Here is a 50,441-nt window from a genome sequence, read left to right as displayed (position 1 = left end):
GCTGTTGCAACTCGATGGCTTTGCGGACGGCGCGGCGCGCGCGCATGATGTTCTTGTTGTCGGAGAGCGCTACCCGCTCGATGTACACCGGGGCTTCCAGCGTGGCCAGCAGCTCGCACACGTGGATGGGGAAGCCCTCGTTGGAGGCGCGCCGGCCCCAGGGCGTGGTGGTGGAGCTTTGCCCCAGCAGCGTGGTGGGGGCCATCTGGCCGCCGGTCATGCCGTAGATGGCGTTGTTGATGAAGAAGACGGTGATGTGCTCGCCGCGGTTCGCGGCGTGCACGATCTCGGCCGTCCCGATGGCGGCCAGGTCGCCGTCCCCTTGGTACGCGATCACGATCGAGTCCGGACGGGAGCGCTTCAGGCCGGTCGCCACGGCCGGGGTGCGCCCGTGCGAGGCCTGCACGTTCCCGGTGTCGAAGTAGTAGTAGGCGAAGACGGAGCAGCCCACCGGGCTCACGAAGATGGCGCGGTCCTGCAGCCCCATCTCGGCGATGGTCTCGGCGATGAGCTTGTGCGCCACGCCGTGGCCGCAGCCGGGGCAGTAGTGCGTCTGGTGCTGCAGCTCGCTCTTCCGGTCGTAGTTGTCGTAGAACGCCGGCGACTTCTCGTGGATCGTCGTGTATTCCGCCACAGCCTGCCTCCTTACCGCCGTCCGACCATCGTGGGTTGCAGCACCTGCTCGTGGATCTCCTCGGCCGAGGGCACGTTGCCGCCGACGCGGCTGTAGCAGCCCACTTGAACCTCGCCGTTGAGCGCCAGCTTCACGTCTTCGACCATCTGCCCATTGCTCAGCTCGACCACGTGCACGCGGTCCACGGCGCGCGCCGCTTCGCGCAGCGCTCCGCTCGGGAAGGGCCACAGCGTGATGGGCCGGAAGAGCCCGACCTTCATGCCTTGTGCGCGGGCTTTCTCCACCACCGAGCGCAGCACGCGCGAAACGATGCCGTAGCCGACCAGCAGGATCTCCGCGTCGTCGGCCATGTAGGTCTCGTGCCGCACTTCCAGCTGCTGCGCCAGCCGGTACTTGCTCTCCAGGTGCTGCTGGTGCGCTTCCAGTTCGTCCGGCTCCAGGAAGATGGAGCTGATGAGGTTCTTGCGGGTCTCCGGCGTGCCCAGCACCGCCCAATCCTTGGACGGCGCCTCGTGCGCCTCGAACTCCAGGTCGAGCGGCTCGATCATCTGCCCGATAAAACCGTCGGCCAGCACGATCGCCGGGTTGCGATAGCGATCCGCCAGGTCGAACGCCAGCATGGTGAGCGTGGCCATCTCCTGCACCGATGACGGCGCAACCACGAAGTTGCGATAGTTGCCGTGGCCGCCGCCTTTCACCGTGGCGAAGTAGTCGCTTTGCTCGGGCGCGATGTTGCCCAGGCCCGGCCCGCCGCGCATGATGTCCACGATGACCGCCGGCAGCTCCGAGCCGGCCAGGTACGAGATCCCTTCCTGCATCAGCGACAGACCCGGACCCGAGGAGCCGGTCATCACGCGCTCGCCCGCCGACGCCGCCCCGTAGACCATGTTGATGGCCGAAACCTCGCTCTCCGCCTGCAGGAATGTCCCGCCGATCTCGGGGAAGTAGAGCGCCGCGGCCTCCGCGATCTCGCTGGCCGGCGTGATGGGATAGCCGAAATAGCGGCGGCATCCGGCCGCGATGGCGCCCTTGATGACTGCGACGTTGCCTTTACACAGTTGCCGCATGCTCCGCCTCCTTGAACGTGGCTCCCGAAGCCGCGATGCGCATCACCGTGATCGCGCCCGGCTCCGGGCAGCAGTAGAAGCAGATGCCGCAGCCCGTGCAGCCTTCGCCCGAGTACGCGGCGGGATGCACGCCCATCGCGCTCAACCCCTGCTCGAGCGCGAGGCACTTGGGTGGGCACGATTCCACGCACAGCCCGCAGCCTTTGCACTCCATCGCATCGATCCGCACCGATCCCCGTGCTTGTGCCATGAGTTACCTCGCAGCCGCGAGCGCCGGCGTGGTGTGGTTCAGCCACTTCGTCCGCTCGCAGTATTCGTACAGCTCGTTACGGAACTTGGGGTGCGCGATCGCGATGAGCGATTCCGCGCGCTGCCGGATCGATTTTCCATGCAGGTACGCCGTGCCGTACTCGGTGACCACGTAGTGCACGGCGCCGCGCGAGGTCACTACGCCCGAACCGGGCGTGAGCGTGGGCGCGATGCGCGAGATGGTGTCGCCCTTGGCGGTCGAGGGCAACGCGATGATGGGCTTGCCACCCTTCGCCCGCGAGGCGCCGCGGATGAAGTCGACCTGCCCGCCGATGCCGCTGTAGAACTGCGTGCCCATCGAGTCCGAGCAGACCTGGCCGGTCAGGTCGATCTGCAGCGCGGAATTCACCGCGACCATGTTGTCGTTGCGCGCGATGAACGCCGGGTCGTTGGTGTACGCCGAGGGATGGAACTCGAAGATGGGGTTGTTGTCGGCGAAGTCGAACAGCCGCTTCGTCCCCAGCAGGAAGCCCAGGATGATCTTGCGCGGCTTGAAGGTCTTGCGCGCGCCGGTGATGATGCCGGCCTCGATCAGCGGGATGACGTTGTCGGAGATCAGCTCGGTGTGGATACCCAGGTCGCGCCGGTCCATGAGGAAGGGAAGCACCGCGTCGGGGATGCCGCCGATCCCGAGCTGCAGCGTCGCGCCGTCGTCGATCAGGTCGGCCACGTTGCGGGCGATCGCGCGATGCATCGGCGAGACCTCGTGCGGCGGCAGCTCGCACAGCGGCTGGTTCGCCTCCACGATCAGGTCGAGGTCATGCACGTGGATGAAGCTGTCGCCGAAGGTGCGCGGCATCTCGGCGTTCACCTGCGCGATCACGATGTCGGCGACGCGCGCCGCGGTGAGCGTGGTGTCGATGCCGACGCCGAAGCTGCAGAACCCGTGCGCGTCCGGCGGCGACACCTGGATCAGCGCGACGTCGAGCGGCATGGCCCCGGACTCGAACAGGCTTTCGATCTCGCTCAGCATCACCGGCGTGTAGTCCGCGCGGCCGTCGTTCACCGCCTCGCGCACGTTCCCGCCGATGAAGAACGCGTTGTGCCGGAAGTGTCCCGCCATCTCCGGCCGGATGTAATCCGCGCGTCCCAGCGTGAGCAGGTGGACGATCTCCACGTCGTGCACCATGGGCGCGCGCTCCATCAGCGCACCCACCAGGGCCTCGGGCTCCGCGCAGCCGGGCTGGATGTACACCCGCATCCCGCTGCGGATCCCGCGCACCGCCTCCGGCGCCGTCGTCAGCTTCTTCTTGTATTCCGTCTCCCAGCTCATGGCTTCGGGCCTCCCTAGCCCTTCGGGACGCATTGGCACAGCTGCGCCTTGCGTTCCTCGTAGCCCACGGTCGCGAATACGACCGCCTGGTCGTAAAACTCTTCCAGCAGCGTCTCCATCTCGAGGTCGGCCATCACCTCCGCCGGCTGCTCCTGCTTCGGGCGGTGCGCCAGGACGTAGTCGTGGAGGTAACGCTTGGTGGCGAGGATGACGTAGAGCAGCTTGCTGAGCTCGAGCCCCTGCGCGGCGCGACGCCCGCCGATCTCGCGGTAGCGGCGCTCCACCGCGCCGCCGATGGGCTCTTCCAGCCACTCACCGAGATGGCGATAGATCTCGTGGACGCGCTTCCACAGCTCGGCCGACGGCACTTTGTCGAGATAGCCGGCGGCCCGCGGGTCGCGCTCGATGTCGTCGAGCAGGCCGCTCGCCATCTCCGCGGCGTCCTGTTCGATCAGGTGGACGAGGCGATAAGTACTCAGCACCGGAGGCCCCTTTCCTGCACGTTTCAGTGTGAGGTCAGAGGCATTCCGCCGATGTGATACGTGTCACTTTTGGGGGTGACGCGAGGGGTTTCGCGTGTTTGACCCAACGTCGCGACGGCCAGTAGAATCAAAAGGAAGCGAGCAGCTCCGCTCGCGCCGACCGAGACTGCCCCCTCGTTCAATGGTAGGACAGCTGACTCTGGATCAGCATATCGGGGTTCGAATCCCTGGGGGGCAGCCAACACTCTTCCTCTGACGATCCATACCTGAGCACGCTGCCGCTGCCCCAAGAAGGGTTTTCCTCCCCTCCTTCTCTCATCCTGTTTTCATTTCTGACGGCTCCGCGCTACCATCATCCTGTCATCCTCCCCAGCCGCCCTCGAGGTGGCTCATGCGCTGCCCGCGCGCCCTTGCCGTCATCCTTCTCCTTGCGTCGTTGATGTTCGCGGCCGACCAGAAGCCGCCCAAGTCCAAGCCGCACCAGCCGTTCACGTTCATCGTGTTCGGCGACAGCCGCCTGCCGGGCTACTTGCCGTACCGCGACGACGCCTCGGTGCGCCGCTTCTTCCGCGCCGTCATCGACTACGCCTACGGTCCTGAGGTCCCGTTCGAGGCCAAGACGGTCTACGACTCCGCCTCCGGCGAGCTCGTGCAGGTCACGCTCGACGTTCCCGGACACCCGGAGAAGTCCGCGACCTTTCTGCTGCGCAACGGATGGCCGCAGACCATCAAGGTCGGTCCCGAAGAGACGGTCATCTTGCGCGGAGAAGGGCAGCGCTGGGTCTTCGACCAGGTTGTGACCGCGCTCGCCGCCGGCGCCGTTCCCGGCGAGAAGCGCGGCGCGCGCTTCGCGCTCCACACCGGCGACATCACGTACTCAGGTTATTCAGGGAACGGAGAAGACAATCCCTACTGGCGCGATTTCTACTCGAACTTCCTGTCGCGCCTGCCCGCGCACGGCGCCGCACCGCTGGCTGCGCGCTTCTATCCCGCCCCTGGGAACCACGAGACCTGGCTCGACCCCGGCTTGGAAGGCTTCCGGCGCGAGTTCCCGCAGCTCGCGCCGCTGGGTTTCTCCTCCGAGCAGCGGCTCTACCAGTTCGACTACGAGGGCAGCCGGTTCCTGTTCCTCGATACCGGCGACCTCGACGCGCGGCGCCCCTCGGCGTGGCTCTCGCAGCATCCCGATCATGCCGGCCAGATGCAGTGGCTGCGCGCCGCGCTCTCAGACGCGCGCGCCGCGGGCCTGCGCAACGTGTTCGTCACCTTCCACAACCCGGCTTTCTGCGTGGCCGGGGCCGGCCCCATCCCCGCCGACCAGAACCCGCACGCGCTGCTCAAGGAGTTCGCCCGCGACCTCCGCATCACGGTCTTCAACGGCCACGTGCACACCACCGAGGCCTTCGAGGTCGACGGCATCCGGTATCTCGTGCTCGGCAATGGCGGCGGCGAGCAGACGCTCAACGCGACGGCTCCGCCCGCGAACTATCCGCCGGAGCTTTACTGGCGCGGCGCGCCGCGCATCGAGGAGTACAACTACCTGGAAGTCTCGGTGAGCGAGAAAGACGCGCTGAATTTGCGGCTGCACCGCTTCCGCCCGACGGCCGCCAAGCAGTTCGAGACCGTCGAGCTGTTCCGCTGACTACGCTTCGTGCCTGGGCGGCCAGGCGCCCGTGCCGCGGCCGCCGGCGCGCTTCAGGCGGGCGAGGGCGAACTCTTTTGGCGGCGTCGCCTTGCCGGTGACCGCCTCCGCGACCATCTTTCCCATGGCCGGTCCGTGCTTGAAGCCGTGGCCCGAGCCGCCGCCCACCAGCCACACGTTCTCCGCCGCCGGATGGCGATCGAGGATGAAATCCTGGTCGGGCGAGTTCTCGTACTGGCACACGCGGCTCTCCACCAGCGGCGCGCCGCGCATCCCGGGGAAGCGCATCTCCATGTACTCGCGCGCGCGCTTCACTCCTTCTTCCGAAACGCGGCGTTCGCCCGTCGTCGGGTCGAAGTCGTGGCCGCGCGTGTCGTCGGCGAGCTTGAACCCGCGCCACTCGTTCCCGGGAATCCCATAGAACAGCCGCGGGCCGTTGTCGATCCACACCGGCATGGCGGCGTCGGTGTAGCGCGGGTCCCCCGCCGGCACGCCGAAGAAGAGGACCTCCTGCCGCGTCGGATGCACCAGCGGCCCCAGGTCCGGGAAGAGCTTGTTTAGCCACGGCCCGCACGCGAAGACGTAAGCGTCGGCGGTCAGGGCTTTGCCATTGGCGGTGACATTGCCGAGACCCTTTCCCGAAACGCCGGGGAAGACCTCCGCTTGCTGGTACGTTCCGCCTTCCTTCTGGCACTGCTCGAGCACGGTCGCGCACGCGCGCCGCGCCAACAGGTAGCCGGCGTCGCGCTCCCACAGGCAGTACTCCACGCCGGCGAACGATATCTGCGGCCAGCGCTTCGCCGCCTCGGCCGCTTCGAGTTTTTCGTGCGCCACGCCTTCCGCCGCGAGCACCGGCAGAGCGGCGCGCTCGTAGGCGTCGTCCGCGCCCGCCATCCACAGCGCGCCGGTGCGGTGGAACAGTTGCGCCCCGACGCGCCTCTCGTGCTCCTTCCACGCCGCCAGCGACTCGACCGCCATGCGCGTGTAGAGCCGGGAGGCGCCATAGGTCGCGCGGATGACGCGCGTCTCCCCGCCCGAGCTGGCGCGCGAATTCCCCGGACCCCACGCGTCGAGGATGGTCACCTGCCAGCCCGCGCGCAGCAGGTTCAGCGCCGTCCAGCCGCCGAACGCGCCCGCGCCAACGACGATGGCCGACTTCGGCCGCGCTTCCGCCGCGGCACGGCCGCCGCTGGCGGCCGCGACCGCGACCATCGCTCCCGTCTTCACGAACTCGCGGCGATTGGGTCTGCGCATGACGATCGGCGCCGCACGGCGCAAAGAAAAGGACCGGCGGGAAGCCGGGCCAAGGGTAACGGATTCCTGCAGGGCTAGAACCAGAAATCGAAGCCGACCCTCGTCCGCCACGGCGGACTGCTCGGACCGGCCGCTATCTGGTTCCCAGCAACCGATCGAGGAGCGCGAGCAGCTTGCGCGTCGTATCGGTGTAGGGCGGGAACAGGCGGCGGAGCATCGAGAGACGCGTCTGGCGCAGGACGGCGCGCTCGTGCGAGAAGGCGCGGAATCCGAACCAGCCGTGATAGTTCCCCATGCCGCTGGCGCCCACGCCGCCAAAGGGCAGGTTGTGGTTGCCGAAGTGGAGCAGCGTGGTGTTCCACACGGTGGCGCCGGCGGAGGTCTCGCGCAGCACCCGCTCGAGCGGCTCGCGGTCGCGCGAGAAGACGTAGAGGGCGAGCGGCGCAGGGCGCGAGCGGATGAGGAGCAAGGCTTCGTCGAGCGTCTGGTAGGTGACGACAGGCAGGATGGGCCCGAAGATCTCGTCGCGCATCAGCGGGGAGTCCGGGGCGACGCCGGAGACGATGGTGGGCGCGAGGTAGCAAGACGCGCGGTCGAATTCGCCGCCGAGCTCGAGGTGCGCGGGATGTCCGGAAGATGGCGCGAGCGCTGCGTCGAGGGCCGCGATGAGGCGCGCAGCCGCAGCCGGTTCGATGAGGCGGCAGTAGTCCGGGGAGCGGCGGACTTCGGCGCCGGCGCCGTACATGCTCTCGGTGGCGGATCTGAGCGCGGCGACGAAGGCGCGCTCGCGGGAGTGGTGCACGAGGACGTAGTCGGGCGCGATGCAGGTCTGCCCGGCGTTGACGAACTTGCCCCACGCGATGCGCTCGGCGGCGATGGTGAGATCGGCGGTCTCGTCCACCAGCGCGGGCGACTTGCCACCCAGTTCGAGCGTGACGCTGGCGAGGTTCTCGGCGGCGGCCCGCATCACCTGCTTGCCCAAGCGCGTGGAGCCGGTAAAGAAGATGTGGTCGAACGGGAGCGCGGTGAGCGCCTGGGCGACTTCGGGTCCGCCGAGCACGCAGGTCACTTCGTCCGCGGGGAAGGCATCGCGGACGATGGCGGCGACGACCTCGCTGGTGCGCGGCGCCTTCTCCGATGGCTTCAGCAGGACGCAGTTGCCGGCGGCGACCGCGGCGATGAGCGGGGTGAGCGCCAGGTCCGCGGGGTAGTTCCAGGGCGCGAGGATGAGGGCCACGCCCCGCGGCTCAAAGCGAACCTCGCTGCGCGTCCCGAGCAGCAGCAGGGGTGTCGCGACTCGGCGGGGGCGCATCCAGCCGCGCAGGTTGCGGATAGCGTGGTCGAGTTCGAGGAGCAGGGGCTGGAGCTCGAGGATCTCGGACTCTTCGGGCGGCCGGTGGAGGTCGGCTTGGAGGGCCCCGCGCAGCTCGGCGCGGCGGGCGACGAGGGCGGCGCGCAGGCGCTTGAGCTTCGCGATGCGGTCGGCCGCGCTGGTCTGGGCGACCGTCCAGCGGTTGGCCTGGAGCGCGGCGAAGGCGGCGTGGAGGTCGACCGCGGGCTGCAGCGTTGCGGACACGGGGTCATTCTAAGAGCAAAGGCAAAAGGAAGAGGGCAAAAGGCCAAAGGAAAGCCCTCAGGGTAAGCCAAGAGAGCCGCGGGTCAGAGACCTCCGTAATGGTTACATCCGAGTAAACTGATGCGTTTTTCTATTGCATCGAGTTTGGTGCGCGGCGTAGATTTGGCTCGCTTTTCCACAAGCTCTGGGAATTTCCGAAGGGAACGAAGAGGCGCTTCTCCATGTTGGTGGAGAAAATCCGTCACGGATTACTTCAAGTATCGACCGATCACGGTCCGCGCTTCGTCGCGCCTTCGTTGCTGCAGCGGCTCCAGCTCATCTGGATGTTCCGCAACTTCAAGCTGCTGCCCCAGGAAGTGCTGAGCGAGCACGAGCAGCAACTGGTGCGCGCGCTGTGCGAAAAGAAGCTGCAGAAGCGGAACGACGTGAATCCTGACGCCGTCATCGGGATCGTGGAGCAGCAGCCGAGCCTGCCGCCGAAGAAGCGCGCGTTGGCGGTGGCGAAAGTGCGACCCGCGCCGAGCGTGGCGCCGTCGGCGGCGCAACCCGCAGCGCATCCCTAGAAGAACCTGAACGCAGAACTCGCAGCGGCGCCGCGAGGGCGCAGACGTGTGGCTAGCGCAGGTAGGCTTCGGGCGAGAGCGTGGGGAAGACGTTGTCGCGCTGCTCGATCTCTTCGAGCGTGTGCCGCGTCTCGGGAGAGAACTCGCCCGAGGATTCGTAGCGCCGCCAGGCGTCGAGCAGGGCGCGGAACTGCTCCAGGTGCGTGTGGAAGCGCTTCTCGGCGTAGTCGCGGGCGTGCTCGGTGGTGATGAGGAACTGCCAGTCGGAGGACTCGAGCAGCATGAGCTCGCGGCAGAGCTGCCGCGCCAGGCGCTCGGCCAGCGGATCGGACTTCCAGCGCCGGCCTTCGGCCATCTGGAGCACGGCCTCTTCCGCGGCGTAGATGTGCTTCCACGTCCACGCCGTCTCGGGATTCAGCCAGACCTCGTTGGTGCCGTTCTTGCCCCAGGAGCCTTCGTCGAGCACGAGGTAGCCGGTGGGCTGGAACTGGTCGAGGTACTCGGAGCAGGTGACGAGCTTGACCGGACAATCGGGGCGCGCGTACGCGAGCGCGATGTTCTTGAGCCAGTGGACGCCTTCGAACCACCAGTGGCCGAAGAGCTCGGCGTCGAACGGCGCGCACAGGATGGGCGGCTGCCCGCCGGTGCCTCCGTTCTGGGGTTCGGAGCCGAGCACGCCGCAGGTGATCCCGACGAAGTGCTCGGCGTGGACGCGCGTCTTGGCCTCGGCTTCGTGCGGATAGTAGGCGGTCTTGCCGCCGAGGTCGACGCGCGGGTGCGTGACCTGCCAGTAGCGGTGTCCGCCGGGCCAGCGCTTCTTGTGGAAGTCGAGGTAGACGGCGTCGCCGGGATATCCGTGGTCGCCTGACCAGACCTGGATGCCGGTCTTGGGGTCGCGGGTGAAAAAGGCGGCGGTCCCGCTGGAGCGGCGCGCTCCGGCGAAATACGGGCGGTAGAGCGATGGGTGCTTGCCGCCCGTCTCCTCCTCGAGCGCGATGGGCACGTCGCCGGCGAGCATCTGGTAGGGACTGAAACGTATGTTGGTCTCGACCAGGTGGGTGTCGACGAAGAAGAACTGGATGCCGCATTCGGCGAGGATCTGCTCCACGCCCTCCCGGAGCTGCGGGCCCTTGGGGCGCGAGGCGCCGTTGGTCGAGACCGGATACTGCCAGAGCCCGCCCGGCCGGTAGCCGCATTCCGGGAGCCAGATGCCGCGCGGCTTGCGTCCGAAGAAGCGCTCGTGGGTGGCGACGCCCATGCGGACCTGCGCGCGGATGGAAGCGTCGGTGCCGAGGAGGGGGAAGTATCCGTGCGTGGCGCCGCAGGTGATGATCTCGATGGCGCCGGAGTCGTAGAAGCGCTTGAAGCCGCCGACGATGTCGCGCCCGAGGCCCTCGAAGTCGGCGAGCGCGCGCTCGAAGAACTGGCACCAGTACTGGGCGACGCGGGCGAAGTGGTCCTCGCCCTGGCGATGGAAGTCGGCTTCGTCCTTGCGCGCAGCCTCGATCTTGCGCTGCACGTAGAGGGGGAACTCCTCCTGGAAGGTCGGGTGCGAGAGCTGCTCGAGCAGGATGGGAGAAAGATTGACGTTCGCCTTGAGCGCCACGCCCTCCCGCTCCAACTCGCTGAACATCCGCAGCATGGGCAGGTAGGTCTCCGCGGCGGCCTCGTGGAGCCAGTCGAGGCCGTGCGGCCACGTGCCGTGGTGCACCACGTAGGGCAGGTGCGAATGGAGCACGAACGTGACGTATCCGGAGGGAGTGCCAAAGGACTTCATGGGCTTACCGTGTTGGATGCGGACAGGCGCGTGCGCTGTCGGCTGCCCAACCTTACGAGTCTACTAGTTTCTGGACGATTGTGTACATTAGGTGGATTCGCGATGGGAGCGACCGGCGACAAGTTCGAGCGGGCGGTGGAGATCATGGCGCGGTTACGGGCGCCGGGCGGGTGTCCGTGGGACCGCGAGCAGACCTTCGATACCATCAAGCCGTTCACGCTGGAGGAGACGTACGAGGTCCTGGAAGCGATCGACAATCGCGACTGGGACGAGCTGCCCGAAGAGCTGGGCGACCTGCTGCTGCAGGTGCTCTTCTATGCGCAGATGGCGAGTGAAGAGAGGCGCTTCGCCATCGACGACGTGCTGGAGCGCCTGGCGAACAAGCTGGTCGGGCGGCATCCGCACGTGTTCGGCGACGTGAAGGCGGAGACCGCGTCGGACGTACTCAGGAATTGGGAGGCGCTGAAGGCGGAAGAGAAGAAGCAGCGGCTCGCGGCGGGCGGCGGCAAGAAGAAGAAGGAAGAGGAGAATAACGAGTCGGTGCTGGCGGGCGTGTCGCCGGCGGTGCCGGCGTTGCTGGAGGCGTACAAGCTGAGCTCGCGCGCGGCGCACGTCGGGTTCGACTGGCCGGAGGTCAGCGGGCTGTTCGACAAATTGCGCGAGGAGACGGACGAACTGAAGCGCGAGGTAGCGAAGCTGCCGGCGCCGCCGAAGCCGCAGCAGCGTGGCGTGGCCGGGTCAGGGGCAGCGCAGGTGGCGGAGCCGCTGCGCGGCCGCCTGGAAGACGAGTTGGGCGACATGCTGTTCGTGCTGGTGAACATCGCGCGCTATCTCTCCCTCGACCCGGAATCGGCCTTGCGGAAGACCAACCGCAAGTTCAAGCGGCGGTTCCAATGGTTGGAAGAGGAGCTGCGCCGGCAGGGAAAGAAGCTGCCGGAGGCGTCGCTCGACGAGATGGAAGCGCTGTGGCAGAAATCGAAGGAGACGGAACGCTGATGGGCGAGCTCGACACCAGCCAGATCGTGGTGCGGAAGTGCGCGACCATCGCGGAGTTCACCGACTGCGTCGCGCTGCAGAAGGAAGTGTGGAACTTCGCGGACGTGGACCTGATCCCGCTGCGGATGTTCGTGGTGGCCGACAAGATCGGCGGCCAGATCATCGGGAGCTTCGACGGCGAGGAGCTGGTGGGTTTCGCGCTCTCCATCCCCGGGAGCCGCGGCGGGCATCCCTACCTGCACTCGCACATGCTGGCGGTGCGGGAAAAGTACCGCAACGCGGGGTTGGGGCGTCAGATGAAGCTGCTGCAACGCGAGGACGGGCTGGCGCGCGGGTTCGAGCTCATCGAGTGGACGTTCGACCCGCTGGAGATCAAGAACGCGTTCCTGAACCTGGAGCGGCTGGGCGCGGTCGCGCGCCGGTACAACATCAACCAGTACGGCATCTCGTCGTCGCCGCTGCAGGGCGGCCTGCCGACCGACCGGCTGGTGGCGGAGTGGTGGCTGAAGTCGAAGCGCGTCTGCGCGCTGCTCGAGGACAAGCAGCGGCCGGCCATCAAGACGGAGAAGACCATCGAGGTGCCGGCGCAGATCTACGAGTGGAAGGCGAGCGAGAAAGAGCGCGACAAGGCGAAAGACGTCCAACTGCGCAATCGCGAGCAGTTCCTGAAAGCCTTTTCTGACGGGATGGCGGTGCTGGGATACGAGCGCGACAAGGAGGGGAACGGGCGCTTCCTGCTGGGACACTGGGACGAAGAGTGGGGTTACGAATCGGCTCCCGGCGAAGAAGAGGAAACCGTAGAGCAATGAAGGTCGAAGCCATCACGCTGCGCGAGATCCGGATGCCGCTGGTGCATTTTTTCGAGACCAGCTTCGGGCGGACGTACGAGCGGAACATCGTGCTGGTGACGGCGCACTGCGAAGGCGTGAACGGCTGGGGCGAGTGCGCCGCGGGCGAGAATCCCTTCTACAGCGAGGAGTCGTTCGAGACGGCGTGGTACGCCATCCTGAACTTCCTGGCGCCGGCGGTGCTGGGCAAGAGCCTGGCGCGCGGCGGCGACGCGGCGCCGCTGTTCGAGCAGGTCCGCGGGCATCGCATGGCGAAGGCGGCGGTGGAGAACGCGCTGTGGGAGGCCGAGGCGCGGCAGAAGGGCGTCCCGCTGTGGAAGCTGCTGGGCGGCACGCGCCGCGAGATCGCGTGCGGCGTCTCCATCGGGATCCAGGATTCGCTCGATCAATTGATGGACAAGATCGCGACGGAGCTGGCGGCGGGCTACCAGCGCATCAAGATCAAGGTGAAGCCCGGCTGGGACCTCAATGCGTTCGAGCGGGTGCGCGCCCAGTGGCCGAAGATCCTGTTCAGTTGCGACGCGAACTCGGCGTACCGGCGGGAGGATTTTGCCCACCTGAAGAAGTTCGACGCGTACGACCTGCTGATGATCGAGCAGCCGCTGTGGCATGACGACCTGTACGTGCATGCCGAGTTGCAGAAGCAGCTGCAGACGCGGATCTGCCTGGACGAGAGCATCCGCCACGCGCGCGACGCGCAGGCGGCTATCGAGCTGGGCGCGTGCAGGATCGTGAACGTCAAGGTCGGGCGCGTGGGCGGGTTCACCGAGGCGCTGGCGGTGCACGACGTCTGCCGGCAGCGCGGCGTGCCGGTGTGGTGTGGCGGGATGCTCGAATCGGGCGTGGGCCGCGTGCACAACATCGCCCTCTCGACCAAGGAGAATTTCTCGCTGCCCGGGGACGTCTCCGCGTCGAAGCGGTACTGGAAAGAGGATGTGATCGAGCCCGAGGTCGAGGTAAGCAAGCAGGGGACCATCACGGTTTCGGATGCTCCGGGCACCGGGTACAAGGTGCGCGAGGATCTCATTGAGAAGTTGACGGTGAGGAAAGAGACGATCCGCGCGGGACGGGCGTCGGCCAGCTAGAGGCGGACGGGATCGCATTCTCCGATCGCGCCGGCGAGTCGCCGGCGCTTACACGACGATTCAGTGGCGCGGCGAGCCGGAGGCGGTGGCGGTGGATTCCGCGACCACTTGGTCGGACTTGCGGAGCTGTTGGACGCCCTGCGCGATGGTGAGGTTCGCCGGCACCTGGCGGAAGTCCGAGGCGCGCTCGTCTTCCTTGATCTTGATGGTCTTGAACAGCAGCGCCTTGCCGACGAAGTCGAGCTGCATGCGCGTGGTCTCCCAGCGGTTGGGGCCGATCTGCGACTGCTCGACGAGGAAATGCCCGCCCTTGTTGAGGCGCCCGAGGATGCCCCAGCCGAAAGTCACGTCGTCGAAGAGCGTGGCGTCGATGCGGACCAGGCGCTCCGCCTTGGGCTCGATCCACATGTGGCCGCGCATGCCCTTGTAGACCATCGTCTCGCGCGAAGGCGGATCGAAGTCCGGGTTGGGCCGGAAGGCGAGCCGCGAGGTCTGGACGCCGTTCAGCACCTCGGTGCCGTCGAACTCGTAGAGGAAGGCGTCGGGGAGCGCGTGGACCATGAGGCGGGTGCGGCGCTCATCCTCGGCTTGGTCTTTCTTGCGCTCGCGCAACGCGTCCGGATCGTTCACCAGCTTGTCGAGCTTCTTCTCGTCGGAGGCGCGCTGCTGCGGCGTGGGCGGCTGGTCGTTGACCGCGACGAGGCGCGCGACGGCGCCATCGTTGGTCTCGATGAGCTCCTTGGTGACGGTGCGCTCGGGCTTGACCTCGCGGATCTTGTACATGTAGCGCGGCCCGCTCTTGCTGGAGCGGTCTTCGTTGGCGATGACGCGGCGCACCAGCTCGTTCGCCGAGCTGGACTGGAGCTGGACCTGCGCGGGCGCGAGCGAGACCAGCGCGAAGAACGCGGCGCAGACGAGCGGCTTGGAGCACGGGAGCATGGGGAGATCCTGCCTCTCACGATTAGACGGCAGCGCGGGCAAAGCCGTTGCACTTAGTACCCAGGTGTATCTAGCGCACAAAAAACCGGCTCCGCGTGAGCAGAGCCGGCGTAAGGAAGGAGGATGTATTAGGCCTTTATGTCGGCCCTGTCCAGAAAAGGCAGTCCCATTGGTTTGATTCGCACCCGTCAGACTGAAACCGCTGTTCCCCTGGTTTTCGGTCTCAGCCAATCCGGCGCGACAGTTCCGTCAGGGCCGACGCCTGGGTAATAGCAACGGCGTGGCCAAAGTCCGGGAAGAGGAAAGTACTAAGGTGAAGTTTCTAGAGCTAGCAGAATCAATCGCATACGGGCAATTGCTGGCGAGTTCTGCGATATGTACCATTAAGTACATAGACAGCAAGTCTCATGTACTCAACAGTTAGCATCGGAGTGCCACCACTTTGCATCGCGGTGCATCGGCGGCGGCGAGACCGGAAGGCGGGAGCTCTAGGAAGCGGCGCGAAAACGCCGGCGCTACGTGCGGCAGACGAGAGCCGTCCTGAGGGACGCGTGACAGAGAAAAACCCGATTGGCCGCAGCGGGAAAGGCGGGTATAGTGGCCCCAAGCTATTGTGAAACGGCATCTTGCAGCGCATCGCTCCCGGGATATCCGTGCAGCCGTAGCTAATGTGAACCAGGAGAACGAGAATGTGGAAGCGCGATGAGAAGCCAGCCACGCCCGCGGCGCCGCAACCGAGCGCGCCGGCCGCAACCCCGCCAGTGACGAAGGAGGCTCGCATGGATTTTCCGAAGAGTGCTGACAATTTCCGCGCCGACGTGGCGCACATCGGCAAGAGCGTGCTGATCAAGGGCGAGCTTTCCGGCAGCGAGGACCTGTATCTCGACGGCGAGGTGGAAGGCAACATCGAGCTGCGCGACCACAGCCTGACGATCGGGCCGAACGGGCGGATCCGCGCGAACGTGCACGCGCGCGACATCACGGTGCACGGCAAGGTCGACGGGAACGTGCAGGGCGACGAGCGCGTGGAGCTGAAGCGCTCGGCGGTGCTCGTGGGCGACATCGCCACGCAGCGCATCGTGATCGAGGACGGCGCGTACTTCAAGGGCGCGATCGACATCAAGAAGCAGGAAACGAAGAAAGAGACGAAAGCGATGGCGGCCGCGGCGTCGTATGCATCGCCGTCGTCGTCGACCGGACCGGCCGCCTACAACGCCGCGCCGGCTTCGGGTCCGCAGTCTTCGCTGCTCGACGAGAAGAAGTATTCGTAAGCGGTCGGGCGGGGAATGGGGACGAGCCTGAGTTTCTTCAAGAAGCTCCTGGGAGACGCGGCGGCCGAGTCCGCGCAGGTGACGGGCGTCTCCGTCTCGCAAGGAAAGATCACGCGGCGGTCGAGCGGGCTGCAGGAGTTCGTGCGCGCGTTGGGCAAGGAGGAGGGCCTGCGCGTGCTCGACCTGGGGCCGACTTCGCCGACCAACATCGCGCGGCTTACCGAGCAGGGACACAAGGTCTACAACGAGGACGTATTGCTGGCGTCGCTGGACCCGGCCTTCCAGTCGCCGGGCGAGGACGGCAAGCCGTTCGTCGACCCCAAGAAGTTCCTGGAAGACAACCTGAACCACCAGCGGCACCAGTTCGACGCGGTGCTGTGCTGGGACGTCCCCGACTACATGGCGGAGACGCTGGTGAAGCCGATGGTGGAGCGGCTGCACTACATCACCAAGCCGGGTGGGGTGCTGCTGGCGTTCTTTCACACGCGCGACGCCGGGCCCGAGGCGCCATACTTCCGCTATCACATGGTCGGGAACGATGCGCTGGAGTTGCAGAAGGGGCCGCGCTTCCGGCTGCAGCGCGTGTTCAATAACCGCCACATCGAGAACCTGTTCAAGGATTTCGGCTCGTTGAAATTCTTCTTGGCGAAGGACGCGGTGCGGGAAGTGCTGGTGGTGCGCTAGTCCTTGACGCGGCTTCTGGTCGCGCGGAAGGCCCAGGCCGCGACTCTCTGATCTCCCAACAAAGCCAGGCCGGCGGCGCGCAGCCAGCGCGGGGCGGAGACGACCGCGCGGAAGCGGGCGGCCGCGCGGAAGGCGGGCACGATCTGGCGCGCGTGCCACTCGGCGTAGGCGCCGGCCGGCGAGGAAGCGGCTTTCGCGCCGCACCGCAGCGCAATGGCGATGCCGTCGCCGGCGAAGGGGTCGATGAAGCCGGCGGCGTCGCCGGCGTTGATCACGCCGGAAGAGCCCAGCGGGTGCGGTTCGCGGAAGACGAGAGGCGCGGTCGAGACCGGCTCGGTGAGCGGTTCCCAGTCGCGGGAGCGACGCCACAGGTCCTGATGCCGCGTGAGGACCTGGCCGAGGGAGTTGGCGACGTCGGAGCGGACCATGGCGCAGGCGTTCACGGCATGGTCGCCGATGGGCTGAACGCCGCAGTAGCCTCCGTCGAAGAAGTAAAGGTCGCAGGACTGCGGGGGCAGGGGCTCGCGGAAGTGGGCTTTGACGCCGAGCCAGCGAGGAGCGTTGGCCGGGAGTGACGTCCGGGTCAGGTTCGACCACCGGCCGGAAGCGTTCACTACCACGGCGGCGGAGACGCGAATACCCGCGGCCGCGACCTCGAAATCTTTTGGCCGGGAGATGTCGTCGACCTGCGTCTCCAGGCGGCAGTCGGCGCCGGCGGCGAGCGCGGCGTTCCACAGCGCTTCGTCGAGACGGAAGCGCGGGATGCTGAGGGCCGGTTCGGAGAGCGGCGCGTCCAGCGTGCGGCCGTCGAGGAACAGGCGGGCGCGAGCGATGCGCGGTGCGGCGGCGAGCAGCGCGTCGCCGGAGGGGCCGAGGAGCTCGCGCAGCAAGTCGGTGGCCTCCGGCGAGATGAACTCGCCGCAGACTTTGTGGCGCGGGAGGCGGCCGCGCTCGAGCAGCAGCACTTTCTTCCCAGCGCGCGCGGCGCGGATGGCGGCGGAGCATCCGGCGGGGCCGCCGCCGATCACGACGAAGTCGTAGTGCGAGGTCATTTCGGTTGCAAGACGCCGAGTCCTGCATAGAATACCGGCACTCCCCCTGACGTTTCCGGGCCCACGATCTTCGCTCGCGAAGGAGCCCCATGTTCGCCCCGAATCGCCGCCTCCCGTTCACCCTCGCGCTCATCGTGTTCGTGCTCGGCGCCGCCGAGCTCGGCAATTCCGGTCCCACGAGCGAGACCGTCGTGGTCGAAGCCAAGATGGACGACGCGATGGCGCAGCTCTGGTACGAGATGCCGCAGGACACCATGAGTCCCAACGTGGAGCTCTCCGGCAACACGCAGCCGGACTGCGCCAACGCCGCGCTGCGCAAGGCGCGCATGGCGCTCACCCAGGTCGGGATCCGGGACGCGGCGCGGCGGGCAGCGGTGCAGACGCTGGAGGTCTCGAAAGACATCTTTGAGCACGCATTCGGGATCGGCTGGGCGGGCATGCTCGGCGACGCTGTCGGGCTGTACCTGGAATCGAACAGCGTCGACGAACTGACCGACAACCTGAAGAAGCTGGCGGCGGAGAAGGCCGGGCAAGCGGTCGCGGGCGGGCTGAGCGCGGGCGCGGAGCACGTGGCGGGCCAGACGACCGGGAGGGTTGCCGGCGCGGCGGGCGCGGTCGCGGGCGGGCTGGAAGGGTATCCCGCGGAGAAGGGCGCGGGCGAGCTGGCGAAGTATCTGTGGGACCGGATGAACCAGGCTGGCGACTCGACGCTGTTCGAGTCGAGCTACGAAGACCCGCAATGCGGAACCATCTCAGTGGTGTTCGAGATGAGGGTGGCGCCGAACGGGCGGCGAAGCATCCACTTCCGGGCGTCGGGGGATTGCGGGTGCAAGTGGCCGGAGCGGGCGCCGCAGCCGATGCGGCTGGGTCGCTGGACGGTGATCGGCAACGGCGACCTGGCGCCGCAGCAGCCGGTGGTGAACGGCCAGACCATCACCATCCCGTATCACCTGGCGAACACGCACTACATCGTGCAGGCGAGCTGTGGATGCCCGCAGGGAGAAGACGGCAGCTCCGCCGATCCGGGCGGCTCGGGCACGGGCGTGCACGTGCAGCCGGACGAACCGAAGGTGCCGGTGTACGAGCGCATCTGCTGGCAGCGGTGCGGCGACCTGTGGTCGAAGTGGCAGGAGCTGCAGCGCGAGGCGGACCGCCTGCAGGAGCGCGTGCAGTCTCTGCAGACGCAGGCGCAGGCGAAGCAGCGCGAGCTGGCGCAGCAGCAGGAGAACCTGCAGCGGGCGCAGAACCGGCTGAACGCGGCGAACCAGGCCGTCGGGAAGTACAACACCGCGCGGCTGCAGCGACTGTTCCACAACCAGTACATCGAAGCGCAGAACAATCAGCGGACGGCGACGCAGGAAGTGAGCGTTCTGACGAATCGCGTGAACCGGCTGCAACAGGAGCTGAATGACATCAACTCGTCGCTGCAACGGTTCCAGCAGTGGGCGGCGCAGCGCGCGGCAGAGGCGGCAGCGGCGCGCGACGCCTACTACCGCTGCGCGCGCGACTGCTACGAAAACGCGCGGCAGGCGGGCGAGATCAACGCGCTGCCCCAGGATATCCAGGCGTGGGACCAGGCGCACCCGCGCACGCAGACGGCGCAGGCCGACCTGGGCATGGGCGGCGAGCAGATGCTGGTCGGCGTGGTGACCGGCCAGGACACGCGCACGGGCGAGAAGACGACCGCGCGCGTGGTGTCGAACCCGAAGTCGTTCCAGAACATTCCCGGGCTGCGCGTGATCGAGCTGACCACGCGGGTAGCGCGCGGGAAAGACGGTAAGCCGGACACCGACTCCCTGGTCGCGCGGATCGGTGACGGGCCGCCGCAGAAATGCGATGGTCCGGTGACTGGCACGGCGAGCGGCGACAAGCTGCGCGTCTCGGTGGGACAGCCGGGGCAGACCCCGGCGACCGGCGAGGTCCCGCTGACGCCGGGGCAGCCGCGCACCGCGCCCACCACGGTGCGGCCGGAGCAGTTCCGCAGTCCGGCGATCCTGCAGCGCGGGACAGTCGGCGTGGTGCACGGGCCGTTCGACGGGCGGAACCTGGGCACGTCGGTGATGGTCGGCGGGAAGAAGGCCGAGATCCTCGCCGAGACCGGGAACGCGCTCTACTACGTCATCCCGAGCGGCGTGGAACCAGGGCAAAACAACATCGTGGTGGAAGAGCAGGGCGTGAAGATGAAGTTCCGCGTGGCAACGGTCGGCTTGCAGATGGCGGCGGGGCGGCTGAACCTGGAGAAGGGCGAGACCGGAACGTTCACCGCGACGGTGACCGGCGCGGATAAGCTGCCGCCGTCGGCGTGGCAGGCGGGCGACCCGGGCGAGTTCGGCGACCTGGTGGACATGGAGCAGGTGCGGCGCATGGGGTTCCGTCCACCGGCGAAGGGCCAGCCGGGCGTGGTGCTGTTGCTGCTGGAGAACATGTCGCCGCAGGTGGTGTCGATGAGCGGCGGGAACTCGGTGAGCCAGCAGCTCGGGCAGAGCTCATTCGCGGGTGGCCCGTACGTCTACAACGGAAGCGTCCACGCCGGGCAAAAGGGAAGCTTCGCCATCAAGGGGCAGGTGATCCCGTTCCTGGCGCCGGTGGCCGGGGAGTACGGCCAGTAGCGGGAGCTGAAAACAGGAGGAGAGGAGGGGAGAAAAACCCTTTTCCTTTCCGTTCCTGCCAGCGCAACGATACGGTAGCCATGAAAAAGGTAACAGAGGTAGGGCTGCGCGAGAGCGCGGCCTCTTTTATCTCTAAACGGTTTCGAGCTCTTCTTCCAGCAGCTGCTTCTGGTAGAGCTCGGTGTAGTAGCCGTTGCGGGCGATGAGCTCGTCGTGGGTGCCGAGTTCGACGACCCGGCCGCCATGGAGGACCGCGATGCGGTCGGCGTTGCGGACCGTCGAGACGCGGTGTGAGATGAAGATGGTGGTGCGGCCGAGCATGACCTCGCGCAGGTGGTCGAGGATCTTTTCTTCGGTGTAGGTGTCGACCGAGGAGAGCGCGTCGTCGAGGATAAGGATGCGGGGCTCGCGGATGATGGCGCGGGCGATGGCGGTGCGCTGCTTCTGTCCGCCGGAGAGCGTGATGCCACGCTCGCCCACCATGGTCGCGTACTGCTTGGGAAAGCCTTCGATGTCGGGCGCGATGCTGGCGCCTTCGGCGGCGCGGCGGACGTCGTCGTCGGTGGCGTCGTCGGCGCCAAAGGCGATGTTCTCGCGGATGGTGTCGGAGAACAGGAACGTCTCCTGCGGGACGAAGCCGATGTTGCGCCGCAGGTCCGCCAGCGGGTAGTCGTTGACCGGCCGGCCGTCGATGAGCACGCGGCCCGCGGGCGCGTCGTAGATGCGCGGGATGAGCGAGACCAGCGTGGACTTGCCCGAGCCGGTGGGTCCGACGATGGCGAGGCTGGAGCCGGCGGGGATGCGCAGGTTGATGTCGCGCAACACCGGAGTGTCGCCGTAGGCGAAGTCGAGGCTGGCGAACTCGATCTCGCCCGTGATGGGACGCGCTTCCAGGCCGGGTCGCGTGTCGCGGATCTCGGGCTGTTCCTTGAGGATCTCGTTGATGCGCCCCATGGAGGCGGTGCCGCGCTGGAAGATGTTGATGACCCAGCCGAGCGCGATGACCGGCCAGGTGAGCATCACCATGTACATGTTGAAACCGACGAATTCGCCGACCGTCATGCGGTGCAGGATGACTTCGCGGCCGCCGAGCCAGAGCACGACCACGACCCCGAGCCCCAAAAGCACTTCGAGCGTCGGCCACAACATGCCCATCAGGCGGATCAGCTTGAGGCTGCGGGCGATGTACTCCCGGTTGGCGGTCTCGAAGGAGCGGATCTCGTGCTCTTCCTGGGCGTACGCCTTGATGACGCGCACGCCGGAAAAGTTCTCCTGCGCCTGCGCCGAGATGTCGGAGAACATGGCCTGGATGCGCTCGAAGCGCTCGTGGATCCGCCGGCCGAAATACTGGATCAGGATGGACGCGATGGGCAGCGGCAGGAAGGCCCAGAGCGTGAGCCTGGGGCTGATCCGGTACATGAAGAGAAGCGCGGCGACGGTGAAGACCAGGGTGTTGGCCGAATACATGATCGCCGGGCCGAGCAACATGCGGACGGCGTTGAGGTCGTTGGTGGCGCGCGCCATGATGTCGCCGGTGCGGGTGCGCTGGTAGTAGCTGTAACTCAGGCTCTCGAGGTGGCGGAAGAGGTCGTTGCGCAGGTCGTATTCGATGTCGCGCGATACACCGATGACTACCTTGCGGGTCAGGTACTGGAAGACACCCTTCAGCAGCATGACCTCGACGATGGTGATGGCAAAGAGCCATAACTTCTCGCGCGTGACCGTAAGGTTGAGCGCGTCGATCGCCCAGCGCACCAGTTGCGGGAAGAGGACGGCAAAGCCGTTCGTCAGGAGCACGCAGAGCCCGCCCCAGGTCAGCGGCCAGCGGTACTTCCACAGGTAGGGCGCGAGTGGGCGGAGGCTCTTCAGCATGCGAACCGATTAGAGATGAATGATAGCAGTGGGAGGATTCAGGGATTGCCGGCGGAGACTCTGGCTGCCGGGCGACGACACTTCCGGGGGCTTACTTCACGTTGAGCGCATGCAGCAGGTTGAAGATGAGCGCGAAGGCGGCGACCAGGAAGCCGAACAGGATCGCGGCCAGGACAGCGGCGTACTGGCTGACCAGCAGTTCGGTGGCGCCACCGTAGCTCTCGTCCACCCATTGCGCGCTGGACTTGTGATGGCGCATCCGCCAGACCACCACGCACAGGCTGACGAACGCGACGGGCGTGGCCAGGGCGCCGAGTGCCGCAGGGGGCACACGCATCGGGTGATCGAGCAGAAAAGCAAGCCCGGTGCACAGTAGTGCGACAAGGCTGCTCCACAGCAGGATCTTGTTTGCCTTGTGGGCAGGACCCTTCACGGACTTAGTCGCCGTGGTCATGGGATCACCTCGTTGCAGCGTTGGCTTTCTGAAAACAGGCCTTGCACATCCCGTCCAAGCGTTCTGCGTCGCTCTTCCAGATCTCCGTACCGCAACTCGCACACCGCAGGTAGCGGGCACTTGTGCCCGCGCCGGCGGGCTCGGCGCGGCCCGGCGCCGCCACCGCTGCCGCCCGGGCGCTCCTCGTACGCGGGTCGCACTGCGCACAAAAGCCGTTGTGCCGCATGGATTCCTGGCGCTTGATCTGCCTGCCGCACTCCCGGCATGGGAAGTGGTCGCCCGCGGGTACGCTTGACGCCGGCTCCGACTGCGGACCCGGTTCCCCGAATGCTGCGCCCAAGAAACCACCACCGACCAAGAGAGGGATGTTGAAGAAGCGCAGGTTCAGTAGCAGCAGTAACAGGGCGTCGCCTTGCGCGACTCCGAGCCAGCGCGTGATGCCGAAGCCAAGTAGGATGCGCGCCACTTCGAGCGGGACGGCCGCCAACGCGCCCAGGCACCCACGCCAGAAGGTTGCCACCCGCAGCGTTCGGATCTTAAGAGAGAGCGCCAGAACGCCAATCAGCGCGGCAAGGTTCACGACCACGAGCAGGATCACGGTTAGCCAGTACATGCGGCACCTTGATCAACGAATCAGAGCCTGTTTATCTACCACAGACCCGGGGACACGAGCCAATAATCTTCTGGTCACGCAGTTTTGGACGCTCGATGTTACGTGTGGACCTTGAGGATGAGGTAGCCGCCGGCGAATCCGAAGATGAGGTCGGGGGCCCAGGCGGCGAGCGCGGCGGGGAGCTGGTGGACGTTGCCCATGGCTTCGAACAGGCCGTTGGTCATCCAGTAGATGACGGCGATGCCGATGGCGGTGGCGACGCCGGCGAGCGCGCCGCGGCGCCCGGTGGAGAGCGCGAACGGGACGGCAAGCACGGCCATCACGAAGGTGATGAGCGGGAAGGCGAACTTGCGGTGGAGCTGGACGCGCAGCCGCCCGACGTCGAAACCGCTCTGCTGCAGGTCGTGGATGTACTGCCGCAGCTCGAAGTAATCCATCTCCTGGGACTGCCGGACTTCCTTCTTGAAGTAGCTGGGCGCTTCGGCGACTTCGGGGAAGGTGGTGGCGTCGAAGCGGTCGAAGCGCTCTATGGCGGCGCCGCGCAGGTCGCGCTTCCAGCCCTGCTCGAAGACCCAGGTCCCCAGGTCGTCTTCCCAGTGGGCGCGCGCGGCGAAGATGCGCTCGGTCACGGCGAACGTCTGGGGATCGAACTTGAAGACCGAGATGTTGCCGAAGCGGTTCTGATCGGGGTCCCAGAACTCGTAATAGAAGATGGTGGAGTGCTGTCCGAAGATCCACTTGCGGTCGGGGCGGAGGTAGGTCTGCGCGGGCTTGCCCTTGATGGTGTTCCAGAGCTGGTCCTGGCGCTTGTTGGTGTGCGGCAGGTAGAAGTGGTCGAAGATGAAGAGCGCGGCCGAGATGCAGGCGGCGATCACCAGGACGGGCAGGATGAGGCGGTAGATGCTGATGCCGGTGGCCTTCATCGCGGTGATCTCGTTGCCCTTCTGCAGCAGTCCGAAGGTGATGAGCACGGCGATGAGCACCGACATCGGCGCCATCAGGTAGATCATCGCCGGCGTGTAGTTCAGCAGGTACTCGCCCACGGTGACGAGCGGGACCTTGTTCTTCACCACGTCGCCCAGGATCTCGAAGAAGGTGAAGACCAGCGTGAGCATGACGAAAGCCGCAAGGATGAGGCCGGTGTAGGTGAGGAAGTCGCGCAGGATGTAGTCGTCGAGGATCTGCGGGAAGCGGCCGCCGAAGATGCCGGTGCGGCGGCGCGCCATGACGGATTCGCCGGTGGCGGGGCCGTGCCGCTGCAGCCACTGCTTCATGCGCGCGAACGAGACGCGGAACGAGCCGACCTCGATGGGCATGCGGTCCACGCGGAACAGGAGCGCGATGCCGGCCAGCACGAAAAGAATGTTCGCCATCCAGGCGCCCAGGACGGGCGCGACCTTGCCCTGCCGCGCCAGCTCCACCCCGGCGAGCGAGACCACGTAGTAAAGGAAGACCAGCACGATGGTGAGGACGAACCCGGTGGAGCGCCCGCCCTTCCGGGAAGACAGGCCGAGCGGGATGCCGACGAGCGCCAGCACCAGGCACGCCGTGGGCAGCGCGAGCCGGAAGTGGAACTCGGTCAGATACCAGTGGAACTTGGGCTGGTGCGAGAGCCGCAGCAGGTCGGCGGTGGAGAGCTCCGACATGGTCTGGCGCTGCTGCTGGGTATTGTCCGACGGCAGCTCGATGGGGATGTCGGTCTCTTCAAAGGTGGTGATGGTGTACTTGCCCGGATCGCGCGGGTTGGTCTCGTGCTGCGAGCCGTTGGAGAGGTGCAGGCGGATCTTGTTCTCGCCCTCGGGCAGGACGACGCCTTCGTCCGCGAGGGTGATCTTGGGCGCGCCGGGCGTGGAGATGTCGGCGAGGAAGATGCCGCGCCACAGGGCGGCGTTCTCCGCGGCGGAGGAATCCTGGACGTAAAGGACGTAGTTGTGGAAGTCCTCGTAGAAGACGCGCGGTTGGACTTCGAAGGGCGCCTGGGTGGATTTCAGGCGGCCCTGCAGTTCGGAGAGCTGCTGCGCGGAGCGTGGCAGGAGGAACGTCTGGTTGACGAGCGCGAACAGCCAGGCGGCGGCCGCGAAGATGGCGATGGTGCGCACGAAGATGCCGACGCCGAGGCCGGCGGCCCGCATCGCGGTGACCTCGCTGTCGGCGGCGAGGCGGCTCAGCCCGATGAGGATGCCGACCAGCACGCCCATCGGGATGGAAAACTTGAGCGCGGTCGGCAGGCCGAGCAGAAAGACCTCGGCGATACTGGGCAGCGGCGCGCTGTTGCGCACCACCACCTCCATGATCTTGCCCACTTGTCCCATGAAGAGGACGAAGGTGAACACGGCGACGCCGATGGCGCCGTGCGCCAGGACCTCTTTCAGGATGTAGCGGGTGAAGATCCGCATCGCCCCAGTATAGAAGCGGCTCACTTGAATTCGTGAGCCGCAGACCTGAAACTGTCACCCCCAATGCCGGACATCCGGGTCGTGTTCCTGTGGCACATGCACCAGCCGTTCTACAAGGATCTGGCGGGCGGCGAGTACCGCCTGCCGTGGGTGCGGCTGCACGCGCTCAAGGATTACTACGGCATGGTGAAGCTGCTGGAGGAGTTTCCGCAGGTGCACCAGACCTTCAACCTGGTGCCGTCTCTGATGGCGCAGATCCAGGATTACGCGGCGGGCAGCGCGCGCGACCCGTTCTTCGACGTCGCGGCGAAGCCGGCCAAGGAGCTCACGGCGGAGGAGCGGCGCTTCGCGCTGACCTACCTGTTCCAGGCGAACGTGAACAACCTGATCGGGCGGTATCCGCGCTACCGCGAGCTGTACGAAAGATTCCGCGGCGCGGGCGAGGACGCCGCGAAAGCGGAGCGCTACTTCACGGCGCAGGACCTCACCGACCTCCAGGTGCTCTCGCAGCTGGCGTGGTTCGATGAGTTCTTCCTGGAAGAAGGCGACGTGGCGGCGCTGGTCGCGAAAGGGAAGGACTACTCGCTCGACGACCAGAAGCTCGTCTGCGCGCAGGAGCGTGAGCGGATCGGGCGGGTGCTGCCGGCGTACGCGGCGGCAGCGAAGGCCGGCGCCATCGAGCTCTCGACCTCGCCGTACTATCACCCCATCCTGCCGCTGCTGTGCGACACCGACCAGGGAAGGGTGTCGTCGCCCGGGCTGCCCCTGCCGCAACAGAGGTTCCGGCATCCGGAGGATGCGCGGGCGCAACTGGTGCGCGGGCTGGAGCTGCACGAGAAGACCTTCGGGGTGCGACCGCGCGGAGCGTGGCCGTCGGAGGGCTCGGTGTCGGACGAGGTGATGCGCATCGGGCACGAGGCCGGGCTGGAGTGGATGGCGACGGACGAGGGGGTGCTGGGGAGGTCGCGGGGCGTGAACTTCGCGCGCGACGGCGGCGGGTCGCTCTCGCGCGACTTGGCGGCAAAACTCTATTCGGTGTGGCGCTTCGAGCAGGGCGCCACGCGCATGCACCTGATCTTCCGGGACCATCCGCTGAGTGACCTGATCGGGTTCGTCTACTCGGGCATGCCGCCGAAAGAGGCCGCGCAGCACCTCATCCATCACATCAAGAAAGCGGCGCAACCGGTTCTGGATGCAGGACGAGAGGCCATGGTGCCCATCATCCTGGATGGCGAGAACGCCTGGGAGTACTACCCGCGTTCGGGGCGGGAATTCCTGCGCTACGTGTACGACGGGCTGAGCCGCGATCCGCAGATGCAGGCGGTGACGGTCAGCGAGGCCATCGCGCGGCAGAAGGAGATGCCGACGCTGGGCGCGCTGACGCCGGGCTCGTGGATCAACGCGAACTTCAACGTCTGGATCGGGGCGCCGGAAGACAACAAGGCATGGAACTACTTGAGCGCGGCGCGCGAGCGCTACAGCGAGCTGGAGCAGTCGGTGGCGCCGGAGAAGCGCGCGCTGGCCTACGAAGAGTTGCTCGTCGCCGAGGGTAGCGACTGGAACTGGTGGTATGGGCCGGAGCACCACTCGGCGAACGACCGCGACTTCGACGAGCTCTACCGCAAGCACCTGTCGAACGTGTACCAGGCGCTGGGACAGCCGGCGCCGGAATCGCTGGCGCAGCCCATCGTGCGTCCCGAGGTGCGGGCGACGTTCGTGCCGCAGACGGCGTTCATCCACCCCCAGGTGGATGGCGACGTGGGGCGGTATTTCGACTGGATCGGCGCGGCGATGTACACCGCCGACCGCAGGTCGTCCGCGATGCACGGAAAACAGTTCCTGCTGGATGGGATCCATGCCGGGGTGGATGAACAGAACTTCTACGCGCGGGCAGACTTCATCGGCGGCTCGCCGCCCAAGGGCGCGGTCGAGCTGAAGCTGCACTGCGCGAGCCGCGATGCGAATGGCGTGGTGCTGAAGACTGTGCAGGTGACGGTGGAGCTCGCCGCCGGGAAGCTGAGCGGGTGGCGGCTGGCGAGCGTCGCGGAGGACGAGGAGTCGCTGCTGCCGGGCGAGGCGGCGCAGGGGATGGCGCTCGGCGTCCATCGCACGTTGGAGTGCAAGCTGCCGCTCGCGACGCTGGAAGCGCCGGCGGGCGGGCGCATCGGCTTCCGGTGCACGATCTGGCGGGAGCATCTGCCGGTGGACGCACTGCCGGCGGAGGGCGAGATCTTTGTCGACGTGCTGAGCGAGGCGGAGCTGGCGGCGCGAGCGTAGCCAGCAAAAAAGAAAGGCGGGCGAGGTCGCCCGCCCTGGCACTACAGAAGAGTCATTTTCCGGCGGAGCTGTTGTTGAGCTGCATGGGCCGGCTGAGCTCCATGGTGATCTCGGAGCCGGCGGGGAGTTCCGCGGAGCGCTTGCGCCAGAGCCAGTGGGCCGCCGCCGCGCCGCCCCCGATGATGGCGCCGACCAGGGCGCCCTTGCCGCCGCCCGCGGCCGCGCCGATGCCGACACCCGCGCCTACGCCGGCGCCGGCGACCAGCAGGTCACGCTTGTCGTGGCCGGGTCCCTTGATGGCGCCTTCCTCGTTGACCTTGGTGCCGTCGATGTTGGTGTCGACCACCACCGCGTTGAGCGTGAACTTCTCGCCCGTCGGCATGGTGATGACGTCGGGATTGATCTCGATGGTGGGCGTCCCTTTGATGCGGCGGTTCTCGGTGACGCGCACGATGTGTCCCTGGATGGTCGAGCCGACCGGGATGACGGTGGTCTCGCCCTGCACCACAGGTTCGGTGACGCGACCGGAGAAGGTGTCGCCGGCCTTCGACTTCGACGTAGAGATGGCCGTCTCCAGCTTCATCTTCACGCCGGTGCCCGCCGGCAGCGCGAGCTGTTCCTGCGCGGCGGCGGAGGCCGCCAGGAGCACGACCAGCCCAAGGGTGACTGCTAGTTTCTTTGTCATTGGTCCTCCAAACTCATTTCGCGTTTGCGAGCGCTGCGAGCACCTGCTCGACCGGCGCGCGGTCCGTTTGTGATGCGCCCATATGCAGGAAGCGGATGATGCCGCTGGTGTCGATGACGAACGACGAAGGACGCGCGATGTGGATGGCGTCGAACCCGAGGCGGTGGTAGACGCCGTACTCCTTGGTGACTTTGCGGTCTTCGTCGAGCAGGAACGGGAAGCTGACAGGATGCTCGAGCAGGAACTTCTCCGGCTTGAAGAGGCCGCCGCGCTTCTCGGCGGCGACGTAGAGAAGCGACCCTGCCTGGGTGATCCGGTCCTGGAAGGGCTCGAACTGAGCCATGCGCTTGACGCAGTTGGGTCACCAGGTGCCTCGCAGGAATTCGACGAGGACGGGGCCTTTGCGGAGGGTGTTGTTGAGGCAGACGACGTCGTCGCTATTGGCGGCTCCGAGACAGAAGTTCGGTGCCGCATCGCCAACCTTGAGGGTGCTGGTGAGCTCCATCTGGTGAGACGATAAAACACCCAAGAAACACGGACAATAACCGAAGAAACAGGGGAATCTGCCTAGACAACAGTTTCCCGGCTCCAGCAGCGAGTGGCGGCGCGATGCTGGTTCGCGCGCACGCACGCTCCTCCACGGAACACGTTCCAGCAGTTTCTCGGTCCGGGATGGGAGGGTCTCGTTTATTCTGGCGAAGCGGAGATCCTGACCATGGACGAGGCCGATGCGGAGAACGTTCAAGCTGTGGCGCACGCGGCTGTTCTTCCTGCTGGCCGTGGTCGGTCCCGGGTTCATCACCGCCAACGTCGATAACGACGCGGGCGGGATCTACACCTACTCGTTCGCCGGCGCGCGCTTCGGCTACAGCCTGCTGTGGACCGTCATCCCCATGACGGTGGCGCTGGTCGTGATCCAGGAGATGTCGGCGCGCATGGGCGCGGTCACAGGCAAGGGCCTCTCCGACCTGATCCGCGAAGAGTTCGGCTTCCGCATCACCTTCTTCATGATGGCGGCGCTGGTGGTCACGAACTTCGCCAACGTGGTGGCGGAGTTTGCGGGCGTGGCGAGCAGCATGGAACTGTTCCATGTCTCCAAGTACTGGAGCGTGCCCATCGCCGCCGCGGTGGTGTGGCTGATCGTCGTCAAGGGCGACTACAAGACCGTGGAAAAAGTCTTCCTGGTCGCGTCGCTGTTCTACATCGCGTACATCGTGGCGGGCGTGCTCGCGGGGCCGAACTGGATCGAGGCGGCGAAGGCGACGGTGCGGCCGCCGACCACGGCGCTGAAAAATTCCGAGTACGTGTACTTCATCGTCGGCATCGTGGGCGCGACCATCGCGCCCTGGATGCAGTTCTACCTGCAGGCGTCGGTGGTCGAGAAGGGGACGACGGTGCGGCAGTATCGCGCGGTGTGGGCGGACGTGCTGGTGGGCTCGATCTTTGCGCCCATCGTGGCGTGGTTCATCATGGTGGCGTGTGCGGCGACGCTATTCACGCACGGGCAGTTCCATATCGCGGCGGCGGCGGACGCGGCGCAGGCCCTGCGGCCCCTGGCGGGTGACTGGGCGTACCTGCTGTTCGCGGCCGGTCTGTTCAACGCGTCGCTGTTCGCGGCCTCGATCCTGCCGCTCTCCACGGCGTACACGGTGTGCGAGGGCCTGGGGCTGGAGTCGGGCATCGACAAGAAGTTCCGCGAGGCGCCCGCCTTCTACTGGCTGTACACCTTCCTGATCGTGGCGGGCGCCGGCGTGATCCTCATCCCCGACTTCCCGCTGCTGAAGATCACGGTGCTCTCGCAGGTGCTGAACGGGATCCTGCTGCCGTTCGTGCTGATCTTCATGCTGCGGCTGGTGAACAAGGAATACCTGATGGGGAAGCACGTGAATTCGCGCTTCTACAACGTGATCGCGCTGGCGACGATCGTGATCATGATCGTGCTGTCGGGCGTGCTGCTGTTCATGGGTTTCGAGGCTTAAAGCAGCTTACCGGCGGCGAGGTCGTTGACGAGCGACACGTCGGCCTCGAGGAAGTCATAGCCGGGGAGCTCCGCGGGTACGACCCAGCGTACGTCCTTGAAGATGCGGTTCTCCACCTCGCCGACGAAATCCGTCACCAAGAAGAAGCGCAACTCGACGGCGCCGCCATTGCGGTAGGTGTGCTTGATGCGGACCAGCTCGTCGCCGACGGTGGCGTCGATGCCGAGCTCCTCGTCGAGCTCGCGGCGCAGCGCGTCGATGGGCTGCTCGCCCTGCTCGATCTTGCCGCCCGGGAACTCCCACTTGAGCGGCATGGGCTGGTGCCGGGTGCGCTGGCAGATCAGCAGCTTGCCCTGCTGCAGGATGAGCGCGGCGGCCACTTGCTTCATGCGGTGGTCTGCTCGAGGTAGCGGCCGACGAGGGCAGCGCAGTGTTCGCAGAGCTTGCGGTCCTCCTCGCGGAAGGCGGCGGGCGTGTGGCTGTCGATATCGAGCTCGCCGACGATCTTGCCGCGCACCCGGATGGGAACCACGATCTCCGACTTGGTCTCGAGAGAACAAGCGAGGTAGCGCGGGTCCGAGTGGACGTCGTCGACCACGATGGTCGAGCCGGTGGAGACTGCGGCGCCGCAGATCCCCTGGTTCAGCGGGATGCGGGTGTGGGGCGTGGGAGCGCCGACGTAGGGGCCGAGGACCAGCATGTCTTCCTGGCCCGGCAGCTTGCCGGTCTCGACCAGGTAGAAGCCGACCCAGTCATAGTGCGGCAGGCGTTCCTGGAGGCGGCCGACGATCAGCGTCATCAGGTCTTCGGCGGAAGCGGCGGCAGCCGCGAGCTGGTCGAGTTCGCGAACGAGATCTTTAATCGCGGCAGGCATCATCGGTCATTTAACCACAGCCTCGGCGGCGGACTGGATGCGGCGCAGGCCGCACGCGGGCATCGGGAAGAGTCCGGGGTGGATGGCGGCGGCGAGCGCGTGCAGGCCGGCGACCAGGGTGGAGGCAGGCGTGTTCAGCAGCTCGTCAGAGATGCAGTAGACGCGGTGCTCGCGGGCAGCGAGGAGGTCCTGCCAGCCGCGTTCGCGGATGATCTTGTCCAGTGGGACGCGGTCGCCGGCGCCGCACCAGGCCGCGATGATGACCGCGGGCTGCAAGGCGGCGACGCCGAGGGCGTCGGTATGGGAGCCGGCGAGGCCGAGGAACTCGCCGCCGGCCGCTTCGACCAGTTCCGCGACCCAGGGCTGCGAGTGGATGAGCGGCTTGCCCCACTCCTCGCAATACACGCGCGGGCGCGGCAGACCGGCGGTGCGGACGCCGACGGCGGTGATGTCGGCCTGCATGCGGGCGATGACTGCGGCGCCGCGTTCTGCGGCGTGCATGATGCCGGCGAGCGCGGCGATATCGCCGTAGATGTCGCTGAGCGTGCGTGGAGCGAAGCCGAGGAAGCGCGCGCCGGACTTCAGGATCTCGGCGACGGCTTCGGCCTGGTATGGAACAGAAGCGAGGACGAGGTCGGGCCGGGCAGCGAGGATCTCGGCGGAGCTTGCGGTCCAGGAGTCGGCGACCACGGCGCGGCCACTGCGGACTTCGGGCACAACGTCGGCGCAGTACTTGGTGCAGGCCACGAGGCGGTCGAGCAGGCCGAGATCGGCGAGCGTGACCGTCGCGCTGGGCTGGAGCGAGACGACGCGGCGCGGGCTGTAGTCCGCCGGCATAGAGGTTAGGATAACAAGCCTGGTGCAAGCGACGATGTACTCAGCCAAGCTGATCGAGCACTTTGAGCGTCCGCGGAACGTGGGCGAGGTCGCCGAGCCGACCGCAGCGGCGCGGGTGGAAAACCCGGCCTGCGGCGACGTGATGACCTTGGCGGCGCGGGTGGAAGGTGGGCGGCTCGTCGACGTGAAGTTTCGTGTGAAGGGATGCGTGGCGGCGATCGGGTGCGGTTCGGCGATGACGGAGCTGGTCAGCGGGCGAACGCTGGCGGAGGCGCGCGCCGTGAAGCGCGAGGAGATCGTGGCGGCGGTGGGCGGACTGCCGCCGGCGAGCGAGCATGCCAGCCACCTGGCGTGGGATGCGTTGCAGGACGTGCTGAAGCAGGTGAAGTGAGATCCGCGCGCTCGAGGGCGAGCGCGCTAGCTCTTCGCTAAGACGCTGAAAGGCCCGGTCGCCGTGGCGACCGGGCCTTTCGTTTCTGGTTCGAAGGGAGAGAGTCTTCTTACCAGATCTTCAATGTTACTTTATCCAGCCACGCGGAGTAATCCGTCATGGTGCTGTTGCCGTCGAGCTGGAAGGCGACGTTGAGCTCCCGCACCGATTTTGGGCGCGGACGGTGTTTCTGGTCGACGTAAGACTTCTTGCCGTCGAGCGTGACGGAGAGGAAGTGCATGCGGCCGTCGGACGTCCGCTGGAACTCCCACACCAGGTGGTGCCACGCGTAGGCGGTCGGAACGGTGCAGGGGATGCCGGTGTTGATCCACTTGTCGTAGTTGTCAAAGACGCGCCAGGTCTTCGTCCCCTTGAGATTGCATTCCGTGCCGAAGATGTACATGCTGCCGTTGAGCGTCTGGTTCACGTCGAACTCGAGTGCCTGCGAGGCGCTGGGGTTCTTGAGGTAGAAGTAAAGGTCGTAGGTGAACTTGGTGGCGGAGTCGCGCGGACCAAGCTGTTTCCACCACAGGGCGGCGGAGTACTTGGTGTCGCCGCCCAGCCAGAACTGGGCGGATCTGCCGTCCATGGAAGGGCTGGCGACGTTCTGAGTCATGGTGTGGGGAGCGGACGGTCCGGTGCCCCCGGGCCCGGCGCAGGAGTCGCAGCTCGACCAGCCGGTCATCTCTTCAACGTTACTGAAAGTGGCGAGAGTGCTCGTGCTCGGGTTGGCGAGCGCGGTTCCAATACTAAAGTTCAGAGTCGCCTTGCCGATGCCGCTGGAATCGTAGGCCTGGACGGTGAGCTTGTGCCCCCCGGTCGCCAGGCTAAGCGTCGTGCTCAGGCTCTTGCCTTTGACCTCGTACTTCTTGGCGCCGTCAACATAGATCTGCATGAGCGTGACGGTGAGCGAGGAACTCGCGCTCGCGGTGACTTGGATGGGAGATCCGATGGTGGTTCCGGCGGTCGGGGAGCTGATCGTGACAGTCGGGACCGCTGAGGCAACGCCGCCAAGCAGCAGCGCGCAGAGGACGAGCATGACTTTCCGGGGAACCTGAAACATCCTTGCCTCCACAGGACGAGTGGCTATGCTGTTTTGTTACCGAGGAAAGTACGTCCGTAGCGAGGCAAGTCCAATCAGTAGAAAGCTGTAGGGGGTTTGAGGTTCTTTACTTAGCCACTTTTGCGGCGGGTTAAGACTGTGGAATTCCGCAGACGCGGGATGCTACGAACGGGTTAAGGTGCTCGGCAGCGAGGCAGGATGGAAGACGGGCCAGCGTCGTTCGCGGGCGATGGTCTCAAGGTCGGGATTGGGGTTGATGGCGAAGGCACGCGCGGCGAGCTCGAGCATCGCGACGTCGTGCACGGAGTTGCCAAAGGCGGCGTCGATGGGCCCGCGCAGGTGTTCGCGCAGCACGGTGGCTTTGTCGGGGCCGGTGGGGACGCGGAGAAGCCGATCGGTGGCGACGCCGTCCTCTTCGGCGACGGTGGCGGCGAAGACGTGGCCGGCGGAGAAACCGAAGGGCGCGGCCTCGGTCTCGATGAGCCACTGGTTGGAGGACGAGACGGCCCAGAGCTCGCAGCCCTGGTCGCGGAGCGCGCGTGTGAGCGCGAGCATCTCGGGGAAGATGACGGGCTCGACCTTTTGACGGAAGTAAGTCTGCGCGGCTTCGCGGACGTCCACCACGCGCAGGCCGCGGCAGATCTGCACCATCTCGCCGCACATCGTCTTCTCGTCGACCTTGCCGGCCTTGTAATCGTCGTAGCGCGGCAGCGCCCAGTCCGCGGTCTGCTGGTCGACCAGGCCTCGCTCGATGATCCAGTAGAAGAACTCCATGCCGCTGTCGGCGTCCCACAGGGTGCTGTCGCAGTCGAAGGCCGCGACGCGCGGGCGCAGCGCCAGGACGGAATCGACAAACTGCTGGGATGGCGGAGGGATCATCGGCCGGAGAGGTTCTGGTACTCCTCGGGCGTATCGACGTTCTGGATGACGTGGGCGTCGGCGACGTGAACGTAGACGATGCGCTGCTGGTGGGTGTGCTCCACGTCGCGAGCGGTCGACTGCGCGGGCGCGCGCAGGAAGTGCTCGATGAGCTCGCGCCCGACGATGATGGGGTGGCCGTGGCGCCCATCGTGCTCGGGGACGACGGCCCATTGGTCGTCGGAAATCACGCGCAGGAACTCCTGCTTGAGGTGCGCGACAGTGCGGGTGTTCGCCGGCGGGCGGTCGACCAGCGCCACGATGGCGGTGTCGCGCCCCTGATTGAGGACCGCTTGCAGCCCGACCTGCAGCGAGCTGAATTGTCCGTGCTCCGGGTGATGGTTCTCGGTGAGCCTGGCGGCGTAGGTGTTCACGATGGGCGCGAGCGCGTTCGCGTTCTTGCCCGCCACCACGATGATCAGCTCGACGTGCGGTTTCAGCATCTCGATGGCGCCGGAGAGGAAGCTGCCGCCCTGCCAGGAGAGCAGGGCCTTATCGGTACCCATGCGCGAGGATCCTCCCGCCGCGAGGATGACGCCTGCGAAGCTGGGCGAGCGGGCCATCAGACCCTCTCCGCCGCTTCGTCTTCGTAGTACTTCATGCGCGGGGCGGAGGGCTCGGCGTGGCGGCGGACCGCGATCATCTCGGCGACGATGGCGACGGCGATCTCCTCGGGCGTGATGGCGCCGATGGCGAGTCCGACCGGCGCGGCGACACGGTGGAGCTTCTCGCGCTCGATCCCTTCCTTTTCCAGTTCCTTGTAGATGGCGATGACCTTGCGCCGGGAGCCGATCATGCCCAGGTAGCGGGCGTTCTGCTGGACCGCCCAGCGCAGGATGCGCATGTCGTCGCGATGGCCGCGGGTGACGATGACGATGTAGGAGTTTTCGCCGGGGGCGAGCTGCGCGGTGACGTGGTCGAAGTCGTCGGCGTAGACGTCGCGGGCTTCCGGGAAGCGCTCGCGGCTGGCATAGGACTCGCGGTCGTCGGCCACGGTGACGTCGAAGCCGGCGAGGCGCGCCACCTTATATAGGGAGTGCGCGACGTGGCCGGCGCCGAACAGATACAAGTGCGGCGCGGGCGCGACCGGCTCGACGAAGACCTCGAGCGTCCCGCCGCACACCAGGCCGGTGTCGTACTTGGGATCGTTGTTGAGGTCGAACTTGAGGCTGCGCGGCTTCTCGGAGGCCATCACTTCCTTGGCCGCCTGCCAGACCTCGGCCTCCACGCAGCCGCCGCCGATAGTGCCGACGATGGAGCCGTCGTCGCGCACCAGCATCTTGGCCGTCTCGAACGACGGGATGGAGCCGCGCACGTTGACGATAGTCGCGAGCGCGCCCCGCCGGCCCTCCCGGCGCAGACGAACGATCTCTTCGTAGACGTCCACGAGCCCCATTCTACCGCCGACGCCGCAGAGCCCGCAGCGCTGGGCGGCCGTGGTAGTCTCGGGAGTTTCCCGGGAGGGTGGCGATGAAGGCGGTGCGCTTCCATGAGTTCGGCGGGCCGGACGTCCTGAAGTACGAGGACGTGCCGGAGCCGAAGATCCGCAAAGACCAGGTCCTGATCAGGGTGAAGGCGTGCGCGCTGAACCACCTCGACCTGTGGATCCGGAAAGGGCTGCCGGGCCCGAAGCTGCCGCACATCAACGGGTCGGACGTGGCCGGGGACGTGGCCGAGGTGGGCGAATACCTCACCGACCTGAAAGCGGGCGAGCGCGTGCTGCTGGCGCCGATGACCTTCTGCGGGAACTGCCAGGCGTGTCTCTCCGGCCAGCAGAACTTCTGCCGGCAGTTCTCGGTGCTGGGTTACCTGAACGACGGCGGCAACTGCGAGTACATCGCAGCGCCGCGCGTGAGCGTGATTCCCATCCCGAAAGAGCTGACGTACGACGAAGCCGCCAGCGTGCCGCTGGTGTTCCTGACGGCTTGGCACATGCTGGTCGGCCGGGCGAAGATCCAGCCGGGGCAGTACATCCTGGTGCTGGGCGCGGGCTCCGGGATCGGCTCGGCCGCCATCCAGATCGGCAAGCTGTTCCACTGCAAGGTCATCACGACGGCGGGCGATGAGTCGAAGATGGAGCAGGGTCGCGACCTCGGCGCCGACTACACCATCCACCATTACAAAGAGAAGATCTCGGACGAGGTGAAGAAGATCACCGCGAAGGCGGGCGTGGACGTGGTGTTCGAGCACGTCGGCAAGGCGACGTGGGAGGAGAGCCTCAAGTCGCTGAAGCCCGGCGGGACGCTGGTGACGTGCGGCGCGACCACCGGGCCGGACGTCGGACTCGAGCTCCGCTTCCTCTATTCCAAGCAGTTCAACCTGCTGGGGTCGTACATGGGGACGATGGGCGAGCTGCTCGAGGTGCTGAAGTTCGTCTTCCAGGGCGCCCTGAAGCCGGTGGTGGACAAGACGTACCCGCTGCGCGAAGCGCGCGCCGCGCATGAGCGCCTGGAAAAGCGGGAGCAGTTCGGGAAGGTGATCCTCAATCCTTGATGGAGGTTCCGCCATGGGACTGTTCGCAGATGGTTGGGGAGAACTGAAGCGGAAGTTCGAGCGGCGCAAGCTCCGGCAGCGGCTTGCGCTGCATGACCGAACGCTGGCCGACCTGTTCACCAGGCTGGGCGAGCAGGCGATTGCGGGCGGCGTGGACCTCTCCAGCCAGGCGGCGCTGCGGGACGAGATAGGGCAGCTCGACAGTCGAGCCGGCGAGCTGGCCGCGGAGCAGCGCAAGTCCGAGGCGGAGCGCGCCGCCTGGGAGCAGAAGCGGACGCAGGAGAACGCGCGCTTCGACCAACGCCGCGCCGAGGTAGAAGCGAAGAAGCAGCCGGTGGACAAAGAGCTAGCCGCCGCCCGCTCGAAGCAGGCGCAGCAGCAGAGCGAGGTGTCGGCGGCGGAATCGCGGGTGCGCGCGCTGGGCAGCGACCTGGAGCGTGCGCGCCAGCAGCTCTCCGCGCTGGCCGCGGGTAGCGCTCCGGACCGCCAGGCTCAGATGGCGGTCCTGGAAACAAAGCTAAAGGACCTGGCCGGTGCGCAACCGGCGGCGACCGAAGCGGTGACCAAGGCGACGTCGGCGGTTGCGCCGCTGACCGACGAGGTGAACCGCTGGTCGGCGCAATCGCAGCAACTGGCGAACGAGCTCGCCGGCATCGAAGCGGAGCGCAAGAAGTCGCTGGACGCCATCGCGGGCGAGCTGCGGCGGGTGGGCAAGGAGCTGGAGGTCATCGCGGCGAACACGCGCGCGACCGGAAGCCAGCGTTCCGCGCGCGCGGGTGAACTGGGGCGCGCTCTCTACGCCGCGAAGACGAGCGACCCGCACATCGCCGCGCCGGTCGAGGCCGTGCGCGCGGAAGAACAGGCGCGGGCGGCGACGCAGTCGGCCATCGACGCTTCCGAACAGACCACCCGCAAGCTGCCGCCCAACACCTTCCTGAAATTCGTGGCGGCGAGCCTGGTCATCCTGCTGCTGGTGGTGGCGATCCCGGCGGGAGGCTACGCGGGCTGGCGGTGGTGGCAGAACCGCGCCGAGATGATGGCGGGCGAGCGGGAGCCGGCGCCCATCAACCCGTATCTCGACCATGCACTGAAAGGGAATGCGGCGTACGTCATCGCAAACCAGCTGGCGGACGCCAAGACGCCGACAGACGCCGAGCGCGCGCTGCTCGACGCCTTTCGCAAGATCGGCCTAGGGGTGTACACGCCGGCCGGCCAGCGCGTGCAGGGCGGCGGCGAGCGGAGCGAGAAAGATTTCTTCCTGTACGACTTCCAGTTGCGGACGCTGGCGCGCGGGCAGCTCCATCCCAGCTTCCTTTCCTTCACCGACTTCTCCCGGATCGTAGAGATGGAGCTGGTGCCTGGGAGCGAACGTCCGGGAGTGTTGGAGGCCGTGCTCGCCGCTGCGATGGCACAGCGCTACCGCGAAGCCAAGGCCGAGCCGAACGCGCCGGGGAGCTACATCGTGTTGCTGCTCGACGGCCTGGCGCGGCGGCAACCCGTCCCGTATTCGCTCGACGAGATGAGCAGCGGCGAGCAGCAAGTTAGCCCGGTGCAATCCCTGCTGATCATGATGGAGTTCTTCATGCGTCCGCGGACGACGGCCCGGAGTTGGAACCTGACGCTCGTGCCCAACGCGTACGCCCAGGAGGGCGGCCCCTGCCAGTTCATCAGCGGCGACGCGCAGGATAACTTCGGCAAGGGGTCCGACGTGCTGGTCGGCCTGGCGGGCGCGATCCCGAGCGCCATCCAGCACATCGCCGAGACAATCGGCAAGGTGACCGGCGTGGTCGGGTTCGTCGGCGACATGCTCACGCTGTATGGCATCGACATCCACGTCCAGCCGGAGCCGTACGTCATCCACCTGCTGCACGGGGGAAACTTCGTGGCCGGCATCACTACCACCGTGACCTTCGACGCCGAGGTCGTGTCGGACAAGGTGCTGGAGTGCGGCTGGATGGCGGGAAAGAAGATGCCGGTGAAGGGTCCGCTGGCGGGAGTGCGGCTGTATTGGGATTTCGAGCCCGCGCTGACGCCGCACCTCGAGATGCACCACGAGATGATGTCGTTCCTGACCGGCACTGCCGGGAACCTGCAGACCAACACCGACAAGACCGGGAGCTCGACGTTCCTGATCCAGCCGAAGGACTGCCCGGACCGCGTGGGGAACATTCGCGGGCAGGACTACATGGCGATCGTGGCGGCGCGCGTGGTGACCGCTGAGATGCCGACGCCGGCCTTCTCCGTGGGGCCGGACTTGATCTTGAAGTTCGGGCCGGGAACGATCGAGTATTTCATGAGGGGCCGCAAGGGATACGCGCGCTTCCGCGCGGAGTGGCACAAGAAGCCGCCGGAACGCTCGCCATACGGGAACAAGTGAGCGATGAAGCGAGCGGTCCGAGTGGCGCTGGTGGCGGCCCTGGTCGTCGTGGCAGGGGTGACGTATGAGCTGCTGCGGCTGCCTTCCGCGGAGGAGTTGCGCGTCTCGGTCACGACACGCTATCCGGAGCAGGCTCGCAAGGGATGGCTGCCCCTGAGCGCGATCTCGCCGCGACTGAAGGAAGCGGTCATCGCATGGGAGGACCCCACCTTCTATGACCATAGCGGCTTCAGCTACCGAGCCACATGGCAAGCGGCCAAGGCAGACATGCGGGAAGGGAGCTTCGCCCGCGGCGGCAGTACCATCACGCAGCAGGTGGCCAAGAACCTGTTCCTGGCGCGGGAGAAGACTCTGCGGCGCAAGTTCGATGACGCCATCCTTGCGCACCGGCTCGAGAAGGTCCTCTCCAAGGATGAGATCCTGGAGGTCTACCTGAACACGGCCGAGTGGGGCGAGGGAATCTACGGCGCGGGGGCAGCGGCGGAACACTACTTCCACAAGCGCGCCGCCGACGTTGACTGGGCCGAGGCCGCGCTGCTGGCGGCGCTGCTGCAAAACCCGCGCGCGTACGCGCCGTGCGGCCCGAAAGCGGGCGCGACGCGGAGCCATCGCGACATGATCCTGCGCTTCCTCGAACAGGATGGCGTGCTCGACGCCGCGGAACGCCAGGCGTCCGAAAAGGTTGAACTGCCCTGCACGTAGAGCGCGGCGCATCGGGGGCCGGAGAGCTACCGCCGCTACACCTTGAGCGCAGCGCGGAAGCCGCGAGCGGCATAATACGAGTCGGCGCCGTTGTGGTAGACGAAGACGGTGTCGTAGCGGCGGTCGCAGAAGAGCGCGCCGCCGAGCTTTCGGATGCTGGCGGGTGTCTTGATCCAGCTCGACGTCTTGGTGTCGAACTTCCCGAGCCGCTGCAGGTCCCGGTACTGTCCTTCGCTCAGCAGCTCGACGCCCATGGCGGCGGCGAGATCGAGGGCATTGTTCTTCGGCTTGTGCTCTTTCCTTGCCTCGAGCGCCGCGCGGTCGTAGCAGAGGCTGCGGCGGTCCTTGGGACTCTCCGCGGAGCAGTCGAAGAAGACGTATTCGCCGGTCTCGTTGTCCAGGCCCACGACGTCGGGCTCGCCGCCGGTGCGCTCCATCTCGGCGAGCGACGATAGCTTTTCAGGATTCTTCTCCAGCCGGGCCTGGACCTTGGACCAGCCAAGGTCTTTGTGACGGCCCATGTTCTTCTCGAAGCGCGCCTTCAGGGCCTGGAGGAGGTTGTCGCGCTGCTTGGCGGAGAGCGGATGGGTGCTTTTCATCGGTCTCGATTCTATCGTTCCCGGTAGCCCTGCCGCGCGACGCCCTCGAGGCCGGGGCGCTACAACTTTCCAGGGTCAGCATCTAGAATAAGCACATGGCCAAGAGCACGGTACCGCCGGGCGAGATGGCGCAGCAGAGCGGGAACACCGCTTTCCTGAACACGGTGGGGAATCCCGTGGACAAGCGGCAACTGGTGCGCGCGACCTTCGGCGGCGACATGGACAGCGAATCCATCGTGCTGACGACGCTGGACAAGGCCGTCAACTGGGTGCGGAAGAACTCGCTCTGGCCGATGACCTTCGGCCTGGCGTGCTGCGCCATCGAGATGATGGCCATGGGCGCGTCGCGCTTCGACATCGCGCGCTTCGGCGCCGAGGTCTTCCGGCCGTCGCCGCGGCAGGCCGACCTGATGATCATTGCGGGGCGCGTCTCGCAGAAGATGGCGCCGGTCATCAAGCAGCTCTACGAGCAGATGCCCGAGCCCAAGTGGGTGATCTCGATGGGCGCGTGCGCCACCTCGGGCGGCGTCTTCCAGAACTACGCCCTGGTGCAGGGCGTGAACCAGGTCATCCCCATCGACGTGTACGTGCCCGGGTGCCCCCCGCGTCCCGAGCAGCTCATCTATGCCATCACGCTGCTGCAGGAGAAGATCGCGCACGAGCGCGGCAGCTTCAAGAAAGCGCTGAACCTGGAGTAAGTCCACAGTACACAGTCCACGGTCCACAGCGGCCGGCGGGCACCTTAGGGCTTGAGGCAGCAGAACAGCTGCTGGCGGCATCCCATCTAGCCGTACGCGGCCCCTTCGTCTACCTATCATGCGAAATCTACGGCGGTTGGCCTTCTTCCTCACGTCCGTGCTGGTGGTCGCCTCGGCGGCGCAGCTGCGCCAGGTGGCGATCATCGATATCCCCGGGCGCCCCGGGTTCGATACGCTGGCGTGGGCCGACGGCAAGCTGGTCATCGCACACCGCGGGGCCGACAAGGTCGATATCTTCGACCCCGCCAAGCGGCGCATCATCGCGCAGGTCACCGACATCGCCGAGCCGCGCGGCCTGGCGGTCGACGCGCAGGCCGGCAAGGTCTACGTGGCGAGCGCCGGTTCGAACGCGCTTGCCGTCATCGACGTGAAGACCTGGAAGCTGGAGAACAAGGTGGCGCTCGACACTTCGCCCAACGCGCTGCTGCTCGTGCCCGGCGGGAAGCTGTACGTGAGCAACTGGCGGGCGAACTCGGTTTCGGTGGTCGACCCTGCCCAGGGCGGTGCGGGCACGAAGATCGACGTGGGCGGGATCCCGGAGGAGCTGGCGTGGGACCCGGGCAGCAGATCGGTCTTCGTGAGCGTGCAGGACCAGGCGACGGTGGCGGCCATCGGGCCGGACAACCAGGTGACGAAGCGCTTCAAGCTGCGGGCATCGCAGCCGACGGGCTTGGCGATCGACGTTCAGCAGCGGCGGCTGTTCGTGGCCGTGCGCTTCGCCGTGCTGGTCCTCAACGCCGATAACGGGGAGGAGATCGCTCGCATCCCGGCGGCCGGCGGCACGGACACGTTGTGGTTCGACGAGAGCAACCGGACGCTCTACGCGGCCGACAGCGGCGGGTCGGTCAACATGATCGCCACCGACAACAACCGCTTCATCAGCGAGCACGAGCTGAAGACGCAGGTGCGCGGACACACGCTGGCCTTCGATCCGCAGAAGAAGATGGTGTACATGCCCGGCGGGCGCGAGGGACGTTCGAAGCTCGTCATCCTGAAGCGCGTGGAGAGCAATGCGACTGCGCCGGCGAACGCGAAGGCGGCTCCGTCCACGCAGGGCGCGGCGGTGCAGCCGGGCGCCACGGTCGCAGATAAGAGATAGTCAAAAGAGGGTTCGATACAATGGCGGCTCACATGAGCCGCCTTTCCATTTCCGACGCCGAATTCCGCGCGCTCGCCGCGCGCGCGAGCGAGATGGCGGCCGAGTATCTCGCCGGCATCGACCGGATGCCGGCGTTTCCCAAGACTTCAGGAAGGATGACCGAAGAGCTGTTCGGGCAGGCGCTGCCGGAGCAGGGCATGGGAGCGGAGGCACTCGACGCGCTGCCCAAGGTGGCGGAGCAGGCGCGTCCGGAGAACGGGCGGTTCTTCGGGTACGTGCTGGGGTCGGGCGAGCCGGTGGCGGCGCTGGGCGATTTCTTCGCCAGCGTGCTGAACCAGAACGTGACAGCATGGCGGTCGGGGCCGGCGGCGGTGACGATCGAGCGCGCCGTGGTGCGCGGGCTGGCCGAGGCGGTCGGATGCAAGGGGTTCACGGGCTCACTGTGCGGCGGAGGCTCCGCGGCGAACCTGATGGGGCTGGCGATGGCGCGCGAGGCGAAGTTGCCGGCAAACGCGCAAGGCGCGCGGCCGGGCGTGGTGTACGCCTCGCAGGAAGTGCACATGTCGATCCCGAAGGCGCTCGCGCTGCTGGGGCTCGGGCACGCGAACCTGCGGCTGGTCGAGGTGGATGAGAACTTTCAGATGAAGCCGGGAGCGCTGCGCGCGGCCGTCGCGGCGGACTGGAGTGCGGGGAAGCAGCCGATGGCCGTCGTGGCGACTGCGGGCACGGTCAACACCGGCGCCATCGATCCGCTGCGCGAGATCTCCGCCACCGCGCGCGAGCACGGGTTATGGATGCACGTGGACGGCGCGTACGGCGCGCTGGCCGCGATGGCGGCGCCGGAGAAGTTTTCCGGATTGCATGAAGCCGACTCGCTTTCGCTCGACGCGCACAAGTGGCTCTACCAGCCGGTGGACTGCGGCTGCCTGCTGTTCCGCGACGCGGCGGCGGCCCAGCGCGCCTTCTCGCACACCGGCGATTACGCCAAGTCGCTGACGGCCGACCCGCTCGAAGGCTTCGTGTTCTTCGAGGAGTCGGTGGAGCTATCGCGGCGCTTCCGCGCGCTCAAGCTGTGGCTCTCGCTGCGCTACCACGGGCTGGCGGCGTTCCGGGAGTCGATCCGCGAGGACTTGGGACTGGCGCAGCGGCTGGCGGAGAGGATTCGGAAAGAGCCGCAGCTCGAGCTGCTGGCGCCTGTGCCGCTGAGCGCCGTGTGCTTCCGCGTGCGCGCGCTCGACGACGCCGGCAACGCGCGCGTGTTGAAGAGGATCATCGAGCGCGGCCGGGTGTACCTTTCGAATGCGACCATCCGCGGGCGGTTTGCGCTGCGGGCGTGCATCGTGAACCATCGCACCAACGACGCGGACGTGGACGCGGTGGTGGAAGAGGCTCTGGCGGCAGCCAGGCAAGCCTGATGGCCGACAAGGGAACGATCGTCGCGCACGCGTGCTGCCGGGTCGACCTGGCAGGCGGCACTCTGGACATCTGGCCGCTGTACCTGTTTCATCCCGGCGCGATCACGGTGAACTTCGGGGTGAACATCCTGACGCGCTGCCGGATCGCGCCGCTCCCGGGAAAGCGCATCCATCTCAGATCGATCGACACCAAGCGGGAAGAAGTCTTCGCGGACCTTGCGGCGCTCTGTCGCGCGAAGAAATACAAGCATCCGCTGGCGGCGTACCTGGTTCGGTTCTTCGCGCCGCAGGGCGGCATGGAGATCGAGACCAACTCGGAGTCCCCGGCCGGCGCGGGCATCTCGGGGTCGTCGGCGCTGATGGTGGCCACGACGGCGGCGCTGGCGGCGTGGACGGGACGACATCTCGACCGCGAGCAGATCCGGGTGACCGCCCAAAACGTGGAGGCACAGCTCATCAAGGTCCCGACCGGCTGCCAGGATTACTACCCGGCGCTCTACGGCGGCGTGAACGCCATCCACCTGGAGCCGGACGGCGCGCACCGCGAGGCCATCCCGGTGCCGGCGGAGGAGATCGAGGCGCGCTTCGTGCTGGCATACACCGGCGCGCCGCGGCAGAGCGGGATCAACAACTGGGAGGTCTTCCAGGCGCACATCAACGGCGACCGGCGCGTGCTCAAGAACTTCGACCAGATCGCCGAGATCGCGCGCGGCATGCACCAGGCGCTGGCGCGTGGCGCGTGGCGGGAGGTGGGCGCGTTACTGCGCGCGGAGTGGAAGCTGCGCAAGACCAACGCTCCGCGCATCTCGACGCCGCTGATCGACAAGTTGATCGCGGCGGCGTTGGCGAGCGGCGCAAGCGCAGCCAAGGTGTGCGGCGCCGGCGGTGGCGGATGCGTGGTCTTTCTGGCGCCGCCGGAGAAGCGTCACCGAGTGGCCGAAGCCGTGCAGCGCGCGGGCGCGCGCATCCTGCCGTTCCGCGTGGCGCGCGACGGCGTGACGGTGGTCGGAGCGCGTGGCTGAATCTCAATGAAGAAGATATTCATCGCGCGAGACGGTCGGGTGCGCGCCACGTGGCGCTTCCTCATGGGTGTGCTGGCGGTGGTCGGCGCCGAGCTGCTGAGCGGCGCGACGGCCGGGTTCATCGCCGGGCGCGACGCGCCGGCGGTCTACGTCTTCCTGCAGCAGCCGATGTCGCTGGCTCTGATGATCGCGGGCTTCGGTCTCCTGCTCACCGTGGCTGACAAAGTGGATGAGGGGAAACTCGCCGCGCAGGGCTTCCCGACCCACGGTGCGTGGTTCCGCCAGGTAGTAGATGGGACGTTGCTGGGCGCGGGTATGGTGACGGCCTGCGTGCTGGCCATCCGCGTCGGCGGCGACGTGCAGTTCACGATGCGGCCTTCGGTGCGTGGATTCGTCGCGGTCGGGCTGCTCGCACTCCTGATCGCGGTGGCGGCGATGAAGGAAGAGGTCGCCTTCCGCGGGTATCCCTTCCAGCGGCTGGTGGAGGCAGGCGGGCCGCGCTGGGGGCCGTGGCTCGGGATATTCGTGCTGTCGGTGCTGTTCGGGCTGGTGCACTGGAACAACCCGAGTCGCACGGTGGCGTCGACGGCGAACACGGTGGTGATCGGCGCGCTCTTGGCGCTGGCCTATCTGCGGACAGGCGCGCTCTGGCTGCCGTTCGGGATCCACTTCGGGTGGAACTTCATGCTGGGAGTCGTTTTCGGGCTGCCGGTCAGCGGGATCACGGAGTTCGCGGTGCTGGTGCAGGGGCGCGCCCAGGGACCGGTCTGGTTGACCGGTGGTGGCTACGGCATCGAAGGCAGCGCGGTGGCGACGGTGGTGATCCTGCTCGGGATCGTGCCCATCGTCCGGCTGTACCGGCGGCCGGCCGCGGGGCTGGAGGTCATCCCGGGATATGGCGGGCTGGCGCGAAATCCTGCGCGTGGCACGCACGCCGGGCCAGATGGCGGCATCCAATTCTAGGAGAGCGCCTGCTGTTCGCCGGTCTGGGCTTGCAAAAGGGTGGTCAAAGGCGAATGATGGGCGTCACAGGAATCCCCGGCCATGAGACCCGCCCCGCGCCTTTTCCTCGCGCTTTGCGCACTGCTCGCCATTCCTCTGCTCGCCGACCAGACACCCGCTAAGCCCAGCCGATCGCCCGCGTCCTCCAAACAGCCGATCTCGATCGAGACGCGCATGACGCTGGTGCGCACGCTGAATGCCGAGTTCGTTTTCGCCCGCAAGCCGTTCCCAATGGGCGACAAAGGCCTGACCATCCGCAACGGAGAAGTGAGCCCGAGCGACGCCACGCTGGTCGGGCTGGTTGCCAACAACGGCGCGACCGCGCGCACCGGCGAGAAGGCGCAGATCACGAACATCGACTTCAAGGACAACAAGATCATCTTCGAGATCAACGGCGGCCCGAAGAAGAAGCAGAAGTGGTACCAGCGCATCCGGATCGCGTCGAGCGGCGGCGAGACGGCGATCGCGCCGCAAGCCAACACCGACGCCAAGGGCTCCATGGTCACGGTCGTGTTCGACAAGTACGTTCCGGATCTGACCGTGGACGAAGTGAAGCAGCTGCTCGCGCCGGTGCTCACGTTCGGGGCGGGGAAGTCGGCGACCGACGTCTACATGGACAGCCTGCCGCCCAAAGTTCGCGAAGCCATCAAGAACCACGAGCCGCTGGTGGGGATGAAGAAGGAGATGGTCATCGAGACCAAGGGCCGCCCCACCCAGAAGATCCGCGAGCGCGACGGCGACATCGAGTACGAGGAGTGGCTCTACGGCATGCCTCCGGCCGACGTCTACTTCGTGCGCTTCGTGGGCGACGAGTGCACGCAGATCAAGGTGATGAAGGGCGATGGGACCAAGATCGTCCGCACCGAACGCGAGATGCCGGCGGATCCGACCGCGGTGGCGCAGGGCCCGCTGGCCCCGGCGCCGGCCGCGCCCACCCGTCCGTCCCTGCGGCGTCCGGGGGAAGACCCGGCGCAGAACCAGGACACCATCCGTCCGCCATCGCCGGTAGGCGTGACGCCGACCGACCCGAACAACACGCCGCTGCCGACACCCGGCGATCCCGGGCCGAACGCGCCGCAGCCGCCGCCCATCCCGCGGTAGTCCGCTAGCCTGTTCGCAAGCCGCCGCCGTACACTGGTGCTGTGAAGATCGCGCTCGGGCAGATCGACACCACGGTCGGTGATTTCTCCGGGAACGCGCAGAAGATCATCGACTGCGCGCGCCGCGCCACGCAGGCGGGCGCCGGGCTCATCCTCTTTCCCGAGCTGTCCGTCTGCGGCTATCCGCCGCGCGACCTGCTGGAAAAGCCCGCCTTTCTCAAGAAGAACCAGGAAAGCATGGAGCAGATCGCCGCGGCGACGCGCGGGATCGCCGTCATCGTGGGCGCGGTCACGCCGGCTCGGCAGGAGACCGGCAAGTCGGTCATGAACTCGGCGGTGCTGCTGCGCGACGGCAAGATCGACTTCGTGCAATCCAAGATGCTGCTGCCCACCTACGACGTGTTCGACGAGTCGCGGCACTTCGCGCCGGCCGAGAAGCAGGAGCTGCTTCCGTTCTGCGGCAACCAGATGGCCCTCACCATCTGCGAAGACGCGTGGAACGACAAGCACTTCTGGCACCACCGGTTGTACCGCGTGGACCCGGTGGAGCAGCTGGTCAAGGCCGGCGGCAACTTCGTGCTCAACATCTCCGCCTCGCCGTGGCACTTCGGCAAGCGGACGACGCGGCGCAAGATGCTCGCCGCCATCGCGACCGAGTACAAGCTGCCCGTCGTGCTGGTGAACTCGGTCGGCGGAAACGACAGCTTGGTGTTCGACGGATCGTCGGTGGTGATCGCGCCCGACGGCCGCGTGGTGGCAGAGGCGAAATCATTCGAAGAGGACCTGGTGTATTTCGATTCGGCCACCCTTCAGGGCGAAGTGCACGTGCAGGTGCAGGGTCCCGAAGCGAGTTCCTATGCGGCGCTGGTGCTGGGCACGCGCGACTACGTGCGGAAGTGCGGCTTCCAGAAGGTGCTGGTGGGGCTGAGCGGCGGCATCGATTCGGCGCTGACGGCCGCCATCGCGGTGGACGCCCTCGGCGGCGAGAACGTCATGGGCGTCGGCATGCCGACGAAGTTCTCTTCGCCGGGAAGCATCGACGACTCGAAGGCGTTGGCCAAGAACCTGGGCATGAGTTTCGAGCTGATCCCGGTGCAGGAGATCTACGAGGACTACCTGAAGGCGCTCAAGCCGGCGTTCGCGGGCTGCAAGGAGGACGTGACGGAGGAGAACATTCAGTCGCGCATCCGCGGCGCGGTGCTGATGGCGCTCTCCAACAAGCGCGGCGCGCTGGTGCTTTCCACGGGGAACAAGTCAGAGCTCGGCGTCGGCTACTGCACGCTCTACGGCGACATGGTCGGCGGGCTGGCGGTGATCTCCGACGTCCCGAAGACGCTCGTGTACCGGCTGTCGCGCTGGGTGAACCGCGAGCGCGAGCGCATCCCGCGGTCGACCATCGAGAAGCCGCCGTCGGCGGAGCTGCGGCCGAACCAGCTCGACACCGACACGCTGCCGCCCTACGAGGTGCTCGACGCCATCCTCGAGGACTACGTGGAGGACTACAAGACGGCCGAGGAGATCGCGCAGGGCCGCGGGTTCGAGGTCGCGCTGGTGCGCGGCGTGATCAGGATGATCGAGCGGTCGGAGTACAAGCGCCAGCAGGCCGCGCCGGGCTTGAAGATCACGGAAAAGGCGTTCGGGATGGGCCGCCGCTTCCCGATCGCGCAGAAGACGGAAGTCTGACCCGGACGCGATGACGAACGCCGCCGGGAAAATCCTCGCCTACCTATTTATAGTAGTCAGCCTGATGCCGCGTCCCGACGCAGCCGCGCAACAGCTCACGCCGCCGCAGGAAGTGGCGCGCGTGGCGGGCGCGCGCGACTTCCACGCGATGGTCGAGTGGCTGCGCGCCCACCAGCGCGAGATCGCCGACCGGCAGCTCGAGCTCACCGCCATCCCCGCGCCGCCCTTCGGCGAGCAGCAGCGCTCCAGGTGGCTGGCCGAACAGTTCAAGCACGTCGGCCTGAAAGACGTTCACGTGGACGAACTGGGGAACGTCTTCGGCTTTCGCCCCGGCACGGACCGCGGCGCGAAGTACCTGGCGGTCAGCGCGCACATCGACACCGTGTTCGCCGCCGGGACGAAGCTCGAGGTCCGGCGCGAGGGCACCAAGCTCTACGGGCCGGGCATCAGCGATAACGCCGCCGGCGTCTCGGCGCTGCTGGCGGTGGCGCAGGCGCTGAAAGAAACGGGCGCGAAGCTCGAGATGCCGGTCGTGTTCATCGGGAACGTGGGCGAAGAGGGCGAGGGCGACCTGCGCGGGATGCGGCACATCTTCAGCGGGCCGTGGAAGGAGAAGATCGCGTACACGCTGGTGCTCGACGGCGCGGCCACCGATACCATCATCGCGCAAGCGCTCGGCAGCCGGCGCTTCGAGGTCACGGTACGCGGCGCGGGCGGGCACTCGTGGAGCGACTTCGGCGTGCCCAATCCCATCGTGGCGCTCTCGCGCGCGGTCGCGAAGCTGGCGGGGGTGCCGGTACCGAGCGATCCCAAGACGACCTTCAACGTCGGCGCGATCTCCGGCGGCACGAGCGTGAACTCCATCCCCGAGTCGGCGACGATGCGCGTGGACATCCGGTCGGCGGCGACCGCGGAGATCGACCGCCTGGAGAACGCGCTGCGCCAGGCCGTGAGCGACGCCGTGCAGGAGACGCGGCCCGGTGCGCCGGGACAGCAGCCGCTGAAGTTCGACATCAAGCCCATCGGGAGCCGGCCGGCGGCGGAACTGAAGCCGGACTCGCGGATGCTACAAGTCGTGAAGGCAGTGGACGCGCAGCTCGGGAACAGCTCGCGGATGCAGCGGGCGTCCACCGATGCGAACGTCCCGATGTCCATGGGACTGGAGGCGTTGACCATCGGCGCCGGCGGCCAGGGCGGCGGCGCACACACGCTGCACGAGTGGTATGACCCGACGAACCGCGACCTGGGCTTCAAGCGGATCGTCCTCACGATGATGACGTTGGCTGGAGGAGCAGAGTGAAAGCCCTTACCGCGGATGAACGCGGATTAACGCGGACAATTCTTTGTCTTGGGTTGTTAGTGGCGATGTGCGCTGCGCAGGAGAAACCGACGGCGGACGTGATCTTCGTCAATGGCCAGATCTACATCGGCATGACAGTTGACGAGTTGATGAGAGCGCAGTCCGGTGAAACCAAGAGAAAAGTCACATTCAACGGCGTCGAATGCATTTGGTGTGTGGAACCTCACATTCGCCTGGCTGTAGCTGACGACAGGAAACCGAACATGGCGATCCTGCAGGCCATAGCGGTCAAGGACGGACACGTCATGGCCGTTGGGTTTGACGATGGCATCAAGAAGGTCAAGGGGAAGAACACTCAGGTTGTGAATTTGCGCGGCAAGTTCGCCATGCCCGGCTTCAACGACGCCCACACGCACCTCGGCGGCGCGGGGA

At 66.8% G+C, this 50,441-nt stretch carries 46 protein-coding genes, 1 tRNA gene and 1 pseudogene; 24 read left to right on the top strand and 24 right to left on the bottom strand.

Features of this window, described 5'->3' with window-relative positions:
- The 5 genes from VLA96_00920 to VLA96_00900 form a co-directional block, all read right to left on the bottom strand.
- Window positions 1-634 (bottom strand): thiamine pyrophosphate-dependent enzyme (locus tag VLA96_00920; GenBank protein HSE47748.1); only part of this gene is annotated, 634 nt, incomplete at its 3' end.
- A gap of 11 nt (window positions 635-645) precedes the next feature.
- Window positions 646-1,701, bottom strand: coding sequence for a 3-methyl-2-oxobutanoate dehydrogenase subunit VorB (locus tag VLA96_00915; protein HSE47747.1), 1,056 nt, complete (start codon window positions 1,699-1,701; stop codon window positions 646-648).
- Entirely contained in the window at window positions 1,685-1,951 is a 267-nt protein-coding gene (locus tag VLA96_00910; GenBank protein ID HSE47746.1) for a 4Fe-4S dicluster domain-containing protein, read from the bottom strand. Before VLA96_00910 ends, VLA96_00915 begins: the two co-directional genes overlap by 17 nt.
- Before the next feature lie 3 nt (window positions 1,952-1,954).
- Window positions 1,955-3,283, bottom strand: a complete 1,329-nt coding sequence (locus tag VLA96_00905) for an acetyl-CoA hydrolase/transferase C-terminal domain-containing protein (GenBank protein ID HSE47745.1) — start codon at window positions 3,281-3,283, stop codon at window positions 1,955-1,957.
- 14 nt (window positions 3,284-3,297) lie between these two features.
- Window positions 3,298-3,765 (bottom strand): hypothetical protein, encoded by a 468-nt coding sequence (locus VLA96_00900; protein HSE47744.1) that lies wholly within the window; start codon window positions 3,763-3,765, stop codon window positions 3,298-3,300.
- A 167-nt stretch (window positions 3,766-3,932) separates the two neighbouring features.
- Between VLA96_00900 and VLA96_00895 the strand changes: the two genes are divergently transcribed.
- Window positions 3,933-4,006: transfer RNA gene (locus VLA96_00895), tRNA-Gln, on the top strand.
- Window positions 4,007-4,156: 150 nt separating this feature from the next.
- A complete protein-coding gene (locus tag VLA96_00890; GenBank protein ID HSE47743.1) occupies window positions 4,157-5,407 on the top strand; it encodes a metallophosphoesterase in 1,251 nt (416 codons plus the stop codon).
- On the opposite strand, the gene VLA96_00885 is transcribed toward VLA96_00890, so the two are convergent.
- Window positions 5,408-6,661 (bottom strand): FAD-dependent oxidoreductase, encoded by a 1,254-nt coding sequence (locus VLA96_00885; GenBank protein ID HSE47742.1) that lies wholly within the window; start codon window positions 6,659-6,661, stop codon window positions 5,408-5,410.
- A gap of 133 nt (window positions 6,662-6,794) precedes the next feature.
- The gene (locus VLA96_00880) at window positions 6,795-8,237 is read right to left on the bottom strand and encodes an aldehyde dehydrogenase family protein (protein HSE47741.1); all 1,443 of its coding nucleotides are present in this window, start codon (window positions 8,235-8,237) and stop codon (window positions 6,795-6,797) included.
- A gap of 296 nt (window positions 8,238-8,533) precedes the next feature.
- Here VLA96_00880 and VLA96_00875 point away from each other — a divergent pair, with 296 nt between their 5' ends.
- Entirely contained in the window at window positions 8,534-8,800 is a 267-nt protein-coding gene (locus tag VLA96_00875) for a hypothetical protein (GenBank protein ID HSE47740.1), read from the top strand.
- A gap of 52 nt (window positions 8,801-8,852) precedes the next feature.
- Here the strand turns inward: VLA96_00875 and VLA96_00870 are convergent, their stop codons facing one another.
- On the bottom strand, window positions 8,853-10,577 hold the full coding sequence (locus VLA96_00870; protein ID HSE47739.1) for a 1,4-alpha-glucan branching protein domain-containing protein: 1,725 nt from the start codon (window positions 10,575-10,577) through the stop codon (window positions 8,853-8,855).
- Window positions 10,578-10,679: 102 nt separating this feature from the next.
- Between VLA96_00870 and mazG the strand changes: the two genes are divergently transcribed.
- The 3 genes from mazG to menC are packed head-to-tail and all read left to right on the top strand — an operon-like array spanning window position 10,680 to window position 13,506.
- Window positions 10,680-11,573, top strand: coding sequence for a nucleoside triphosphate pyrophosphohydrolase (mazG, locus tag VLA96_00865; GenBank protein HSE47738.1), 894 nt, complete (start codon window positions 10,680-10,682; stop codon window positions 11,571-11,573).
- Entirely contained in the window at window positions 11,573-12,382 is an 810-nt protein-coding gene (locus tag VLA96_00860) for a GNAT family N-acetyltransferase (protein HSE47737.1), read from the top strand. Before mazG ends, VLA96_00860 begins: the two co-directional genes overlap by 1 nt.
- Window positions 12,379-13,506 carry an o-succinylbenzoate synthase gene (gene menC / locus VLA96_00855; protein ID HSE47736.1) on the top strand — a complete coding sequence of 376 codons (1,128 nt, stop codon included), beginning with the start codon at window positions 12,379-12,381 and terminating at the stop codon, window positions 13,504-13,506. The genes VLA96_00860 and menC overlap by 4 nt, the downstream gene beginning before the upstream one ends.
- Before the next feature lie 60 nt (window positions 13,507-13,566).
- Here the strand turns inward: menC and VLA96_00850 are convergent, their stop codons facing one another.
- Window positions 13,567-14,445 carry a hypothetical protein gene (locus VLA96_00850; GenBank protein HSE47735.1) on the bottom strand — a complete coding sequence of 293 codons (879 nt, stop codon included), beginning with the start codon at window positions 14,443-14,445 and terminating at the stop codon, window positions 13,567-13,569.
- 779 nt (window positions 14,446-15,224) lie between these two features.
- Here VLA96_00850 and VLA96_00845 point away from each other — a divergent pair.
- Together VLA96_00845 and VLA96_00840 are read left to right on the top strand one after the other, a co-directional pair.
- Complete coding sequence (locus VLA96_00845; GenBank protein ID HSE47734.1) at window positions 15,225-15,716, top strand: polymer-forming cytoskeletal protein; 492 nt, start codon at window positions 15,225-15,227, stop codon at window positions 15,714-15,716.
- Between the two features lie 15 nt (window positions 15,717-15,731).
- Window positions 15,732-16,400 carry a methyltransferase domain-containing protein gene (locus VLA96_00840; protein ID HSE47733.1) on the top strand — a complete coding sequence of 223 codons (669 nt, stop codon included), beginning with the start codon at window positions 15,732-15,734 and terminating at the stop codon, window positions 16,398-16,400.
- Here VLA96_00840 and VLA96_00835 read toward each other — a convergent pair.
- Window positions 16,397-17,452 (bottom strand): FAD-dependent oxidoreductase, encoded by a 1,056-nt coding sequence (locus VLA96_00835; protein HSE47732.1) that lies wholly within the window; start codon window positions 17,450-17,452, stop codon window positions 16,397-16,399. The two genes, VLA96_00840 and VLA96_00835, sit on opposite strands and share 4 nt — an antisense overlap.
- A gap of 89 nt (window positions 17,453-17,541) precedes the next feature.
- On the opposite strand from VLA96_00835, the gene VLA96_00830 reads away from it, so the two are divergent.
- Window positions 17,542-20,061, top strand: coding sequence for a hypothetical protein (locus VLA96_00830; GenBank protein ID HSE47731.1), 2,520 nt, complete (start codon window positions 17,542-17,544; stop codon window positions 20,059-20,061).
- Window positions 20,062-20,193: 132 nt separating this feature from the next.
- Here the strand turns inward: VLA96_00830 and VLA96_00825 are convergent, their stop codons facing one another.
- The 4 genes from VLA96_00825 to lptF form a co-directional block, all read right to left on the bottom strand.
- The gene (locus VLA96_00825) at window positions 20,194-21,933 is read right to left on the bottom strand and encodes an ABC transporter ATP-binding protein (protein HSE47730.1); all 1,740 of its coding nucleotides are present in this window, start codon (window positions 21,931-21,933) and stop codon (window positions 20,194-20,196) included.
- 91 nt (window positions 21,934-22,024) lie between these two features.
- Window positions 22,025-22,387 carry a hypothetical protein gene (locus VLA96_00820; protein HSE47729.1) on the bottom strand — a complete coding sequence of 121 codons (363 nt, stop codon included), beginning with the start codon at window positions 22,385-22,387 and terminating at the stop codon, window positions 22,025-22,027.
- A 4-nt stretch (window positions 22,388-22,391) separates the two neighbouring features.
- Entirely contained in the window at window positions 22,392-23,000 is a 609-nt protein-coding gene (locus VLA96_00815; GenBank protein HSE47728.1) for a hypothetical protein, read from the bottom strand.
- Between the two features lie 98 nt (window positions 23,001-23,098).
- Window positions 23,099-25,396, bottom strand: a complete 2,298-nt coding sequence (lptF, locus tag VLA96_00810; protein ID HSE47727.1) for an LPS export ABC transporter permease LptF — start codon at window positions 25,394-25,396, stop codon at window positions 23,099-23,101.
- A 63-nt stretch (window positions 25,397-25,459) separates the two neighbouring features.
- On the opposite strand from lptF, the gene VLA96_00805 reads away from it, so the two are divergent.
- A complete protein-coding gene (locus VLA96_00805) occupies window positions 25,460-27,673 on the top strand; it encodes a glycoside hydrolase family 57 protein (GenBank protein HSE47726.1) in 2,214 nt (737 codons plus the stop codon).
- 52 nt (window positions 27,674-27,725) lie between these two features.
- Here the strand turns inward: VLA96_00805 and VLA96_00800 are convergent, their stop codons facing one another.
- Together VLA96_00800 and VLA96_00795 are read right to left on the bottom strand one after the other, a co-directional pair.
- Complete coding sequence (locus VLA96_00800) at window positions 27,726-28,358, bottom strand: hypothetical protein (GenBank protein ID HSE47725.1); 633 nt, start codon at window positions 28,356-28,358, stop codon at window positions 27,726-27,728.
- Between the two features lie 13 nt (window positions 28,359-28,371).
- A pseudogene (locus tag VLA96_00795) lies at window positions 28,372-28,707 on the bottom strand (redoxin domain-containing protein).
- Between the two features lie 379 nt (window positions 28,708-29,086).
- On the opposite strand from VLA96_00795, the gene VLA96_00790 reads away from it, so the two are divergent.
- Window positions 29,087-30,337, top strand: a complete 1,251-nt coding sequence (locus tag VLA96_00790; GenBank protein HSE47724.1) for an Nramp family divalent metal transporter — start codon at window positions 29,087-29,089, stop codon at window positions 30,335-30,337.
- On the opposite strand, the gene VLA96_00785 is transcribed toward VLA96_00790, so the two are convergent.
- Genes VLA96_00785 through VLA96_00775 form a run of 3 tightly spaced genes read right to left on the bottom strand, consistent with a single transcriptional unit; the run spans window position 30,334 to window position 32,048 of the window.
- Window positions 30,334-30,726: a (deoxy)nucleoside triphosphate pyrophosphohydrolase gene (locus VLA96_00785; protein HSE47723.1), complete on the bottom strand. Its 393-nt coding sequence runs from the start codon at window positions 30,724-30,726 to the stop codon at window positions 30,334-30,336. The two genes, VLA96_00790 and VLA96_00785, sit on opposite strands and share 4 nt — an antisense overlap.
- A complete protein-coding gene (locus VLA96_00780; protein HSE47722.1) occupies window positions 30,723-31,211 on the bottom strand; it encodes a GAF domain-containing protein in 489 nt (162 codons plus the stop codon). Before VLA96_00780 ends, VLA96_00785 begins: the two co-directional genes overlap by 4 nt.
- Before the next feature lie 6 nt (window positions 31,212-31,217).
- Window positions 31,218-32,048, bottom strand: coding sequence for an ABC transporter substrate-binding protein (locus VLA96_00775; protein HSE47721.1), 831 nt, complete (start codon window positions 32,046-32,048; stop codon window positions 31,218-31,220).
- A 22-nt stretch (window positions 32,049-32,070) separates the two neighbouring features.
- Here VLA96_00775 and VLA96_00770 point away from each other — a divergent pair, with 22 nt between their 5' ends.
- On the top strand, window positions 32,071-32,439 hold the full coding sequence (locus tag VLA96_00770; protein HSE47720.1) for an iron-sulfur cluster assembly scaffold protein: 369 nt from the start codon (window positions 32,071-32,073) through the stop codon (window positions 32,437-32,439).
- A 109-nt stretch (window positions 32,440-32,548) separates the two neighbouring features.
- Here the strand turns inward: VLA96_00770 and VLA96_00765 are convergent, their stop codons facing one another.
- From VLA96_00765 to VLA96_00750, 4 genes are all read right to left on the bottom strand, one after another.
- Window positions 32,549-33,517 (bottom strand): Ig-like domain-containing protein, encoded by a 969-nt coding sequence (locus tag VLA96_00765; protein ID HSE47719.1) that lies wholly within the window; start codon window positions 33,515-33,517, stop codon window positions 32,549-32,551.
- Between the two features lie 186 nt (window positions 33,518-33,703).
- Complete coding sequence (locus tag VLA96_00760; protein HSE47718.1) at window positions 33,704-34,420, bottom strand: haloacid dehalogenase-like hydrolase; 717 nt, start codon at window positions 34,418-34,420, stop codon at window positions 33,704-33,706.
- A complete protein-coding gene (locus VLA96_00755; GenBank protein HSE47717.1) occupies window positions 34,417-35,022 on the bottom strand; it encodes a nucleotidyltransferase family protein in 606 nt (201 codons plus the stop codon). The genes VLA96_00760 and VLA96_00755 overlap by 4 nt, the downstream gene beginning before the upstream one ends.
- Window positions 35,022-35,846: an XdhC/CoxI family protein gene (locus VLA96_00750; protein HSE47716.1), complete on the bottom strand. Its 825-nt coding sequence runs from the start codon at window positions 35,844-35,846 to the stop codon at window positions 35,022-35,024. The genes VLA96_00755 and VLA96_00750 overlap by 1 nt, the downstream gene beginning before the upstream one ends.
- 83 nt (window positions 35,847-35,929) lie before the next feature.
- Between VLA96_00750 and VLA96_00745 the strand changes: the two genes are divergently transcribed.
- The 3 genes from VLA96_00745 to VLA96_00735 are packed head-to-tail and all read left to right on the top strand — an operon-like array spanning window position 35,930 to window position 40,031.
- A complete protein-coding gene (locus VLA96_00745; protein ID HSE47715.1) occupies window positions 35,930-36,952 on the top strand; it encodes a zinc-binding dehydrogenase in 1,023 nt (340 codons plus the stop codon).
- A gap of 13 nt (window positions 36,953-36,965) precedes the next feature.
- Window positions 36,966-39,329, top strand: a complete 2,364-nt coding sequence (locus tag VLA96_00740) for a hypothetical protein (protein HSE47714.1) — start codon at window positions 36,966-36,968, stop codon at window positions 39,327-39,329.
- Window positions 39,330-39,332: 3 nt separating this feature from the next.
- On the top strand, window positions 39,333-40,031 hold the full coding sequence (locus VLA96_00735) for a biosynthetic peptidoglycan transglycosylase (protein HSE47713.1): 699 nt from the start codon (window positions 39,333-39,335) through the stop codon (window positions 40,029-40,031).
- A 35-nt stretch (window positions 40,032-40,066) separates the two neighbouring features.
- On the opposite strand, the gene VLA96_00730 is transcribed toward VLA96_00735, so the two are convergent.
- On the bottom strand, window positions 40,067-40,630 hold the full coding sequence (locus VLA96_00730) for a DUF4256 domain-containing protein (GenBank protein ID HSE47712.1): 564 nt from the start codon (window positions 40,628-40,630) through the stop codon (window positions 40,067-40,069).
- A gap of 95 nt (window positions 40,631-40,725) precedes the next feature.
- Here VLA96_00730 and VLA96_00725 point away from each other — a divergent pair, with 95 nt between their 5' ends.
- The 9 genes from VLA96_00725 to VLA96_00685 form a co-directional block, all read left to right on the top strand.
- The gene (locus VLA96_00725; GenBank protein HSE47711.1) at window positions 40,726-41,328 is read left to right on the top strand and encodes an NADH-quinone oxidoreductase subunit B family protein; all 603 of its coding nucleotides are present in this window, start codon (window positions 40,726-40,728) and stop codon (window positions 41,326-41,328) included.
- 118 nt (window positions 41,329-41,446) lie between these two features.
- A complete protein-coding gene (locus tag VLA96_00720; protein HSE47710.1) occupies window positions 41,447-42,487 on the top strand; it encodes a YncE family protein in 1,041 nt (346 codons plus the stop codon).
- Between the two features lie 32 nt (window positions 42,488-42,519).
- The gene (locus tag VLA96_00715; GenBank protein HSE47709.1) at window positions 42,520-43,902 is read left to right on the top strand and encodes an aminotransferase class V-fold PLP-dependent enzyme; all 1,383 of its coding nucleotides are present in this window, start codon (window positions 42,520-42,522) and stop codon (window positions 43,900-43,902) included.
- Window positions 43,902-44,924 carry a hypothetical protein gene (locus VLA96_00710; GenBank protein HSE47708.1) on the top strand — a complete coding sequence of 341 codons (1,023 nt, stop codon included), beginning with the start codon at window positions 43,902-43,904 and terminating at the stop codon, window positions 44,922-44,924. Before VLA96_00715 ends, VLA96_00710 begins: the two co-directional genes overlap by 1 nt.
- 6 nt (window positions 44,925-44,930) lie before the next feature.
- On the top strand, window positions 44,931-45,887 hold the full coding sequence (locus tag VLA96_00705) for a CPBP family intramembrane glutamic endopeptidase (protein ID HSE47707.1): 957 nt from the start codon (window positions 44,931-44,933) through the stop codon (window positions 45,885-45,887).
- An 81-nt stretch (window positions 45,888-45,968) separates the two neighbouring features.
- Complete coding sequence (locus tag VLA96_00700; GenBank protein ID HSE47706.1) at window positions 45,969-47,027, top strand: hypothetical protein; 1,059 nt, start codon at window positions 45,969-45,971, stop codon at window positions 47,025-47,027.
- A 41-nt stretch (window positions 47,028-47,068) separates the two neighbouring features.
- Window positions 47,069-48,709 carry an NAD+ synthase gene (locus VLA96_00695; GenBank protein HSE47705.1) on the top strand — a complete coding sequence of 547 codons (1,641 nt, stop codon included), beginning with the start codon at window positions 47,069-47,071 and terminating at the stop codon, window positions 48,707-48,709.
- Between the two features lie 64 nt (window positions 48,710-48,773).
- Window positions 48,774-50,009, top strand: a complete 1,236-nt coding sequence (locus tag VLA96_00690) for a M20/M25/M40 family metallo-hydrolase (GenBank protein ID HSE47704.1) — start codon at window positions 48,774-48,776, stop codon at window positions 50,007-50,009.
- Window positions 50,006-50,441, top strand: a 436-nt coding sequence (locus VLA96_00685) for a hypothetical protein (GenBank protein ID HSE47703.1), incomplete at its 3' end; no start/stop codon positions are given. The genes VLA96_00690 and VLA96_00685, both read left to right, overlap by 4 nt.

This window comes from Terriglobales bacterium (assembly GCA_035457425.1).
Lineage (GTDB): Bacteria > Acidobacteriota > Terriglobia > Terriglobales > Acidobacteriaceae > JACPNR01.
This window is presented reverse-complemented; position numbering and strand designations above follow the sequence as displayed.

Bases quoted from the DNA above. Each gene is read 5' to 3' on its own strand.
- VLA96_00915 (HSE47747.1), bottom strand. From the start codon at position 1,701: ATGCGGCAACTGTGTAAAGGCAACGTCGCAGTCATCAAGGGCGCCATC.
- VLA96_00910 (HSE47746.1), bottom strand. From the start codon at position 1,951: ATGGCACAAGCACGGGGATCGGTGCGGATCGATGCGATGGAGTGCAAA.
- VLA96_00905 (HSE47745.1), bottom strand. From the start codon at position 3,283: ATGAGCTGGGAGACGGAATACAAGAAGAAGCTGACGACGGCGCCGGAG.
- VLA96_00890 (HSE47743.1), top strand. From the start codon at position 4,157: ATGCGCTGCCCGCGCGCCCTTGCCGTCATCCTTCTCCTTGCGTCGTTG.
- VLA96_00885 (HSE47742.1), bottom strand. From the start codon at position 6,661: ATGCGCAGACCCAATCGCCGCGAGTTCGTGAAGACGGGAGCGATGGTC.
- VLA96_00870 (HSE47739.1), bottom strand. From the start codon at position 10,577: ATGAAGTCCTTTGGCACTCCCTCCGGATACGTCACGTTCGTGCTCCAT.
- mazG (HSE47738.1), top strand. From the start codon at position 10,680: ATGGGAGCGACCGGCGACAAGTTCGAGCGGGCGGTGGAGATCATGGCG.
- VLA96_00860 (HSE47737.1), top strand. From the start codon at position 11,573: ATGGGCGAGCTCGACACCAGCCAGATCGTGGTGCGGAAGTGCGCGACC.
- menC (HSE47736.1), top strand. From the start codon at position 12,379: ATGAAGGTCGAAGCCATCACGCTGCGCGAGATCCGGATGCCGCTGGTG.
- VLA96_00850 (HSE47735.1), bottom strand. From the start codon at position 14,445: ATGCTCCCGTGCTCCAAGCCGCTCGTCTGCGCCGCGTTCTTCGCGCTG.
- VLA96_00845 (HSE47734.1), top strand. From the start codon at position 15,225: ATGGATTTTCCGAAGAGTGCTGACAATTTCCGCGCCGACGTGGCGCAC.
- VLA96_00840 (HSE47733.1), top strand. From the start codon at position 15,732: ATGGGGACGAGCCTGAGTTTCTTCAAGAAGCTCCTGGGAGACGCGGCG.
- VLA96_00835 (HSE47732.1), bottom strand. From the start codon at position 17,452: ATGACCTCGCACTACGACTTCGTCGTGATCGGCGGCGGCCCCGCCGGA.
- VLA96_00830 (HSE47731.1), top strand. From the start codon at position 17,542: ATGTTCGCCCCGAATCGCCGCCTCCCGTTCACCCTCGCGCTCATCGTG.
- VLA96_00825 (HSE47730.1), bottom strand. From the start codon at position 21,933: ATGCTGAAGAGCCTCCGCCCACTCGCGCCCTACCTGTGGAAGTACCGC.
- VLA96_00820 (HSE47729.1), bottom strand. From the start codon at position 22,387: ATGACCACGGCGACTAAGTCCGTGAAGGGTCCTGCCCACAAGGCAAAC.
- VLA96_00815 (HSE47728.1), bottom strand. From the start codon at position 23,000: ATGTACTGGCTAACCGTGATCCTGCTCGTGGTCGTGAACCTTGCCGCG.
- lptF (HSE47727.1), bottom strand. From the start codon at position 25,396: ATGCGGATCTTCACCCGCTACATCCTGAAAGAGGTCCTGGCGCACGGC.
- VLA96_00805 (HSE47726.1), top strand. From the start codon at position 25,460: ATGCCGGACATCCGGGTCGTGTTCCTGTGGCACATGCACCAGCCGTTC.
- VLA96_00800 (HSE47725.1), bottom strand. From the start codon at position 28,358: ATGACAAAGAAACTAGCAGTCACCCTTGGGCTGGTCGTGCTCCTGGCG.
- VLA96_00790 (HSE47724.1), top strand. From the start codon at position 29,087: ATGCGGAGAACGTTCAAGCTGTGGCGCACGCGGCTGTTCTTCCTGCTG.
- VLA96_00785 (HSE47723.1), bottom strand. From the start codon at position 30,726: ATGAAGCAAGTGGCCGCCGCGCTCATCCTGCAGCAGGGCAAGCTGCTG.
- VLA96_00780 (HSE47722.1), bottom strand. From the start codon at position 31,211: ATGCCTGCCGCGATTAAAGATCTCGTTCGCGAACTCGACCAGCTCGCG.
- VLA96_00775 (HSE47721.1), bottom strand. From the start codon at position 32,048: ATGCCGGCGGACTACAGCCCGCGCCGCGTCGTCTCGCTCCAGCCCAGC.
- VLA96_00765 (HSE47719.1), bottom strand. From the start codon at position 33,517: ATGCTCGTCCTCTGCGCGCTGCTGCTTGGCGGCGTTGCCTCAGCGGTC.
- VLA96_00760 (HSE47718.1), bottom strand. From the start codon at position 34,420: ATGATCCCTCCGCCATCCCAGCAGTTTGTCGATTCCGTCCTGGCGCTG.
- VLA96_00755 (HSE47717.1), bottom strand. From the start codon at position 35,022: ATGGCCCGCTCGCCCAGCTTCGCAGGCGTCATCCTCGCGGCGGGAGGA.
- VLA96_00745 (HSE47715.1), top strand. From the start codon at position 35,930: ATGAAGGCGGTGCGCTTCCATGAGTTCGGCGGGCCGGACGTCCTGAAG.
- VLA96_00740 (HSE47714.1), top strand. From the start codon at position 36,966: ATGGGACTGTTCGCAGATGGTTGGGGAGAACTGAAGCGGAAGTTCGAG.
- VLA96_00735 (HSE47713.1), top strand. From the start codon at position 39,333: ATGAAGCGAGCGGTCCGAGTGGCGCTGGTGGCGGCCCTGGTCGTCGTG.
- VLA96_00730 (HSE47712.1), bottom strand. From the start codon at position 40,630: ATGAAAAGCACCCATCCGCTCTCCGCCAAGCAGCGCGACAACCTCCTC.
- VLA96_00725 (HSE47711.1), top strand. From the start codon at position 40,726: ATGGCCAAGAGCACGGTACCGCCGGGCGAGATGGCGCAGCAGAGCGGG.
- VLA96_00720 (HSE47710.1), top strand. From the start codon at position 41,447: ATGCGAAATCTACGGCGGTTGGCCTTCTTCCTCACGTCCGTGCTGGTG.
- VLA96_00715 (HSE47709.1), top strand. From the start codon at position 42,520: ATGAGCCGCCTTTCCATTTCCGACGCCGAATTCCGCGCGCTCGCCGCG.
- VLA96_00710 (HSE47708.1), top strand. From the start codon at position 43,902: ATGGCCGACAAGGGAACGATCGTCGCGCACGCGTGCTGCCGGGTCGAC.
- VLA96_00705 (HSE47707.1), top strand. From the start codon at position 44,931: ATGAAGAAGATATTCATCGCGCGAGACGGTCGGGTGCGCGCCACGTGG.
- VLA96_00700 (HSE47706.1), top strand. From the start codon at position 45,969: ATGAGACCCGCCCCGCGCCTTTTCCTCGCGCTTTGCGCACTGCTCGCC.
- VLA96_00690 (HSE47704.1), top strand. From the start codon at position 48,774: ATGCCGCGTCCCGACGCAGCCGCGCAACAGCTCACGCCGCCGCAGGAA.